Annotated in this window: 50 protein-coding genes (1 of these 50 running past the window's edge); 29 read left to right on the top strand and 21 right to left on the bottom strand. The window is 56.0% G+C overall.

Annotated elements, in window-relative coordinates; all coding sequences use genetic code 11:
- The first annotated feature begins 108 nt into the window (after nucleotides 1-108).
- Nucleotides 109-915 carry a hypothetical protein gene (locus C5Y96_RS04160; protein WP_105350265.1) on the top strand — a complete coding sequence of 269 codons (807 nt, stop codon included), beginning with the start codon at nucleotides 109-111 and terminating at the stop codon, nucleotides 913-915.
- Between the two features lie 116 nt (nucleotides 916-1,031).
- Here the strand turns inward: C5Y96_RS04160 and C5Y96_RS04155 are convergent, their stop codons facing one another.
- The gene (locus tag C5Y96_RS04155) at nucleotides 1,032-2,063 is read right to left on the bottom strand and encodes a dihydrodipicolinate synthase family protein (protein ID WP_105350264.1); all 1,032 of its coding nucleotides are present in this window, start codon (nucleotides 2,061-2,063) and stop codon (nucleotides 1,032-1,034) included.
- A 235-nt stretch (nucleotides 2,064-2,298) separates the two neighbouring features.
- On the opposite strand from C5Y96_RS04155, the gene C5Y96_RS04150 reads away from it, so the two are divergent.
- The 6 genes from C5Y96_RS04150 to C5Y96_RS04125 all read left to right on the top strand — a co-directional run bounded on the left by C5Y96_RS04150 (nucleotide 2,299) and on the right by C5Y96_RS04125 (nucleotide 9,994).
- Nucleotides 2,299-4,389 carry an ArnT family glycosyltransferase gene (locus tag C5Y96_RS04150; RefSeq protein ID WP_158261084.1) on the top strand — a complete coding sequence of 697 codons (2,091 nt, stop codon included), beginning with the start codon at nucleotides 2,299-2,301 and terminating at the stop codon, nucleotides 4,387-4,389.
- Nucleotides 4,390-4,474: 85 nt separating this feature from the next.
- Nucleotides 4,475-6,586, top strand: coding sequence for a terpene cyclase/mutase family protein (locus tag C5Y96_RS04145; RefSeq protein WP_233198775.1), 2,112 nt, complete (start codon nucleotides 4,475-4,477; stop codon nucleotides 6,584-6,586).
- Nucleotides 6,583-7,704, top strand: coding sequence for an adenosyl-hopene transferase HpnH (gene hpnH, locus C5Y96_RS04140; protein WP_105350262.1), 1,122 nt, complete (start codon nucleotides 6,583-6,585; stop codon nucleotides 7,702-7,704). The genes C5Y96_RS04145 and hpnH overlap by 4 nt, the downstream gene beginning before the upstream one ends.
- Before the next feature lie 45 nt (nucleotides 7,705-7,749).
- Complete coding sequence (locus C5Y96_RS04135; RefSeq protein ID WP_158261083.1) at nucleotides 7,750-8,241, top strand: GNAT family N-acetyltransferase; 492 nt, start codon at nucleotides 7,750-7,752, stop codon at nucleotides 8,239-8,241.
- On the top strand, nucleotides 8,213-8,716 hold the full coding sequence (locus C5Y96_RS04130; RefSeq protein ID WP_105350260.1) for a hypothetical protein: 504 nt from the start codon (nucleotides 8,213-8,215) through the stop codon (nucleotides 8,714-8,716). Before C5Y96_RS04135 ends, C5Y96_RS04130 begins: the two co-directional genes overlap by 29 nt.
- A gap of 216 nt (nucleotides 8,717-8,932) precedes the next feature.
- Nucleotides 8,933-9,994 (top strand): DNA/RNA non-specific endonuclease, encoded by a 1,062-nt coding sequence (locus C5Y96_RS04125; RefSeq protein ID WP_105350259.1) that lies wholly within the window; start codon nucleotides 8,933-8,935, stop codon nucleotides 9,992-9,994.
- Nucleotides 9,995-9,998: 4 nt separating this feature from the next.
- On the opposite strand, the gene C5Y96_RS04120 is transcribed toward C5Y96_RS04125, so the two are convergent.
- Complete coding sequence (locus C5Y96_RS04120) at nucleotides 9,999-11,111, bottom strand: hypothetical protein (protein WP_105350258.1); 1,113 nt, start codon at nucleotides 11,109-11,111, stop codon at nucleotides 9,999-10,001.
- A 186-nt stretch (nucleotides 11,112-11,297) separates the two neighbouring features.
- Between C5Y96_RS04120 and C5Y96_RS04115 the strand changes: the two genes are divergently transcribed.
- A complete protein-coding gene (locus tag C5Y96_RS04115) occupies nucleotides 11,298-11,978 on the top strand; it encodes a DUF2314 domain-containing protein (RefSeq protein ID WP_105350257.1) in 681 nt (226 codons plus the stop codon).
- 303 nt (nucleotides 11,979-12,281) lie between these two features.
- Entirely contained in the window at nucleotides 12,282-13,256 is a 975-nt protein-coding gene (gene scpB, locus C5Y96_RS27590) for an SMC-Scp complex subunit ScpB (RefSeq protein WP_199188626.1), read from the top strand.
- A 91-nt stretch (nucleotides 13,257-13,347) separates the two neighbouring features.
- Here scpB and C5Y96_RS04100 read toward each other — a convergent pair whose 3' ends face one another.
- Nucleotides 13,348-13,827, bottom strand: a complete 480-nt coding sequence (locus tag C5Y96_RS04100) for a flagellar basal body-associated FliL family protein (RefSeq protein ID WP_146115506.1) — start codon at nucleotides 13,825-13,827, stop codon at nucleotides 13,348-13,350.
- Between the two features lie 240 nt (nucleotides 13,828-14,067).
- Between C5Y96_RS04100 and C5Y96_RS04095 the strand changes: the two genes are divergently transcribed.
- Together C5Y96_RS04095 and C5Y96_RS04090 are read left to right on the top strand one after the other, a co-directional pair.
- Complete coding sequence (locus C5Y96_RS04095) at nucleotides 14,068-14,562, top strand: hypothetical protein (protein WP_146115505.1); 495 nt, start codon at nucleotides 14,068-14,070, stop codon at nucleotides 14,560-14,562.
- Nucleotides 14,562-14,990 (top strand): flagellar basal body-associated FliL family protein, encoded by a 429-nt coding sequence (locus C5Y96_RS04090; RefSeq protein WP_105350254.1) that lies wholly within the window; start codon nucleotides 14,562-14,564, stop codon nucleotides 14,988-14,990. Before C5Y96_RS04095 ends, C5Y96_RS04090 begins: the two co-directional genes overlap by 1 nt.
- A 10-nt stretch (nucleotides 14,991-15,000) precedes the next feature.
- Here C5Y96_RS04090 and C5Y96_RS04085 read toward each other — a convergent pair whose 3' ends face one another.
- Together C5Y96_RS04085 and C5Y96_RS04080 are read right to left on the bottom strand one after the other, a co-directional pair.
- Nucleotides 15,001-16,764, bottom strand: a complete 1,764-nt coding sequence (locus tag C5Y96_RS04085; RefSeq protein WP_105350253.1) for a DEAD/DEAH box helicase — start codon at nucleotides 16,762-16,764, stop codon at nucleotides 15,001-15,003.
- Between the two features lie 98 nt (nucleotides 16,765-16,862).
- Nucleotides 16,863-17,441 (bottom strand): hypothetical protein, encoded by a 579-nt coding sequence (locus tag C5Y96_RS04080; protein WP_105350252.1) that lies wholly within the window; start codon nucleotides 17,439-17,441, stop codon nucleotides 16,863-16,865.
- Between the two features lie 227 nt (nucleotides 17,442-17,668).
- Here C5Y96_RS04080 and C5Y96_RS04075 point away from each other — a divergent pair, with 227 nt between their 5' ends.
- The 9 genes from C5Y96_RS04075 to C5Y96_RS04035 all read left to right on the top strand — a co-directional run bounded on the left by C5Y96_RS04075 (nucleotide 17,669) and on the right by C5Y96_RS04035 (nucleotide 27,890).
- Nucleotides 17,669-18,136, top strand: coding sequence for a hypothetical protein (locus C5Y96_RS04075; RefSeq protein ID WP_233198774.1), 468 nt, complete (start codon nucleotides 17,669-17,671; stop codon nucleotides 18,134-18,136).
- Nucleotides 18,137-18,363: 227 nt separating this feature from the next.
- A complete protein-coding gene (locus tag C5Y96_RS04070; RefSeq protein ID WP_105350250.1) occupies nucleotides 18,364-19,491 on the top strand; it encodes a hypothetical protein in 1,128 nt (375 codons plus the stop codon).
- A gap of 90 nt (nucleotides 19,492-19,581) precedes the next feature.
- On the top strand, nucleotides 19,582-21,024 hold the full coding sequence (locus C5Y96_RS04065; RefSeq protein WP_105350249.1) for an aldehyde dehydrogenase family protein: 1,443 nt from the start codon (nucleotides 19,582-19,584) through the stop codon (nucleotides 21,022-21,024).
- A gap of 153 nt (nucleotides 21,025-21,177) precedes the next feature.
- Nucleotides 21,178-22,332, top strand: a complete 1,155-nt coding sequence (locus tag C5Y96_RS04060) for an iron-containing alcohol dehydrogenase (protein WP_105350248.1) — start codon at nucleotides 21,178-21,180, stop codon at nucleotides 22,330-22,332.
- An 84-nt stretch (nucleotides 22,333-22,416) separates the two neighbouring features.
- Entirely contained in the window at nucleotides 22,417-23,541 is a 1,125-nt protein-coding gene (locus C5Y96_RS04055; RefSeq protein ID WP_233198772.1) for a PQQ-binding-like beta-propeller repeat protein, read from the top strand.
- Between the two features lie 62 nt (nucleotides 23,542-23,603).
- The gene (locus tag C5Y96_RS04050) at nucleotides 23,604-24,914 is read left to right on the top strand and encodes a coproporphyrinogen-III oxidase family protein (protein ID WP_105350247.1); all 1,311 of its coding nucleotides are present in this window, start codon (nucleotides 23,604-23,606) and stop codon (nucleotides 24,912-24,914) included.
- Entirely contained in the window at nucleotides 24,914-25,369 is a 456-nt protein-coding gene (locus C5Y96_RS04045; RefSeq protein WP_105350246.1) for a glycine cleavage system protein H, read from the top strand. The genes C5Y96_RS04050 and C5Y96_RS04045 overlap by 1 nt, the downstream gene beginning before the upstream one ends.
- A gap of 4 nt (nucleotides 25,370-25,373) precedes the next feature.
- Nucleotides 25,374-26,450, top strand: coding sequence for an ATP-binding protein (locus tag C5Y96_RS04040; protein WP_105350245.1), 1,077 nt, complete (start codon nucleotides 25,374-25,376; stop codon nucleotides 26,448-26,450).
- Between the two features lie 186 nt (nucleotides 26,451-26,636).
- Entirely contained in the window at nucleotides 26,637-27,890 is a 1,254-nt protein-coding gene (locus tag C5Y96_RS04035) for a TIGR02281 family clan AA aspartic protease (protein ID WP_105350244.1), read from the top strand.
- On the opposite strand, the gene C5Y96_RS04030 is transcribed toward C5Y96_RS04035, so the two are convergent.
- Both C5Y96_RS04030 and C5Y96_RS04025 read right to left on the bottom strand, forming a co-directional pair.
- Nucleotides 27,887-28,777 carry a cytochrome c gene (locus C5Y96_RS04030; protein WP_105350243.1) on the bottom strand — a complete coding sequence of 297 codons (891 nt, stop codon included), beginning with the start codon at nucleotides 28,775-28,777 and terminating at the stop codon, nucleotides 27,887-27,889. The genes C5Y96_RS04035 and C5Y96_RS04030 overlap by 4 nt on opposite strands.
- Nucleotides 28,778-28,890: 113 nt before the next feature.
- Nucleotides 28,891-30,195: a radical SAM protein gene (locus tag C5Y96_RS04025; protein WP_199188625.1), complete on the bottom strand. Its 1,305-nt coding sequence runs from the start codon at nucleotides 30,193-30,195 to the stop codon at nucleotides 28,891-28,893.
- Between the two features lie 161 nt (nucleotides 30,196-30,356).
- Between C5Y96_RS04025 and C5Y96_RS04020 the strand changes: the two genes are divergently transcribed.
- The 3 genes from C5Y96_RS04020 (at nucleotide 30,357) to C5Y96_RS04010 (ending at nucleotide 34,714) form a co-directional block, all read left to right on the top strand.
- A complete protein-coding gene (locus tag C5Y96_RS04020) occupies nucleotides 30,357-32,243 on the top strand; it encodes a prenyltransferase/squalene oxidase repeat-containing protein (RefSeq protein ID WP_105350242.1) in 1,887 nt (628 codons plus the stop codon).
- A 12-nt stretch (nucleotides 32,244-32,255) separates the two neighbouring features.
- Nucleotides 32,256-34,103 carry a polyprenyl synthetase family protein gene (locus tag C5Y96_RS04015; protein ID WP_105350241.1) on the top strand — a complete coding sequence of 616 codons (1,848 nt, stop codon included), beginning with the start codon at nucleotides 32,256-32,258 and terminating at the stop codon, nucleotides 34,101-34,103.
- 65 nt (nucleotides 34,104-34,168) lie between these two features.
- Nucleotides 34,169-34,714, top strand: a complete 546-nt coding sequence (locus C5Y96_RS04010; protein ID WP_233198770.1) for a hypothetical protein — start codon at nucleotides 34,169-34,171, stop codon at nucleotides 34,712-34,714.
- Here C5Y96_RS04010 and C5Y96_RS04005 read toward each other — a convergent pair.
- Nucleotides 34,711-36,102: an FAD-dependent oxidoreductase gene (locus C5Y96_RS04005; RefSeq protein ID WP_105350239.1), complete on the bottom strand. Its 1,392-nt coding sequence runs from the start codon at nucleotides 36,100-36,102 to the stop codon at nucleotides 34,711-34,713. The genes C5Y96_RS04010 and C5Y96_RS04005 overlap by 4 nt on opposite strands.
- 262 nt (nucleotides 36,103-36,364) lie before the next feature.
- On the opposite strand from C5Y96_RS04005, the gene C5Y96_RS04000 reads away from it, so the two are divergent.
- Together C5Y96_RS04000 and C5Y96_RS03995 are read left to right on the top strand one after the other, a co-directional pair.
- On the top strand, nucleotides 36,365-36,589 hold the full coding sequence (locus C5Y96_RS04000; RefSeq protein ID WP_105350238.1) for a DUF3311 domain-containing protein: 225 nt from the start codon (nucleotides 36,365-36,367) through the stop codon (nucleotides 36,587-36,589).
- Entirely contained in the window at nucleotides 36,589-38,613 is a 2,025-nt protein-coding gene (locus tag C5Y96_RS03995) for a sodium:solute symporter (RefSeq protein WP_105350237.1), read from the top strand. Before C5Y96_RS04000 ends, C5Y96_RS03995 begins: the two co-directional genes overlap by 1 nt.
- A 101-nt stretch (nucleotides 38,614-38,714) precedes the next feature.
- Here the strand turns inward: C5Y96_RS03995 and C5Y96_RS03990 are convergent, their stop codons facing one another.
- Nucleotides 38,715-39,272 (bottom strand): hypothetical protein, encoded by a 558-nt coding sequence (locus tag C5Y96_RS03990; protein WP_105350236.1) that lies wholly within the window; start codon nucleotides 39,270-39,272, stop codon nucleotides 38,715-38,717.
- 282 nt (nucleotides 39,273-39,554) lie between these two features.
- Nucleotides 39,555-40,697, bottom strand: a complete 1,143-nt coding sequence (gene proB, locus C5Y96_RS03985) for a glutamate 5-kinase (RefSeq protein WP_105350235.1) — start codon at nucleotides 40,695-40,697, stop codon at nucleotides 39,555-39,557.
- A gap of 371 nt (nucleotides 40,698-41,068) precedes the next feature.
- Between proB and C5Y96_RS03980 the strand changes: the two genes are divergently transcribed.
- Complete coding sequence (locus tag C5Y96_RS03980; protein WP_105350234.1) at nucleotides 41,069-42,688, top strand: amidophosphoribosyltransferase; 1,620 nt, start codon at nucleotides 41,069-41,071, stop codon at nucleotides 42,686-42,688.
- 69 nt (nucleotides 42,689-42,757) lie between these two features.
- Here the strand turns inward: C5Y96_RS03980 and trmB are convergent, their stop codons facing one another.
- From trmB to trpD, 8 genes are all read right to left on the bottom strand, one after another.
- Complete coding sequence (trmB, locus tag C5Y96_RS03975) at nucleotides 42,758-43,462, bottom strand: tRNA (guanosine(46)-N7)-methyltransferase TrmB (RefSeq protein ID WP_233198769.1); 705 nt, start codon at nucleotides 43,460-43,462, stop codon at nucleotides 42,758-42,760.
- Complete coding sequence (locus C5Y96_RS03970) at nucleotides 43,428-44,285, bottom strand: rhomboid family intramembrane serine protease (protein ID WP_105350232.1); 858 nt, start codon at nucleotides 44,283-44,285, stop codon at nucleotides 43,428-43,430. The genes trmB and C5Y96_RS03970 overlap by 35 nt, the downstream gene beginning before the upstream one ends.
- A 57-nt stretch (nucleotides 44,286-44,342) precedes the next feature.
- Nucleotides 44,343-44,837 carry a 3-hydroxyacyl-ACP dehydratase FabZ family protein gene (locus C5Y96_RS03965; RefSeq protein WP_105350231.1) on the bottom strand — a complete coding sequence of 165 codons (495 nt, stop codon included), beginning with the start codon at nucleotides 44,835-44,837 and terminating at the stop codon, nucleotides 44,343-44,345.
- 96 nt (nucleotides 44,838-44,933) lie between these two features.
- The gene (locus tag C5Y96_RS28100) at nucleotides 44,934-45,032 is read right to left on the bottom strand and encodes a 50S ribosomal protein bL37 (protein ID WP_369299121.1); all 99 of its coding nucleotides are present in this window, start codon (nucleotides 45,030-45,032) and stop codon (nucleotides 44,934-44,936) included.
- A gap of 181 nt (nucleotides 45,033-45,213) precedes the next feature.
- On the bottom strand, nucleotides 45,214-48,051 hold the full coding sequence (locus C5Y96_RS03960; RefSeq protein WP_105350230.1) for an MMPL family transporter: 2,838 nt from the start codon (nucleotides 48,049-48,051) through the stop codon (nucleotides 45,214-45,216).
- A 245-nt stretch (nucleotides 48,052-48,296) separates the two neighbouring features.
- Nucleotides 48,297-48,692 carry an STAS domain-containing protein gene (locus C5Y96_RS03955; protein WP_105350229.1) on the bottom strand — a complete coding sequence of 132 codons (396 nt, stop codon included), beginning with the start codon at nucleotides 48,690-48,692 and terminating at the stop codon, nucleotides 48,297-48,299.
- A 159-nt stretch (nucleotides 48,693-48,851) separates the two neighbouring features.
- Nucleotides 48,852-50,054 carry an MFS transporter gene (locus tag C5Y96_RS03950; RefSeq protein ID WP_105350228.1) on the bottom strand — a complete coding sequence of 401 codons (1,203 nt, stop codon included), beginning with the start codon at nucleotides 50,052-50,054 and terminating at the stop codon, nucleotides 48,852-48,854.
- Nucleotides 50,051-51,064 carry an anthranilate phosphoribosyltransferase gene (gene trpD / locus C5Y96_RS03945; protein WP_233198767.1) on the bottom strand — a complete coding sequence of 338 codons (1,014 nt, stop codon included), beginning with the start codon at nucleotides 51,062-51,064 and terminating at the stop codon, nucleotides 50,051-50,053. The genes C5Y96_RS03950 and trpD overlap by 4 nt, the downstream gene beginning before the upstream one ends.
- 279 nt (nucleotides 51,065-51,343) lie before the next feature.
- Here trpD and C5Y96_RS03940 point away from each other — a divergent pair, with 279 nt between their 5' ends.
- Nucleotides 51,344-52,291, top strand: a complete 948-nt coding sequence (locus C5Y96_RS03940) for a nucleoside hydrolase (protein WP_105350227.1) — start codon at nucleotides 51,344-51,346, stop codon at nucleotides 52,289-52,291.
- Nucleotides 52,292-52,297: 6 nt separating this feature from the next.
- A complete protein-coding gene (locus C5Y96_RS03935) occupies nucleotides 52,298-52,627 on the top strand; it encodes a hypothetical protein (protein WP_105350226.1) in 330 nt (109 codons plus the stop codon).
- A gap of 3 nt (nucleotides 52,628-52,630) precedes the next feature.
- Here the strand turns inward: C5Y96_RS03935 and C5Y96_RS03930 are convergent, their stop codons facing one another.
- Entirely contained in the window at nucleotides 52,631-53,725 is a 1,095-nt protein-coding gene (locus tag C5Y96_RS03930) for a S1C family serine protease (RefSeq protein ID WP_105350225.1), read from the bottom strand.
- Between the two features lie 157 nt (nucleotides 53,726-53,882).
- On the bottom strand, nucleotides 53,883-54,287 hold the full coding sequence (locus tag C5Y96_RS03925) for a TraR/DksA family transcriptional regulator (protein ID WP_105350224.1): 405 nt from the start codon (nucleotides 54,285-54,287) through the stop codon (nucleotides 53,883-53,885).
- A gap of 599 nt (nucleotides 54,288-54,886) precedes the next feature.
- Here C5Y96_RS03925 and C5Y96_RS03920 point away from each other — a divergent pair.
- Nucleotides 54,887-57,208, top strand: coding sequence for an FHA domain-containing protein (locus C5Y96_RS03920; RefSeq protein ID WP_105350223.1), 2,322 nt, complete (start codon nucleotides 54,887-54,889; stop codon nucleotides 57,206-57,208).
- Here C5Y96_RS03920 and C5Y96_RS03915 read toward each other — a convergent pair.
- On the bottom strand, nucleotides 57,205-57,671 hold the 3' portion of the coding sequence (locus C5Y96_RS03915) for a 7-carboxy-7-deazaguanine synthase QueE (RefSeq protein WP_105350222.1). It continues 220 nt past the right edge of the window; 467 of the gene's 687 nt are visible here — the last part of the coding sequence; its start codon lies off the right edge, out of view — the gene reads right to left on this strand; the stop codon is at nucleotides 57,205-57,207. The two genes, C5Y96_RS03920 and C5Y96_RS03915, sit on opposite strands and share 4 nt — an antisense overlap.

Raw genomic sequence — 57,671 nt, 5'->3', positions numbered from 1 at the left:
TGGGGATGCTGTCAGGGCCTGGTAGCGAATTATTTGCCTTCTCGGCATAGCGGTTGCAATATGAAAGAGCGTTCCCCAAATGACCCTGTGAGAAGAAAGAAGGTTCCCATGTTCAGGACGACCACGCTTGCCGCCTGCGTTATGTTTGCGGCCCCTGCCCTGCTTTATGCCCAGGATGAACCGACAATCAAATGGGTCGACGCCACCTACAACGAAGACCGCCCCATGACTCGTATGGCGGCCCCAGGTGACCTGAAAGAACCGGGGGCGATTGAGCTGTCGTCCTCGAACGGAACGGCCTCCCCCTCGAACACCGTGCAGCGTGCCTCCGCCATCACGCCGATCAACCAGGGGGAAACGGTACTGCGGACGTACGTGGGGCAACCAGTGGAAACTCCCTCGCGGACGGTTGTGGAAACCCAATCGCAAGAGACCATCGTGCAGTACTCTGGCAAGCCGCGGACCGTCATTTATGACAACCCACAGCCAATCCAGCAGCAGGAAGTTCGCCGCGTCGAGTATCCCGCCTACGAGACGCAAACTTCTTACTACGTCGAGCCTGTGAACCCGAACCCATGGCACTCGATAAACAACGGCGTGCAGCGAGTTCAGTACAACTCCCCCATCACCTATCCGGCTCCAGTAACGACGGTTGGAAGCCCGGTGGTTGTGAATCGCCCCGTCACGACGATCGCCTACGACAACCCGCCGGTCATTGCGGCCCCCGTTGTCACTGGCACCGTCCCGGTTCCTAACGCCACCGTTTACCCGGTCGATCGCACCGCATTCCGCCCCGTGCTGCCGATCATCCCGATGAACAACAACTCGTACGTCGGACGCGGCCTGCTCGGCCAACCGAAGGTTTACACCGAAGGGCAGCCGATCCGTAACAGCTTCCGATACGTGCTTCCCTAACGATCCAATTCCCAGGAGGGCTAAGGGCGTCTCGGTTTCGAGACGCCCTTTTTTGTAAGTAGCGTGAAGTTTTCAGTGTTCCGTTTTCAGAAAGAACACGCAGATTTACCGCTGAATTAAGTGGCCAGGCCCAGACGTCGCAGTTCTTCGACGACTCCCGCAACAATGCGTGCGACATCGTCGGGATTGGTCGATGCCTGCTGTCCTGCCGGGCAGCCGCCAACCGGCTCGTTCACGAACCCTTCGGCCGAAAGGAGGCACTGCAGTTCTTTCCGCAGGATTTCCACTTCCAGCTTTTGGCTGGCCGATTGGGGTTGGCGGCCGCTGCCTGGCTTGAAGCCGCGGAGGGCGAGTGCGGCACGGAAGCCTTCGGGGAACTCGCAGTTCTGGATCATCGCATCGAACAGCGTCAGCAACCGATACTGCAGGTCGCGAGCTTCATCGATTCGGCCCAGCAGTGTCAGGTCGTACAACCGACGCGTGATTTCCGGCACTACGCCACTGGTGGCATTCGTACCGCCGTCACAGCCGATCAATAGCATCGGCATCAGGGCCGCGTCCCAACCGGTCATAAAACTGAAGTCGGGTCGCACAGGTCGAACGGCCGAGATCATCCGCATCATGTGCGGCAGGTCGCCGGACGAGTCTTTAATCGCCACAATCCGCGGGCACTCTTCGGCCAGGCGGCGGACAGTTGGCACGTCGATCGGCGAGGCAAACATCGGAATGTTGTACAGGGTGACATCGATGGGTGTATTGTCGCCGATTTCCTTGAAGTAGGCATAAACGGCCGAGGGGCTCAGCTTGTAGTAAAACGGCGAAACAATCGCCACCGCCCGGCAACCCATCTCGTGGTAGGCTTCGCACGCTTTGAGCGTTTCCTTGACGTTCGCCTCGGCGGCACCCGCCAGAATCGGCACACGTCCCCGGGTTTGATCGGCGATGATGGCGATAATCCGGCGACGTTCCTCCACCGTGAATCGCAAGAACTCCCCTGTCGAGCCGTTGGGATAGAGGCCGTGAACCCCTTTTTCGATCAGCCAGTCGACGTATCGTCGCAGTTCAGCCTCGTGAATGTCGCCATGGGCATCCAGCGGAACAATATTGGGGGTAAAGATTCCGGAAAGTCGCGTTGAGGAAGCGGCCATGAATTCAATCCGAGCAGCACGGGGGTTAGGCGAGGGGGCAGGAAACCCGTTAGAATTTACGGGCCATGCTTGGTGCAGGTAAATACTGATTCAAGAAGCTTAGCATAGTTGGCCGGACCGGCCACGTCAGCCCATCAAAGCTAATCGCCCGGTGTCTCGCAAAAAACGCACTGAACGCCCGTCTCAGGACGCTTCCTCCCCGTGGGAAGCCCCGCTATGCGTGTGGATATTCGTCGTGGGTGCGGTAGTCTATGCCCTATGGTATTTTTCCGTCCCCATGCCTTGGCCGGCACCACCACCGGGGGAAACGCCCTTTCTGCCCACCCGGGGCACACTGGTGCAGACAGGCCTACTACTGCTGCCAGAGACCATCAGCTTCTGGTTTGGCGGGGGTGATATGCCGCTGGGCCTGCTCGATCGACTCGGGGTAACACTCATTGCGGGGGTCATGCTGCTGTTCAGCTATGCCCTGGGTGAGTTTCTTTTAGCTCGCTTGAAACTGCTCGATTTCTTTGGTCGCGTCGACGGCATCGTGCTGCGGCTGGCGATCGGACTGACAGTACTCTCGTGGTCTACCGCAGTGCTGGGGATGTGTGGCCTACTGCATCGACCGCTGTCGATCGTCCTTTCGCTGGCCATTTTATTCGTCACGCTCGGCTCGGCTTGGAAGAAGCAACTCTTCGCACCACGCGAGAGCGAAGCTGATGCGGAAGAGGCCGAGACGAAGCAGCCTGAGGGGGAATCTTGGTGGTGGCTATTGGCAGCGGCTCCGCTGTGCCTTTTCATTGTAGGCGTATCGATTTTGCCACCGTACGAATACGACGTTCTGGAATATCACCTGCTGGTTCCCAAAGAGTGGCACATCATCGGTCAGATCCGCATGCTGCCCAACAATGTCTACAGCGGCATGCCCATGGGAGCGGAAATGTGGGCCTTGCTGCCGATGATCTTCCTAACCGGCCCACAGGGCTGGCTGACTGGGGCATTGGTGGGCAAGCTGATCATCGGTCTGTTCACGCTGCTAACGGCAGGTCTTTTGTATGGAGCCGGCAAACGATTGATTGGGGTCTGGGGTGGCCGCGCCGCGGCACTTGCGGCGATTGCGGTTCCTTGGCTCACCTACCAAAGTGGAACCGGGCTGGTCGACGGCGTCTGGGCGTTCTTCACCCTGGCAGCTACGTATCCTGTGCTGATCGTTTTGAACGACCCCTCCAAAGAAGAACACCGTGACGGGCTGGCAATCCTTTCTGGACTGATGGCCGGCATGGCATTCAGCGTGAAGTACCCTGCCCTGCTGGTGGTGGTGCTGCCGGTTTTCGGCCTGTGGATCTTCGCCGTTCGTACCGATTGGCGATTGCTGGTGATGCATGTGGTCGCCGTCACGGTGGCCATTTCCCCGTGGCTGATGCGAAACGCGATTGATACCGGCAACCCTGTCTTTCCCCTGGCAGGCAACGTCTTTCCGACCGACGTCCGCTCGGAAGATCAGATCCAGCAGTGGAATCGTGCGCACCAGGTTCCCAAGAATGCCGACGGCAACCGCTATTCCATCAACCAACTATTCAGTGGAATCATGACACCATTCGGCCGCAGCCCCTGGGCCGGGATGATTATCGTTCCGTTGGCCATCTGCGGGCTCTTTTACCACGATCGAAAGCTTGTCATCCCACTGGTAGTCTTGCTGGCCGTGTGCTGGATCGTGTGGTGGGGATTATCGCACCGTCTAGAACGTTTTCTCATTCCGGCGATACCGCTGGGCTGCTTGTTGGCGGGCATCGGAGCTCAGAAGCTTGCTCCGTTTGTGGCCGGAAGGGTGGCTCTACGCATTTGGCTGGGGCTTGGCTTGCTGGTCGGGTTCATGCTGGTGAATCAAACCCAGTCGATCAAGCTCGATCCGAGGGTGTTCGTCTCCCTCGACGCCCTCGCCAAGTCTCACACTTCGGAGGCAGTCGCTTTTCTAAACGAGAACGTTCCCCCGGGCGATGCCGTTCTGGCAACGGGAGATGCGGCACTCTTTTACTTACAGCCGCCGGTCTTCTACCACACCTGCTTCAACGACTCGACGATGCAGCAGTTGGTCGACATGACCAAGCAGCAGCGTCAGGCTCACCTGGCAGAAGCCAATATCGCATGGATCTACGTTCACTGGGGCGAAATCGAGCGTTTCCGCAGCCCGGGAAACTACGGTTTTCCCAGTGATGTTACCCGCGAATTGTTTGCGCAAATGGAGAGCCAGGGCATCCTGGAGCCGGCCGAGTATCAACTAGGCAATCCAGAGAACCCCACAGTGGTCATTTATCGCGTGTTGCCGGCAAGTGGCCCGTAGGTCTGGCTTGCTCCGTTTGTCGTTCTGGCTTAGGCTGAAGGCTTGGACAAACCGATTTTCCCCCTTAGTCGGCAATGAATTAGCCATGATGGATGGATCCTCCTCACTCGCCCGAGACCGGTGCCCCGACGGCGATGCGTCGCAGCGTGCCGGTAACGCTCCCACAATTGCCACTGCGATGGAGCGGACCTCGAACTGGCTTCTCTCACAGCAAGCCGCAGAGGGATACTGGTGTGCCGAGTTGGAAGGGGATTCCATCCTGCAAAGCGAGTTCCTGCTACTGCTGGCCTGGGCCGGTCGCGAAGAATCGGACATCGCCAAGCGGGTCTCCAAGAAGCTGCACGAGCAGCAGCGAGAAGATGGTACCTGGGCTCAGTACCCGGAAGCGAAGATCGACATCAGTTCGAGCGTCAAAGCTTACTTCGCCCTGAAGCTGACGGGACACAAACCATCGGCCGATTACATGGTCAAAGCCCGCGATGCGATCCTGGAAGCAGGCGGGGCCGATGCCGTGAACAGCTTCACCCGGTTGTATCTGGCTCTTCTGGGGCAGATCCCGATGGAGATCTGTCCGGCCATTCCACCCGAGATGATCCTGCTGCCCAACTGGTTCCCTCTGAACATCTACCGCATGAGCAGTTGGTCGCGCACGATCTTCATTCCGCTGGCCATCTGCTGGGCACTGCGACCGGTCGTCGATCGCTCGGAAGAGTACTCGATCAAAGAACTGTTCATCAATCCGCCGCACCAATGGCCGGAACTTCGCTGTCCAGGGCAAGAGAAAGCGAAAGGTCTGTTCACCTGGGATCGCTTCTTCCGCACGGCAGATAGCTTCCTGAAGCAGATCGAGAAACTGCGTCTTCGTCCACTACGCTCGCGAGCACTTAAGCTGTGCGAAAAGTGGGTCCTCGATCGCATGCCCAAGAGCGATGGTCTGGGGGCCATCTTCCCGCCTGTTCTCTGGAGCATCGTCGCCTTCAAAGCACTTGGCTATGACGACGATCACGAAGCAGTCCAGTTCTGCTGGAACGAGATCGACAAGCTAATGCTCCATGATGACGAGAACCAGACAACACGTATTCAGCCGTGCAAAAGCCCCGTCTGGGACACGACGATCACCCTGCGAGCGTTGGCCGCTTCCCGACATGGGGCCGACGAGCCCCGGATGCGGAAAGCGATCGACTGGATGCTTTCCAAGGAAGTCCGAGACCAGGGAGACTGGACCAACAACGTCCGCTGCGAGCCAGGCGGGTGGTACTTTGAATTCAACAACGAGTTCTATCCCGATCTCGACGACACGGCGATGGCGTTGATGGCCCTGCAAGAACAGTTGGCCGAGTGTGGCGTTTCGCTGGAAGTGCATCCAGGCCAATCGTGGGAAAACACCACGATCGTGACGACCTCGAACAAGGTCTCGGCTGAAGACGCCGTCAACCAGGCCTTGCTGCTCGATAAAGTCTCTGGTGCCACCAAGCGAGCGTTGGCCTGGAGCGCTGAGATGCAGAACCACGACGGCGGCTGGGGAGCGTTCGATAAGAACAACGACGCCGAGTTCCTGTGCAAGGTCCCCTTCGCCGATCATAACGCCATGATCGACCCGAGTTGGCCCGATTTGTCGGCCCGCGTGATCGAAGCGTACGGCCTTCTCGGCGTAACTCAGCACAGTCGCGGTAAGTTGGGTGACGTCGTTCGCAAAGCGATCACCTACATCCGAGATAACCAGTACGAAGATGGCTCGTGGTTTGGTCGCTGGGGCGTCAATTATGTCTATGGCACTTGGCAGTGCCTGGTGGGCCTGACAGCCGTGGGCATTCCGACCGATGACGAAGCGGTTCGGCGGGGTGCCCAGTGGCTGATCGATACCCAGCAGCAATGCGGGGCCTGGGGCGAGACGTGCGACAGCTATGAGAACCCCAACCTCAAAGGAATCGGCACCCCGACCCCATCGCAAACGGCCTGGGCGCTGCTGGGGCTGACTGCGGCGGGGCACGAAGATAGCGATGCCGTTCGCAAGGGGATCAACTACCTGCTTTCCACGCAGAAGGAAGATGGCACCTGGGACGAAGCGCCTTACACCGGCACTGGCTTCCCCCAGGTCTTCTATCTCCGCTACCACTATTACCGCATTTACTTCCCGCTGCTGGCCTTGGCCACATGGGCGAAGAAAACGAGTGAAATGAAAGAAGGATCGCGATGAGTGTCCCTATCTCGCAAATGTGGACCGTCGCGTCGTACGTCCTCAAACAAAAGCTGCTAGGTCGTAAGCGTTACCCACTGGTGCTCATGCTGGAACCCCTGTTCCGCTGTAACCTGGCGTGCGCCGGCTGCGGGAAGATTCAGTTCCCAGTCGAAATCCTGCGCAAACAGCTCACCCCGGAACAATGCTTTCAGGCCGTGGACGAATGCGGAGCTCCGATTGTCAGTATTCCCGGCGGCGAACCTCTTCTGCACCCGCAGATGCCGGAGATCGTTCAAGGGCTGGTCAAACGCAAGAAGTACATTTACCTCTGCACGAACGCATTGAAGCTGGAGAAGTCCCTTTCGCAGTTCACGCCGAGCAAGTACCTCACCTTTTCGGTTCACATGGATGGTCCTCGTGAAGAGCACGACCATGCCGTCTGCCGGGAAGGAACGTACGACATCGCCGTTAGCGCGATCAAAGCAGCCCTCAAGCAAGGCTTTCGCGTTACGACCAACACCACACTGTTCGATGGAGCCAAGCCGGAACGCATTCGAGGCTTCTTCGACGAGATGATGGCGTTGGGCGTTGAAGGGATGATGCTTTCCCCTGGCTACAGCTACGAGAAGGCACCGGACCAGGATCACTTCCTGAAACGAAATCAAACGTATCGCCTGTTCCGCGAGATCCTGTCAGCACCCAAGAAGGCCTGGCAGTTCAATCAAAGCCCTCTGTTCGTCGAGTTCCTCAAGGGGAACTACGACCTCGAATGCACCCCCTGGGGCAACCCGACCTACAACATCTTCGGCTGGCAGAAGCCCTGCTATCTGGTCGACGAAGGGCACACACAAACCTTTGCCGAACTGTTGGAAGCCGTCGAGTGGGACAACTACGGCACGAAAAGTGGCAACCCCAAGTGTGCCAATTGCATGGTCCACAGCGGCTATGAACCAAGTGCCGTGGATGCCACGTTCTCTTCGCTACGCGGACTGATGGAAACGGCCAAACTGACCTTGTTCGGGGCTCCTAAGAAAAACCGGCCCATCGTCGACCTCGATACGGATCAACGTTTTGACGATGCGGAACCACCGCAGCGTCCTGAACGAAAACCGAACGAATTACCGGTGCTGCAGTAGAATTTTGGAGCAAATGCATTGCTGATTTCCGTTCGCCAAACTACCGTGAACGATCAGACCCTCGCGAACGAAATCCGAGAAAAGGCATTTGCAACAGTTCGGCACATCTATCGCCCCATAGATGATCGAAGTCGAGACCCGATAGGAAACATTGGTGGAGATCGCATTGATGTAATCGCTACAGTCGAAGGTCAGAACGTAGGTGTGATAGGCCTCTACTCAGAAGAAGATGTCCTTCGGATAGTGGGACTAGCTGTCCTCAACGAGTTTCGCCGACAGGGTATCGCCAGGCAACTTGTTTGCTATGCCGACCGAGTTGCCCGAAAACGAGGCGCAACATCACTTGGGTTATATACGATTGCGGAAACGGGAAACGTTCAACTGTTTCATCGGCTAGGTTTTATTGTCTTACACGAACGAATTGCCGAATGGTGTAGTAGCACTTTTTTTGAAGTTGTGCATGAAGTAGAAATGAAACGCGTTGTTCCCGCGAATGATGAGTTCTCAAATGAACAAGGAGGCCCCGGAACTGCTTGAAGCTACACGCTTGGCCCTCAAATTCTTTCCGGAAGCGAAGGCTTTCATCCTGATCGAAACCGGACTCGCTTGGGAACCGTTTCTCAGCGCGATGATGGCAGCGGACTATCACGCGGACTTTTCATGCGATCCGTATCAAAGAGATACCGATCCAGACCTTGGCTTCGCTCGGCGTGGGGGCATGGAAGGTACAGATGATGAAGTCTATACCCGACTGTTACGTTATACAGGCCTGAAGCCCGCAGGCCGCGTCGTTGTCGTGCCAGATGCGATTGGACAAGGTGGCAGATCTACTGAGAACTGCCTGCCGTTTGTTTGTCACTCAAACAGAGTTCCAGAGCGTCTTGCAGAAGTTCCTTGCTTTGGACTTGGCCAAGACACACTGCTAGTCTTTGAAAATGGCCTGGCGTTGCTCTTCGACCATGACCAGCGAATCCACTGGGCGAAATCGCGAGTTCGAGAGTGGAGCAATTAGTCTTAGGCACCCGCAGCCATTCACGTGACGAAGAATGCCTGAATTGTCACAACATAAAATCATCATCACTTAAACATTCACGGATAAACCGTTTACATTCCCAAGACAGAATTTCTTCAGAAATTTACGCAACCGGCCGCCGTGTTGTGCGATAATCCTCGTTAGCTTTTCTGATGCTGCTCAGGTTCAAGGTCAATTTCGCGGAGAAGAATCGCGATGGCACCGAATATCTTTACGAAAACCGCTGGCCGGTCGGCCGAAGCGGTCGACTCCGGCACCATGGTACGTCGCGGATCACACGATCCTCGTCCTACCGGGCGTGGCACCGATCACCCCGATGCTCCGGACCGTGAACTTGCCGAACTACAGGACCTAGGGCTCGATCTGATTCAATTAGCACTCGACCTGGCAGGGATTGTCGATCCGACACCGGTCTCGGATGGGGCCAGTGCCCTGCTGGCGCTTGGTCGTGGTAACTGGCTCGATGCGTTGATCTCGGGGGCCAGCATGGTTCCTTATATTGGCGATCTGGCCAAAGCAGGCAAACTTCCACGCTATTTAAAGTCGGTTAACAAGGCGATCGATCTGGCCGAGCGTTCCCAGAAAGCGGCCACCACGCTAATGCCAGGCATCAAGAAGCTGAAAGAAGTTCTCGACCTGATTCCTACCGGTGCCAATACCTATATCGACCAAATGAGGCGTCGCGTCGATCGGTTCGTGAAATCAGGCACCACCGGGCTGAAGCACTTGCCTGACATCAGTGGCCGATTCAAATTCACCAAACGGGAAACAGTCGACAAGGTTTACCAGGAAGCATCAGGCCGCCTGGGAGTCCCTGGCACCGTCAAAAAACACCGCAGCCGCAGCGAGCAGCGCAAAGTTTCCGGCGGAACCGGCGACGACGCGGGGCACTTGATCGGCGATCGCTTTGGTGCCCCAGGGGATGGGCGCAACCTGACGGCCCAACATCGCTACATGAACCAGAACGGTACCTACCGTCAACTTGAAGACAAGTGGGCTGAGAAACTGAAAGAAGGGACCGGCATTGAAGTGAAGATCACCGATGTCACGAAAAAGGGAGAAGACCGCCCCTTCATGCGGAAAGCAGAGTGGAAAGAAATCGCTCCGGATGGTTCTGAGTCGACCCATGAATTGCTCTTTATGAATGCCCACTCACCGACGAGCCGCGCCAATCGAGGAATCAAACCAACCGTTGATTCGCCGCAAAGCGGGAACGTGATTAACGTCGACTTTCAAAACCGCCGCCGCATGGATTAGGGCATCAATTCATGATCCCAAACGGACCACTGTAAACTTCGGTAGCCTCCACAAAGCCTAGGCCCCGCCGCTTGGCGTCTTGCAGCGCCCAGCGGATCCCCTCGACATACGGCTGCAGGTCGGCATCCGTCCATTTCTGCGAGAGCTTTTGCGCGCGAATTTCTGGCAAGTACACCTCGAAGTTATTGCTGAACTCTGGCACGAGTTCGGCCGGAATGTACCCACCCAGCGAATAGTTCTGTTCGATGGCACTGGTCAAGCATTCATCGATTTCAGGCACATTATGCAGTAGTGGAGCAAACAGCGGCGTTGGCTTCTTGAACCATAACGTCGATTTTATCGAAGCCTCCTCCAAGAGAAGGGTCGGCCAGCCATAGCCCCGCGCCATCCACCCTGGCCGGAAAAACGCGGCAAACTCCAGCACAGCTAACGGAAAGTCACTCGCGAAAAGCCCTTTCGGGTCGTGTTCTTGTCCTTGAGAGTCGCGGACCTTTTGGCCGGTACCATAGGCCTGGTAGGCATCTCGGAACAGGTCCATCTTCCATCGCACGGAATGAATGATTGCCTGGTCGTCCAACTCCGATTCTTCCGATTTGGGGTGGGTGTTTTCCACAACCGATCCCCCAATGATCTCACGAATGCGGTCCGCATGGACTGCCTGATCGATATGCCGATCGACGCAGACTAGCTGTCCTCTGGCAATCTCATCGACGGTGTCTTCGGTTGCCCCCAGGTATTGATCCACCAACTCGGAAACCTTCGCGAGATCCCCTTCGCAGATAAAGAAAGGTGCGCCCCACACACAGCGATCCGTCGAGAAACCTGGCAAGCCGAAAGCCAGGCTCGGGTCATTCTCCGGCTTGTTGGAACCGAGCAGCTTCTGGAACATGCCGCGTGATTGATTCCGCTTATCGCGGGCCTCGCGTTGGGCATCGTTGACCTTATGCTGAAGCCGCATCAGCCCCAACCCCCAGGCGTTGGAACGCTGACGAACTTTGGCAATTCGCAGGGCATCGTCCATCAAATCATCGAGCGTTCCATGTCCCTGGACATAGGGAAGCACCCGTTTGTGAATCCACTTGATATCGACCGGATGATAGCTAATGTCCCAGCCCATCTATTTCCCTTCATATTCAGACCGCAAGAGGGACCATCATAAAGAGTCAGCCGATCAAGTCCAACAATTTCCCGTGGATTGACAATCCAATCTCTCCATCATCCGCAAAGAGTTTTTCTGGGCAATTAGGGCCGATATACTGGGGACCGATTCTCTTCGGTCGGCCTTGCCCACGGAGCCCTCATCATGCCAGGTAAAAAGAAAGAACTGGTACCTCTATTCATGCCGTCCCTATCGTCCATTCTTATCTATGCTGAGGATGAAAAGGGGGAGCCCCTTTCGCCGGACGAGGTGATACGCGTGCGAAACAACGCGTCGTGCATCATGGTCAGTCCGGCCAGATTCAAGAAAATGGAAAAGGAACGCGGCCCGGATATCGATCCCGAAAACTGCTGGTACGAATTTCAATTATTACGACGGGAGCTAGGCCGCAAGCCGGACCTGGACCCCGGCCCTAAATTCAACCAGATGTCCAGTAGCGATCCTGAGTATCAACAGACGATCGTCGATGCCCAGAACACGCTCGACCAGTTTCGAGCCATGCTCCCTGAAGATGGCAGCTCTATGCCCAATGCCATGGTGAAGACGACCATTGAGGAAGGCGAGAATCGGGCATTCATGTGGTTGATGAATGCGGTGTGCGACGGAGACGATTTCACCGCCATGTTCTTCGAGGTGCCCCAGAATTTCACTGAGTATGCCGAGGGAGATTACCTGCGGATCGCCCCCCAGGATGTGATGGACTGGATGGTAAACGATGAAGGAACACTACACGGGGGCTACTCGATTCGCTACCAGCGTGCCCGGAAACCGGAAGGAGAACGGGCGGAATACGACGAATACATCGGCGTGACCAGATACGCATGAACGAGTTCCGTTAGGTCCTCGTCATCGCCCAGTCCCCCATCCGTCAAACTGCTATCACCATTTGACGTTTGCCCGCGTTCCGCTAGAAAGTAGGACTCGGTAGAAATTTTCTTCGTAGGGCATCTCAAGTTGCGGCATCGGAATTCCCAATTTGTGAACCGGCATACGGCCCGTCCTTGGGGTCTGGCCACTTCTTGCGCAAGCAGTTCTGGAAATGCTCGCAAGATTCTTGCCCTGGTTTACCGAAGAAAACGGCAACAACAGTCGAAAAAGCCCAAAGGTCCGGTTGTCCGGAACCGTCGAATGCAGCGGTTAGAGGCAATTTTATTCCTTGCCAAGCAACCGCTAACTTCCCGTAAATTGGCCCAGCTTGCCAACTTGGCGGATGGAACCGAAGCCCGTACACTAGTGCGTTCCCTGAATAAGCTTTACGACGCGGCCAACCGAGCGTTCCGTATCGAAGAGCTGGCCGGCGGTTACCAACTGCTGACTCGGGGAAAATTTGCCGACTGGGTTCGGCGGGTGGTTGGTAGCGACGATCCCACGCGATTATCGACGCCGGCCATGGAAACGCTAGCGATCATTGCTTACCGACAACCGGTCCTCCGGGCCGACGTCGAAGCGATTCGCGGAGTGAATTGCGGCGAAATTATTCGCCAATTGATGGATAGGGACTTAGTCCAAATCAAAGGAAGAAGTGAGGAACTGGGTAGACCCTTCCTCTACGCGACATCGCCCGCCTTCCTGCGAACGTTCGGATTCCGCTCCCTGGAAGATTTGCCTCGTAAAGATGAGTTTCGACGATTCGAAGCCGAGACCGACACGTCTGCGGCCAGTCAGGTTGACGATCAAAAGGAGACATCGGTGACGATCACACTTGCCCCACAAAGCCCTGCCATCGATAACGACGACCTGGTCGCCGAAGGAGCCGCTACGGCCCTTCTGAGCCCCGCCCAGCCGTCGGCCCAAGCCCCTCCGATCGAAGACGAAGAAGACGAACTCTACGAAGACGACGACGGCTACGACGACGAAATCCCCAACGAAGATGAAGACGAGGATGACGACGACGAAGACGATTACGATGAGGATTGGGACGAAGACTACGAAGACGAGGACGACGAGGAAGAATTCGAAGACGAAGACGACCTCGAAGAATCGGACGATGAAGAAGGCGACTGGGAAGAAGTCGAAGACGACGACTGGGAAGACGAAGAAGAGGAAGACTTCGACGACGACGATGACGAAGAAGATGACTGGGGCGACGACGAAGAGGAGTAGTCCTCCGACCGTCCTGGAGCATCTCTGTCCAGACATAAACTTGAAGAGGGACTCGCATGGCGGGTCCCTTTCTTATTACCCGCCGGCAGCGTTACTCTTCCAAGAATTGAAAATGGTAAAAGCCAACCATTTCAATCTTATTTTCTTTGAGGATCTCGTTAACTGCCTGCAGCAGTGCTTCACGTAGCTGCGCCAGATCGGGATCGTTGAGAGTCGGCCGATCGAACTTTCGCACTCGCAGCAGAACGTCATGACGAAAACGGCTCTGATGCGACTCGAGCAGCGGTTCAAGTTCCTGTGACTTGTACCGCGGCATCTTGGCGAATGCATGGAAGTCGATCTGGATCGTGCTGTTCGTCTTATCGTTGGGGATGGTGCATTCAAATTTCCCCAAGTCGACCTCAACCGGAACCAACGCGTCCGGCATATCTTTGGCTGCCCTTTCCTGTTGAGGATAAGGCTTACCGCAGCCCACCAGGAACACGAGCACCGCGAGCGCAGCAATTCGCACCCAGCTGGCTTTGAGCCAGGCAGGAAACCAATTTCCAGCGGAGCTTTCGGGTTGTAACATCGCCTTGTGGCCCATTTCTAGTAAATCGTCCGACTTGTTAAGTCTAGGTTGCGATTCTAGCACCACAAAAATCCCCGTAACCCCAATACCAACAAAGACTTGCATTACACCCCATGCAACTCGCATGGGGGCTACTGCGGAAATATGCGAATTCAGGGGATTCCATTCGACGATTCCCCAGCATGGCCTATCCTTTCAAACGTGCACGAAACCTTCTTTCTGGTAACGAGTTACGCTTCGATGCAAGCTGCTTTCCACTGGACCAAATCGATCGATCCGAAGGGCTGGACCCTGCTGCTGATCCTGCTGGGTGGTCTGGCCGCATTGGGCTGCGAGAAGTCCGCGTCGGCAGACGAGGAGCTTTTGTTCTCGCTGGAAAAGCGAGACTGGGTCGAGATCGATCTGGGGCACTTCACGATCACGGTCCTGATTGCCGACGATCCGAGTCGGCATCCGGACTTCAATACCTACCAAGAAAGCGTCGCGCTGCATTATCAATTGCACTGCCTGGTCGCCAAGGAACAAGAACAGCGGGTTAAGACCTATCTCGAACAGCGCAAAGGGGAACTGTCGGACGAGATCATTCGCACGTGCCGCCATGCGAACTTGATCGACCTGGCCGACCCCGAGCTTCAACTGATCCGTTCTCAGTTACGCGACTATACCGAAGAGACAATTGGCCGCGGTGCGATCAAGCGATTCGTCTTCTCGGATGTCACCTTGGAGCGATTCTAATGGTACGCCTTATAGCAACCGTCTTCTTTGCTTTGCTCCTCTTTGCCGGGTGCAGCAGTTCCACCAACCCGGACGCTACGGCACAAGACCAGGAGAAGCCTGCCCTGCCACCGCAGGAGATCGCCATTGGGGACTATGCGTTTCGCGCCTACGATCCGGCTGCCAATACGCAAACGCGTTTCGACTTCTCGCTGGCAGGCCTGGTCGAACCAGATAACCTGGCAGGCCTGCAAATCGAACTGGAAAAGAAAAAGATCCGTATCCGCGATCGCGTGATGATCGTTTCCCGCGAGTCGACCATCGAAGAACTCGAAGACCCCGACCTGGTCATGTTCCGCCGACGGCTGCTCAAGGAAATGAATCGCCTGATCGAAGATGGCCAGCTGAGCGATATCTACGTGAGCCACTTTCGGGTGAAAACGCGGTAGGTCAAATCCCTTACGCCGCGAAGCGAATCGGTCCCTTCGGACTTCGCAGGTCGAATAGTCCAAAGATCTCGTCCTTCGAGAAACCAACCTTTTTCGGTTCGCCGGTCTCGCTGAACAAGGTGTTGAATAGCTCTCGCTTTTCTTCCAACACCTTGTTGATGCGATCCTCGATCGTTCCCACGGCCAGGTAACGGCTGATCGTCACGGCACCAGCGGCCCCGATACGATGGGCCCGGTTGATGGCCTGGTCTTCGATGGCCGGGTTCCACCAGCGATCGAACAGGAACACATACTCGCAGAACTGTAGATTCAAGCCTACGCTGCCGGCCCCGTAGCTCATCAGAATAACGTGCTTCGAGGGGTCGTGCTTGAACTGATCGATCACCCCTTCCCGCTGCTTGTGCGGGACTTTGCCGTGGTACTCGAGCGGTCCGAACGGTTCGACGTGCTTACGAATCTCTTGGATCGTGCGTGTCCATTGGCTGAACAGGATGGCCTTCTTACCGCTGGCGGCCACCTCTTCCAGGTCGGCTTTCAGCTGATCCATCTTGGCGCTTTCGCCGGTCAGGGGATCGAAGTTGCAGATCTGCTTAAGCCGCAACACCAGCTCGAAAACGTGCTGCACGGTCAGTTCCTGCCCCATGTCTTCCAGCCGCACGATTCCCTCTTTCTCGGCAATTTCGTACGCTTCCTGCTGGGCAGGCAAAAGTTGGAGTTCGGCGTCGCGATAAAGCCGCGGCGGCATATCGGTCATCACCAGGTCTTTGGTGCGACGAATGATGTACTCGCCGGCCGTGGAACTCATGGCTTTGATGTTCATGCCTTTAGTCAGCAGACCAGGTGCCAGGAACTCGAACACGCCCACCAGGTCGTCGGTGCTGTTCTCGATGGGGGTACCGGTCAGGGCCCAGCTTCGCGTGCGGGGAATCCCCTTGGCGATCTCGGCCGTCGTGCTGGCCGTGTTCTTGATGCGTTGGGCCTCGTCCAGTACGACCAGGTCGAAATGGAGTCCCCCTTCTTCGCTGACCAGTTCCTGGTCGCGCATCAGCAGTTCGTAATTAGCGATTTTCACCGGCGTTTGGTTGTCTCGCCATAGCCAGCTTCGTTTGGCCGAGTCCCCTTCGATCACGCTGATCGGAATCTCAGGAGCCCACAGGCTGAACTCACGTTTCCAGTTAGAAACCAACGGCTTGGGACAAACCAACAGTACGCTACGGATCTCGCCGGCTCGGAGCAGCATCCGCATCGTGCTGATCGACTGCATCGTTTTGCCGAGTCCCATCTCGTCGGCCATGACGGCCGCATGCCGCGGATAGAGAAACGCGATCCCTTCAAACTGATACGGGAACGGCTCGAAGGGAAATTCCATCGCCCCGCTGGATACCAGCGATTCGAGCGACGGCTGAAGCAAGTAATACAGACGATCCTCCAGCTTGATGACATCGCCAGGCGGGCGAATGTGCGTGACCCGCTTGGCCTTTGGCTTCCGCTGGGCTTCTCCTTCGGCAGCCGGCTCGGTGGTGGCCTCTTTCTTGGGAGGGGACTTCTTTTCCAAGGCCTGAAGCCACGCTGGTGCCTCGGGGAAGACAAAGCTCTTCACGCCAATCTTGGGACCGCTACAGGTCAGCGAAACAGCCTTGGGGCGTTCTGCCTTGAAGTTTTCGGACGTAATAGTCACTTGCGGCGCACGAGCCAGCGCCGCCGTCCAGCCAAGTGAGATGACCTCGGTTTTGATGTTCAGATCATGCGAGATCGTTTCGAGAGAATCAGTCAACTTCTTCGCCTATATTCGTTGCCATATCCGTAGAGGGCATCCGCTGGTACCACAAGCCGATGCCCCTCGAACCTAACGCTACTGATCGCCGCTGCGTGTTACTTCCCCACGCCATGCGCTTCTTCGATAGCTTCTCGGATACGCGTGAACGGCTCGTTTAGGTCCAGATCGATCGACTTCTCTTGCCACAAACTTTCCAGCACGGCGCGGTCGGCCTCGTGCTGGGCACTGACAGCGACTTCATAGCCGCCAAGCTGAAATGAGCGGATGTGGGGGGGAGCCACGGCCAGTTGAGCGGTTTCGCTGCCATAAGAAGAGGAAGCATCGGTAGCAACAGCATCTTCCACACAGCTGGGGGGAATCAAAGCGACAGGGATATCGCTATGGTCGCGAAGTGACAGCACGTGCTCGGTATCCGTACAGACAGCCAGGGCTGGTGATTTAAGCTTTGCTAGCAAAGCTCCGCCAATCTGTTCTCCATACAGGTAAGGCTTCAGCGTTGGACCATAAAGGATCTCCTGGGCACGGTTCGCTTTCACCGGCGCGGTGCAGTGGAATTCCAATGGACGTCCTGCCAAATTCAAGACTAAGAGTCCACCAAATAAACCACCAGGGGTATGCTCCACCACGGTAAGGAAGCCGAGGGTGGGCACTGATTTCTCGTTCCGATTCGACATAGGCACTCCATCTCGCCCATTTGCATTTCATGACAGCATCTCGTGTTGGGGCAGCTTGGGCTCGCGGCCCAATCTTGAGAATCGGTGTTTGGGAAAGGTGGACTTTAACAATCGTAACGACGGTTATCCTGCCGCTAGCACATCTAGCAGTGCAACGAAATGCTCGACAGTCGCTAGGGCCGGTGAGTATACTGACTTACTTGATCCACCAGGAGAATAACGAACCAATGCCGCTCGACCCCAAAGATCTTTCTACTCTATTTACCCACGTCGACGTCTCCTCTAGTCCATCTCCCATGCAGCAAACCATTCACACGGAAGAAACGAATGCCCTGCTCAAGCGGATGGTTGAGCTACAGGAGCGACAGACGCTGCTGATGGAAGAGATGCTTCAGCAACAAGTCCACACGCAGAAACAGCGTACGGCCGAGTTGAATGCATGGCGCAAAGCCCATCCAGAGCTCGCCGAGAAGTGCCGCCAGGCCGCGGAAGCCCTCAGTAAGGTTCATGCCGATTTCCTCGGCACGCTGGCCAACGAAGTCGACGACTCGGCCGAAGACATGATCGATAGCGAATTCATGCTCAACGAATTCGTCGATCGCTTCGGTCCCCGCATCGCTCACCTGAACGGTGTGCTGCAGATGCTGGCCCAACTGGGTGCCCCGGTTCAAGCAACCAAGACCAACACCCAATAGCCAATTGCACGAAAACTGTGGGTCAGGCTCCCTGCCCCAGATGAAAAAACCTGTCGAATTGCAGGTTTTTTTATTGCGCGAAAAAATTACTCGGGCAACCAAAGGTTGTCAGAACAAGTTTTTCTCGGTACCATCCGTAGAGTCACATCCCTCTGCTCGATCCGCCGGTCGAAGCGTCGTCCGCGGCGAGTCCCTTCTATCCTTCCTTGTTGGCTTGAATTGGAACCATGGCAAGCGACACGCTAACCCCAGAAGTTGAAGCGGCGGTAAAGGCCGCCAAGGACAAGCTCGACGCTCATACCTATGAGATCGTCCAGTGGCATTTCCACGAGTCGACCGGCTGCCCGTTCTGGCTCGAAAAGAAGAAAGAGTTCAACTTCGATCCTCTGACCGAAGTGAAAGGTTACGACGATCTGAAGAAGTTCCCACTGTTTGAAGACGAATGGCTTCGCGGTGGCCCAGTTCGTCGTTGGGTTCCCAAGGCCTTCGCCGACAAGCCGATCTACGTCTTTGAAACGGGCGGCACCACCGGCATCCCCAAAAGCCGAATCGCGATCGACGACTTCCGTACCGACTACTCGCTGTTCAGCGAAACGCTGCCAGACAAGTACTTCCCGAAGGGATCGAACTGGCTGATGCTGGGTCCTTCGGGTCCACGTCGTCTGCGTCTGGCGGTCGAGCATCTGGCCCAAGTTCGCGGCGGGATCTGCTTCTGCATCGACTTGGATCCACGCTGGGTGATCAAGCTCATCAAACGCGGCAAGATGGACGAATTGGAAGCGTATAAGAAGCACTGCATCGATCAGGCCATCACGGTTCTCACCGCCGGTCACGACGTGAAGTGCATGTTCGGTACGCCCAAGCTGATCGAATCACTGTGCTTAGGTCTCGAAGACAAAGGGACCACGCTGGCCGACGTCGGCATCACTGGCATCTTCAGTGGCGGCACCGAGTTCACCCCGCAGTGGACCCGTTACTGCATCGAGGAACTCTTCGGTGGCGGTCCGGAAGAAAGCGGTATCTACATGACCCCAACCTATGGCAACACGCTGATGGGGCTGGCTTGTAGCAAACCGGTTACCGCCGCAGATGGCTACAAGATCTCATACTACGCTCCTCAGCCACGTGCGGTAACGGAAGTCGTTTCCTTTGACGATCCGAACGAGTCGGTTCCTTACGGCGAGACGGGTCGCGTTAAACTGACGACCCTGACCAAAGAGTTCTTTGTTCCTGGCTTCCTGGAACGAGACGAAGGGGAACGGGAAATGCCTTACTTGACCTATCCCTGGGAAGGGGTCAGCGGCGTACGACCATTCCATGGTTTCGCCAGCAGCACCACCGTGGGTGTTTACTAACAACTAAGAAACGCTTGCCACTGCCGACCGTGCCTGCAGTGGCGAGCGACTCGTTATCCGAATCTCAAAATTCATTTACGGACGCCAATCATGCTGAACATTCCTGCTATCCGTTGGGGTAAGCCCTACGACTCGCTCGAAAAAGAAGACGTCGTCCACTTCCGTACCGGCGAACCCATCGCGCAGTTGAGCCAGGTCGGTGGTGGTCTTCTGAAGCGCGACATGCGGAAAGCCCAGTCGGCTCGTGATGCACTTCTGCAATTCAGCCCGGAAGAGATCCTCGATAAACTGGCCGTCGCCGGCAAGCTTTTCGTGGAAGCCGATCTTCCCATTGGTGACGGTTCGCAGACGCCTGAAGCATTCGTCCATGCTCAAAGCGCTTCGACCGGTCTGCCTGAACACATGTGCCGCGCGAACATGCAAAAGAATGCGTTCGTGCTGCAGAACATGCCGAAGATTCTCGACTCGCTCACTCGCGGGCTCGATCTCAATATTCTGGCTCGTGGCTATGGTAAAGAACCTGGCCGTGATGTCATGCTCAGCTATCAAGTTCAAAGTCCGGTACTCGGCGCTGTGTTGCCTTCCAATTCACCAGGGGTGCATACCCTATGGCTTCCGGCCGTCGCGCTTCAACTTGGTCTGGTTCTCAAGCCAGGTGGAAAGGAGCCATGGACGCCGTACCGGATTTTCTCTGCCATGGTCGAAGCTGGCCTGCCAGCCGAAGCATTCAGCTTGTATCCCGGTGCTGGTGGGGACGTAGGCTCCGCCCTGCTCTCGTCGGTCGATCGAGCAATGGTCTTCGGCGGCCAGCAGACCATCGATCAGTACGCTGGCAACCCAAAGGTCCAGCCACACGGCCCAGGCTTCAGCAAGATCCTGCTAGCCGACGACGTGGTGGATGATTGGCCGCAGTACTTGGACCTGATGGTGCAGAGCGTTTTCGCTAACAGCGGACGTAGCTGCATTAATGCTTCTGGCATCTGGGCTTCGCGTCACACGAAGGAAATCGCTCAGGCGATTGCCGAAAAGATCGGTCCGACCGAAATCAAAGACCCTACCGACGACGAAGCCGCATTGGCTGCGTTCACCATGCCAGGCATGGCTCCGGCTGTGTGGGGCATGATCGAGTCCGACCTCGCTGAAGATGGCGTGACCGACTTTACCGCGCCGTACGGCGAACGATTGATTCAAATGGAACGCTGCGATTACCTCAAGCCGATGGTCGTGCACGCGGAAAATCCAGAGAAGCAGGTCGCCAGCAAGGAATACATGTTCCCGTTCGTCTCAGTGGTCGAATGCCCACAGGAAGAGATGATCAAGAAAATGGGATACTCGCTGATCTGCACGGCGATCACCGGCAACGAAGAATTTGCCCGCCAACTGGTCAACGCGACGCACATCGATCGCCTGAACATCGGTCCGATCCCGACCCACAAGGTCGATTGGCTGCAACCGCACGAAGGAAACATCATCGAGTTCCTCTTCCGCAGCCGAGCCTATCAATCGGCTCCGGTTCAAGTCGCAGCATCGTAGTATTCGAGAGAGACTGCCCCTTGCTTCTGCCTTCTCTCCCGTTTGGGAATGGGAACAGGGCAAGGGGAAATGCGGGCACGCAGCTGCCCTTTACCCTATCTCTCTGAGCGCGGACAGAAGAGAGGGCACCGGCACGAAACAGGATCCCGAGGCATGATTCCATTCGACTTCCAGCCACGCACACGGATTGTGTTTGGTCCGGACAGCCTACAGCGGCTCGGCGAACTGGCCATCGAGCTCGGCGCGAAGCGAGCGCTTGTGGTCAGCGATCCTGGAGTCATCCACGCGGGGCATACGCAGCGCGGAATCGAATGCCTGGAATCGGCTGGCGTCGAGGCGTTTCTGTTTGACGGCGTGCAGGAAAATCCTTCGACCGAAAACGTCGCCCGTGGCGTGGCATTCGCCCAGCAGCATCAGCCTGAGCTGATCGTGGGGCTAGGTGGCGGCAGTGCGATGGACTGCGCCAAAGGAATCAACTTCCTGCTGACCAACGGCGGAGAGATGAAGGACTATTGGGGAGTCGGCAAGGCCACCCAAGAGATGCTTCCGATGATCGCCGTTCCCACCACGGCCGGAACCGGCAGTGAAGCGCAATCGTTTGCCCTGATTACCGACGCTCAGACGCACGTCAAAATGGCCTGCGGCGATAAAAAAGCGGCCTGCCGAATCGCTTTGCTCGACCCGAAACTGACTGTAACTCAGCCACAAAAGGTGACGGCCCTGACGGGGATCGATGCGATCAGTCACGCCTTGGAAACGTTCGTTACGAAGAAGCGCAACGAAGTGAGCCTGAGCTTTAGCCGCGAAGCATGGCGACTATTGGCCGGTAATTTTACCCGCGTGCTCAGCAATCCTGAGGATGTCGAAGCGCGAGGCGCAATGCAGTTAGGGGCCTGTTTCGCCGGTCTGGCGATCGAAAACTCCATGCTCGGTGCGGCCCATGCCCTGGCCAATCCTTTGACCGCCCACTACGGCGTGGTGCACGGGCAAGCCGTCGGTGTCATGCTTCCCTCGGTCATTCGCTACAACGGCGAAGCCTTCAACGAGCTATACCAAGACTTGCTTTCCATTCCGGTCGATTTGCCCAACTACCCATCACCCGATCAAGGTGCCGAGGGCTTAGCAAACCTCGTGCAAAGCTGGGTCGATGCCGCAGGACTGGCAACCAACTTGAATCAATTGTCGATCAACGGCGAAAAGCTCGATACCCTTTCCGCCGACGCCGCCAAGCAGTGGACCGGGCACTTCAATCCCCGCGATGTCGATGCAGACGAGTTCTCGAAGCTCTACCGGTCGGCGTTGCAGTAATCCCCCTGTGATGTGCCTTGGCCGAGACCTTTGAGTAAAATGAGGGAACTTCCTTCCGCCGGCCCCACTTTCAAGGATTCCGCCATGAAATCCAGACTGACGAATCTGCTGACCGCGATGCTCTTCGCATGGGTTGCCGTCGCTCAGCTGCGCGCGGACTGGCCCTTGTATCGCGGTAATGCCCTCGCTCAGGGTGTCTCGCATGAAACTCTCTCCGACAACCTGGACGTCCGGTGGAAGCTGGAAATCGACAATGGTGCCTTCGAGGCCACGCCGATCGTCGTCGATGGGATCGTGTACATCGGCGACCTCGACGGTCGCGTCTACGCGGTGAAGCTTGAGGATGGATCGAAAGTCTGGACTTATGAAGGAAACGTCGATCAGCTTTCCGGGTTCATGGGTTCACCTGCCTATCGCGAAGGTCGAATCTACGTTGGCGATATCGACGGAGTGCTGCACTGCCTGAATGCCGACGATGGCAAGCTTCTTTGGAAATTTGAAACCGGCCTGGAAATCAACGGCAGCGTCAACTTCTACCAAGACAAAATCCTGATCGGCTCGCAAGATGCCAATCTGTATTGCTTGAATAAAGAAGATGGAAAGCTGGCCTGGAAAGTTCAGATCGACGATCAAATCCGCTGCATGCCAACGGTCGTTTCCAATCGGGGATTCGTTGCCGGTTGCGACAGCAAGCTGCACGTGATCGATTTGGATAAAGGAGAACCGCTCGGCACGGTGCCCATCGACGGCCCGACCGGTTCCGCACCGGCCGTGCGCGATGATGTCGCGTACTTCGGTACCGAAGCGGGTTCGTTCTTCGCGATCAACTGGAAAGACTTGAAGGTCGTCTGGCAGTTTCAAGACGATAGGAACCGACAACAGATCCGAGCCAGCGCGGCGGTACTGCCTGATCGCGTCGTGTTTGGTTCGTTCAGTAAGAACCTCGTTTCGTTGGATCGTGAGACGGGAAAAGAGCAATGGACGTTCAAAGCCCGAGGTAAGATCAACAGCTCTCCGGTTGTCGCCGGAGAGCGTGTTTACTTCGGTTCGGCCGATAGCCGCGTTCGCGCCGTCGACCTGAATACCGGCAAAGAAGTTTGGCAATACGAGGCCAAGAGCGGCTTCCCCGCAGGCCCGGCGGTGTCGAACGGATGCCTGCTGATTGCCACCGAGCGAGGCGTGTTGTACTGCTTCGCCGACAAAAAATAGAGCACCCTTTCGCTAATGCCGGCCATCGGCAGGTTACCTTTAGCAGAAAGCAAGATTGATTCATGGCCACCGATTCCACGAAGACCGAAGTCGGTAGTTACTTCATTTCCAACTATCCGCCGTTCTCGCAGTGGAGCGAGGAGTACGCCGACGATCTCAATACGGCGATGCATTCCGCGCCCCGCGAAGGCGTGCCGCTGGGTTTGTATCTACACGTTCCGTTCTGCCGCAAACGCTGCAAGTTCTGTTACTTCCGCGTTTACACCGACAAAAATTCGCAGGAAGTCGAAACATATGTCTCGGCCCTGGTGAAGGAAATCGAACTGGTCAGCCAGACCGAAGCGATGGGGGGACGACCGTTCCGCTTCGTTTACTTTGGGGGGGGGACGCCGTCGTTTCTTAGCCCAAAACAGCTCAAGCGTCTGGAAGATCGACTGCGAACGAGCATCAGCTGGGACCAGGCCGAAGAAGTCACCTTCGAGTGCGAGCCTGGTACGCTGCGTGAATCGAAAGTGAAAGCGCTTCGCGATATGGGTGTTACCCGGTTGAGCCTGGGCGTCGAGAACTTCTTCGATCACATCCTGGAAGAAAACGGACGGGCTCACCTTTCCAAAGAGGTTTACACCGCCTGGGAATGGATCGAAGCCGCCAAGTTCCCCAACGTCAACATCGACCTGATCGCCGGCATGGTGGGCGAAACGTGGGACACGTGGAAAGAGAACATCAAAAAGGTCCTCGAGTTCTCGCCTGAGAGCGTAACCATCTACCAGATGGAACTGCCGTTCAATACGGTCTACTCGCAGGACATCCTGGGGAACAAGATCGAGACACCAGTTGCCGATTGGCCCATGAAGCGGGCCTGGGTTAGTTATGCGTTCGACGAACTAGCCAAAGCAGGCTACAGCGTCAGCAGCGCCTACACCATGGTTAAAGATCCTACGAAGGTGAACTTCAGCTACCGCGACAACCTCTTCGGTGGTAGCGACTTGCTCGCCACCGGCGTGGCTAGTTTCGGACACATCAGCGGAATTCACTACCAGAACAAGACCGAGTGGGCCGACTACACCGGCACCTTGCTCGACAAGGGAGAACTTCCCCTGAAGCGGGCCTATCGTCCGACGCCGGAGCAGCTGCTCATCCGCGAGACGATCTTGCTGCTCAAACGCGGTTACCTGGATGCCGACTACTTCCGCCAAAAGTTTGGGGTCGAGATCCTCGACAAATGGTCGGACATCTGGAAGCAGTATCAGGAAGAAGGCTTTGTCACCGTCAACGGCGACCGCATCGAACTAACGCGAGACGGCTTGCTGCGTGCTGATGGTCTGCTGCCGCCGTTCTTTGAACCGCAGTTCCAAGGGGTGCGGTACACCTAATGAGCGACGAGTTGGTCTTCATGATGGGGAAGTTCGAGGCCCGCTTCCCCACCGACCGGCAATATGCCAAAAACCACTGTTGGGCAACCCGAAGCGGAAATGCATACCGTTTCGGGTTTTCTGCTTACGCCGTGCGTTTGCTCCAGGATGTCTATTTCCTGGAATGGCAGGTTGACGAAGGTGCTACAATTGCCGAAGGTCAAGAGATCGGCTTTATTGAAAGCAGCAAAGCCGAAAGTGAGCTCTACCCCCCCATTCCCGGTGTTCTGGCGCGGTTGAACCCCGAGTTGATGAGCGACCCTTCGCGGATTAACGTCGATATGTACGGCGAAGGATGGCTCTACGAGATTGAAGGGAGCGGCGAAAAGCTGCTCGACCCGCACCAATATATCGAGCACCTTGCGTCGGTCTGGGAAATCACCCAGCGGACCATCAAGGGACAACTGAACGAGTAACCCCATGCCCAAACGTTTGACGGTCGTCGTCAGCCAAGGCCAAAGCAACAACCCTGCCAAGCGCAAGCTAGAAGAGGATATCGTTGCGTCGCTTCTGTTTGAGCCTGGTATCGAGGTCACGATCGTTCCGCATCTATACGACTTGAAGGCGGACGGCCCTGGGATCATGGGGCTGCAAGCGATCACCACCGATTTCGTGGTGATCTCTTGGCTGTACGAACGTGCCACTCGCTGGACCCTCGACCGGAACAACATCCGTGGCAAGGAAGGGACGACCTTGCTGGTGCATGAAACGGACGAAGACGAAGACGACCTGCTGGATGACGAACCGGCTGACGAAGACAAGCTGCGCGTTATCGAGAACCGCCCGCTGCCTAACCGGTTCATCTACTGCATCGACCTTCGCGTTTCCAACAACGTCGAAGAATTTGTCGACGAAGTCAAACGGATCCAGAAGGAGATCTCGACCCAGGTCGTTCAGTTGGGCGGACTTGGAGTAGCACCTTCTCCTACTCCACAGCAGTTAGCCCGCGTTGCCAATCCGACGAACGATACTGCCCTGAAAGAAGGCGGAGAACTCGAAGCGCCGAAAGCGATCGAGCCGCTGCGCATCGAAGAAGATGCCACGCGTCGCTGGTACCCCGTGATCGACTACAGCCGCTGCACCAATTGCATGGAATGCATCGACTTCTGCCTGTTCGGCGTGTATGGCGTCGACGGTGTCGAGACCATTCTGGTCGAAATGCCAGACAACTGCCGCAAAGGCTGTCCAGCATGCAGCCGCGTGTGCCCGGAAAACGCGATCATCTTCCCACAGCATAAAACGCCCACGATCGCCGGAAGCGATGAAGTGGCTGGGGGTGGATTGAAGATCGATCTATCGCAGCTATTTGGCAAGCCGCAGGAAGACGAAAAGTCGCTCGATACGGCCGTCCGCGAGCGAGACGAACAGCTTCTCCTGGCAGGCCGCGAGGCGGTCGGTGAGGCCGTGGGGGTCCCCAAGCGTCAGGCCGAAAAGGACGATCGCGCAAAAGACGAACTCGACGACCTGATCGATGCCGTAGACGAGCTAGATATCTAAAGCAAGCCTTCTCAGGGACTTAACACGGTTGGGGGGCCAATCCGGCCTGTTTAACCCCCCAAATGAGTTTGCCTCGTTCATGTGGTTGGACTATACTCGCTCTGCCAATCTGTTCTTATCAATTCACTATTCTCACCATCGACCAGACTGACCTGGTCGTATTCTGCAAGGCAGGGAGAAGTCGTCATGCCAATTAAAGCATTGATGTCGCTGACAGTCATATTCTTACTAGCTGTTACCTCGATTGCATCGGCCCGTACGTGGAAGAGTTCTGATGGTGGCTACACCGTCGAAGCCGAACTGGTCAAAGTTGACGGCGATAAAGTCGCCCTGAAGCGGGCTGATGGACAGGTCATTACCGTTCCACTAAACCGGCTCAGTACCGAAGACCAAGAGTTCCTCAAGTCTCAGCCGGGCTCGGCCCCTGATGCCGCGATGGATGAATCCCCTACGAAGGCGCTCGAAGCCAAAGGCCTGCGTGCCTTGAGCCGCGGTTTGATTCTCGACGATGAAACGAAGTTCAGCAAAGAGGAAAAAGACTCAAGCAAACTAAAGCGAGCCCTGTTCACGAAAGACAAAGAGCTGGCAACCATCAAACAGCAGGAAGAAATGATTCGGGGACGAATCACGGGAATGACGCAGGCCAACGTTCAGTTCAATGCTCAGCTGACCCAGCTTGGCCCCGGCGACATCACGTTAAATAATCGACTGGTCGGTGCCATCAATGCCAATGTCGCTCAGATTCGATTGTTGGAGCAACAATTGACCGAGATGGAAAAGGCGTCGAAGAACGCCAGAGCCGAGGCCAGCAAAGCCCGCGAGGATTACATTGAACACGTCCTCGGGCTGAGAAAACTGGCGGATTCAATCAACAATCGTTATGCCGAACTTGCCGCCGATCCCGCGGTCAAGGAAACGGTCAGCAAGCTCAATAGCAGCTCTGAAAACAGTTTCGAGCTGGGTGCCTCGACAGCTTTCAAGAGCGCATTGATCCGACTGAAGTCGATGGAAGATTCGATTCTGTCGGAAGAGATTCCGCTGCGAGACGATGGTGGAAACGCGATGATGGTCTCGGTGGTTCTCAACGGAGAACACAACGTCGAAATGCACGTCGATTCCGGTGCCAGCCTGATCAGCTTACCCTTTCAGATGGCAGCCAAGTGCGGAATCGAGGTGACCTCGGAAGACCCCGAAATCATTCTGGAACTAGCCGACGGCAGCCAGATTAAAGCCAACCTGAAAACCATTCCCTTGGTTCGCGTTGGCAAGTTCACGGTGAAAGACGTTGAGTGTGCGGTCCTTAGTCCTACGGCCGTCAACGCCGCTCCCCTCTTGGGGATGAGCTTCCTGGGGCAGTTCAAGTTTGAACTCGATGCCCAAAAGGGAGTCCTGAACATGGTCAAGATCGAGACCGAAAGTACTTCGGGCAGATCTCGCTAGTTGCGATAGTCGTGATGACAGGCCGAGCAAGACGCTTTGACTGCTTTAAGCGTCTTGCTGGCTTCCGACTGTTGGCCAGCTTCGATCTGCTGCTTCAGCGTTTTGCCGAGGGCTTCCGATTCGGCCAGCATCTTACGAAACTTGGCATCGTATTGGTCTTCGCCAAGTAGCCGCCCAGTTTCATGCAACCCTTCTTGCAATAGCAAGGCCTGTTGAGTGGGATCGAGGTCGGCGTGCTCGGGAGGTGCTTTCCAAGCGGCTTTTTCGCACAGAACCAGCTCGTCATAGATGCGGTCGAGCTTGGCCATCGCAGCCGCAACCGATTCCACCTCGGCAACTTCGACCAGCATGGGAAGCTCGGTCGTGATCGGAATGGGTTTGAACTCGGTTATCTCTTTCCACAGTCCACCGTAGTCAGAACTGGTGCCGGCACTGCGCATGAAGTCGAGGGCCTGGTTCTGCGATAGATCACCCGATTCGTAACAAGCAACGGCCGCGGCCGCCGGGCCTCGATGCTTGCCGTGATGGCAATGGAAGAAGATCTTGTCCTGTTGAAAGTCTTTCATCACGCGTTTGAGTGCCGCCTGGGCCTCATCCGAAATGCCGTCGTAGCCAATCGGCACATGCACGTACCGCATGCCATACTTACGGGCATTTTCGATATCTGGCGTGGCCCCATCGACCGAGACAATCACGTCGATGCCCAGCGATTTCAACGTTTTGAATCCCTCTTCGCCGTGCGGCTGACTGCCGCTGACGACATGCGGTGTCACCTTCAGAACGTTATCGACGCCCGGCAAATGCTCGCCATGGGGAAGCTTGGAAGGGTCTTGCCCGTATAAGGCTGAACCCAGCATAAGAACAATCAGGCAGGTAGCGAGACGCATGGAGATTTCCGATGGCTGGAGAAAAGGTCGAGGCAATCGCTGAAAATCTGGCTACGCCTGTCGTCCACAAAACAACTTTAGTTTAGTGGGAATTTACCGGACATTCAACGAATTCACGCCTTGCTCGACGAATCGACCTCCAGCTGCACGAGGTTATCTGGTACCGCAGGCGAAGAGGTCTCGCCTTGGTGAATCGTTGGCTGCCAGTTCTCGATATTGAAGTTCTTCTTGTATGCCCCATAGTCGTGGAAGGCATATTTCTTCAACAGCCAATAGACCCAACTCTTCTCGGGTATTTCATTGCCGGGATTGTATTGCGATGGATTCGACTTAAGGACGTCGAGCTCTTGATAAGCTTCGCCGCGCACGGTGGTATCTTTCGCTTCATGCTGACGGGCAAAGTCACCCAGAAGATCGGGCCGCTCTAAGATGATGCAGCCGCGGGTATTCTTAGCCGCCAGTTCACGGAAATCACGCAGGTACTCCGACTCGTTAAACACCTGACGCAGTGGACGTTCATCGTGAATCGATTCCTTCGCGAATTGAATTACGGGACAAGGCTCGATATCGCCATACGGACTGATGTGATGCGTGAACCCGGTTGCCGCCGGACAAAGTGCGTTTCCGTCGGCATCGTGGTAAGCATCGATAATGGCAATCGGCTTTTTCGTGCGCATCTCGACGACAAACTTTCGCACCGCCAGTTGCTGCTCTGGGGTCAACGCCAGATCAGGATTCGGCACCGGCCCAACCACGCGGTAACCGTGATACCAGCAGTAGAAGACCCCCATTTCGATCAGCCGGTCGATCCATTCTTCGCGCAGCAGATCGTCGAAGTTCGACTGACACAAGCTGGTACACACGCCGGTCAGCAGCTTGTTGTTGATGCAGTTGTGAATCCCTTCCATCGACTTGCTATACACGCCACCACGGCCACGGCGGACATCGCTGATAATCTCGGTCCCTTCGATGCTGATCAGCGGCGTAACGTTGCCCAGCTTACGAAGTTCCTTGGCGACTTCGTCGGTGATGAAGTGCCCGTTGGTGAAGACCTGAAAGTAGGCGTCCTGGTGCCGGCGGAAGATCTCCAGGATATCCGCGTGCATGAAAGGTTCGCCGCCGAGGATCCCGAAGAACGCGTTACCCATCGCCTTGGCTTCGCCCAGCATTCGATCCATCGCATCGAGATCGATCTTCGACTGCTTCGCCGAAACATCGACCCAGCATCCCTGACAGCGCAGGTTGCAGCTGTTGATCACCGAGATATAGAGAAACGGCGGAAAGAACTCGCCTCGCTTGAGACGAGCTTTGTGCTTCTGAACACTACGCAGCCCCTTATAGCCCATCAGCCACAGGAACTTGGCAACGAGACGTTTGTCCGTTTCCAGAAGAGCGCGTTTTGCCAGACGAAAATACATGCAGATACCTTGGAGGGATCGAGGGGGACGTGCAGCGATTTATTCTAACCCAACAGGCGGCAAAAGTCAGTGGAAACCACGCTGGCGATAGACACGTTTTGCCATGCCATTTACGATGCAAGGACCTTCGTCCGCTTGCCCATCTGCCTGATTGTGTCTGCATGATTGATCTTGCCCGCATTCGCGCCTGTTACGAAATCGCCAAACAAGATCTCCTCAACGAGCGAGACCCGTCGGGGCACTGGATCGGCGAACTATCCACATCGGCCCTTTCGACCGCGACAGCCGTCAGCGCTTTGCAACTGGCACTGCGAAATGGCTCACAATCCAGCGATGCTGATGCGTCGCTCATCCGTGGGGGTGTGCAGTATCTGCTCGACCACCAAAACACCGACGGTGGGTGGGGTGATACCGATCTGAGTTACTCCAACATCGCCACCACCATGCTGGCCGTTGCCGCACTGACACTCACCAGCGATGCCGAGAAAAACCCAAGTGTCCTGTCGGCGGCAAATGACTACATCGAAAAGAAAGGGGGCATACCCGGTCTGCGTGCTCGTTACGGGAAAGACAAGACATTTGCGGTGCCAATTCTTACGAACTATGCGCTCGCCGGATTAGTCTCTTGGAAAGAGGTCGCTCCCCTCCCCTTCGAGGCCGCCGTCCTGCCGCAGTCGTTTTACAAGTTCATCCAGTTACCGGTCGTCAGCTACGCGATTCCGGCGTTGGTCGCGATCGGTCAGGCCAAGTACTTCCACGACAAACCGTGGAACCCGGTCATGAGAATGATCCGCGGTGCCACGTTCAACTCGGCCGCCAAGGTCCTGACCAAGATGCAGCCGGAAAGTGGCGGCTATCTCGAGGCGATCCCTCTGACGAGCTTTGTCGTGATGAGCCTGGCCTCGACCGGACGGGCGAACAGCCAGGTTGCCCAGAACGGCCTCCGTTTCATTCGCGAAAGCGTTCGCCCTGACGGAAGCTGGCCCATTGATACCAACCTGGCAACCTGGGTCACTACGCTGTCGATCAATGCATTGTCGGTACTGGAAGACGACAACTCGCACCTCACGTCGGAATGTCTTGAGTGGCTTTTGGACTGCCAAAACAAGGAGATTCACCCATTTACCGGGGCAGATCCTGGCGGCTGGGGCTGGACCGATTTGAGTGGCAGTGTGCCCGATGCTGATGACACGCCGGGGGCACTTTTAGCGTTACGAAATTTCCACGATCACGGCGATTTCGACGAAGCCACCAAAGAGCAAATCCACACAGCAGCCCACCATGGATGCCAATGGCTGATCGACTTACAGAACAAAGATGGTGGCTGGCCAACATTCTGCCGAGGCTGGGGAACGCAACCCTTTGATCGAAGTGGTAGCGACATCACGGCACATGCACTGCGAGGCCTATTCGCTTGGTTTTCGTGGGAAATGACCCAACAGAAAAATGTTGGCAATGGCTGGCTCTACCTTCAAGATCAGCAACACAACGACCGTTGGCTACCACTTTGGTTCGGCAATCAAGATCATCCCGAAGAGGAGAATCCCATCTACGGGACGGTCAAAGTCCTCTGCTATTACCGCGAGGTGCTGTTCCCAATGTTTGAATCCGTGGATACGGAAGAACTCGGCTTCCCCGATTTCGAGCCTGCCAAGATTCCGGTAAAAGCTCTCAACTGGCTTGCGAACCAACAGAACGAAGACGGCGGTTTCGGGGGTGGTCAGGCCGTCAAAGATGCCACCAATGGACGATACGAAAGCAGTGTTGAGGAGACTTCGCTGGCCATTGAAGGGTTACTCTGCGATAATAAGGGCATAGAAAACTACCCAGGCCTGGAAAAAGCGGTGGACTGGCTGTGCCGGCGGGTCGAGGAAAATTCTCATATCGAATGTTCGCCAATCGGTTTTTACTTCTCTAAGCTGTGGTATTATGAAAAGCTCTATCCGCGGATCATGACGGTCAGTGCGCTGGCCCATGTTTGCCGAGCGCTACAATCCTATGATCGCGGCAATGCCCTTAGCGGAAGTGGAACGAGAGAATCGAGTTAAGCTACCTTGCCTATGCCTTCCCCCTCCCAGCCTGAATCCAACGGTGGTGCAACGAAGCGGGTTTCCCGCCGCCGCAAAACGGCCCACCTGAAACAAGTTCCCGATCGCTTGGCGCTGCGCGAAGAGATCCGGGATCGCTGTTATCAGATCTGCGAGAAGCTCGACAAGTCACGCCCCCTCTCCAAAGACGAAATGGAGAAGATCACCCGGGCACTGCTTGAGGAGATGAACCTCCCTGAATCGTACGTAGGGTGGACCCTGGTGATGATGACCTCCGCCTTCTGGCGTGACCAGGTCTCGGCTATTCCGCCAGAGCGACGACTCTTCCTGCTGCCACACTGCCTGAAACACGCCGAAGGCTGTCCGGCCGACTACGATCAGTTCGGTCTCGACTGTAAAACCTGCGGAGCATGCAGCATCGCCGACTACCGCACCCAGGCCGAAGAACTCGGCTACCGGGTTCTCGTCGCCGAAGGCTCGCCCATCGTGATGAAGATTCTGGTGAGCGGTTATGTCGATGCGGTCGTTGGTGTGGCCTGTTTGAACGTGCTGGAGAAGGCGTTCGATAAGATCCTGCTCGCCGGTATTCCTTGCATGGCCGTTCCGCTGCATTCGAGCGACTGCCGCAATACCTCGGTCGACGAACAGTGGGTCTTCGATATGATCCACCTCCCCCACCGCGAACCGCAACAGAAGACGGCGACATACGTCCACCTGATGCGTGCGGCTCAGGAGATGTTCGATCGCCAAGAGCTGACCCGCTTGATCGCACCACAGCGTCAGACCGAAGCAACCACCAACGCCGAGCTTCGCGATCTCCCGAATATTGACCCGATTGCCGCGACCGAACGCTTGGCGATCGACTTCATTGGTCGCGGTGGCAAGTACTCGCGACCGTTCACAACGCTTGCTGTCTACGACTCGCTAACCGGCGGCCAAGGGACACTTCCCGAGGGTGCCGCCCACGTCGCGGGTTACAGCGATGCCATCAAACGCAGCGCTTTGGCAATTGAAACATTCCACAAAGCTTCGCTCGTCCACGACGACATCGAAGACGATGACGAGTTCCGCTATGGCGAGCCGACCGTCCATCGTCAGTTCGGCATTTCGACCGGCATCAACCTGGGCGACTACATGATCGGGCTTGGCTACCGCCTGGTAAGCCGCGAAGTCAAAACGCTCGGGCCAGAAGTGGTCGCCAAGATCCTCGATCAATTGGCGGAAGCCCACATGCGACTGTCGGAAGGCCAAGGGGCCGAACTGATGTGGCGCGACTCGGCCAGCAAAGAGTTGACTCCGATCGATGCGTTGAAAATATATGCGTTGAAAACTTCTCCAGCGTTCGAGGCTGCCCTGCACTGTGGGATTGCCTTGGCCAAAACGCGGGAGGATTATCGCGACGAGATGCGAAAGTTTGCCCGGCATGTCGGGGTCGCCTTCCAGATCTTGAACGACCTGAAGGACTGGCTCGGCGACTCGGACAACAAGCTTTCCGCCGGCAACGATATCATCGGCGGTCGTCCAACGGTACTGTGGGCTTTGGCTCTGCAAAACCTGAAAGAGGATCGCAAAAACGAACTCATTCAAATTGCGAACGATCCTGATTTGACCGCCGCGGCAAAGATTCAGCGGGTGCGAAGCCTTTACCTCGAAGGAGGCGTTTTCGAGGCCGCACAGCAGCTCGTGGAAAAATATCGGGCAAAAGCGGAAGAAATCGCCGATGAAATCGACCCTGAACCCTTCCGACGATTGTTGTATTATCTAGTCGATTCGATTTTGGAAACGACGGAAGATCACAAACCGACAATCGTCATCCCTACCACTACACTCGAATTCCCCTTGGCCGCGCCCACCTCATAGCCCCACCTGAATTTCCTCGTTGGCCAACTCAAGTTTCGTTTCCCTTTTAAGCAAAAGGAACCGACGTGAAACCGTCTCGCCATACGATGCCTGAGCTTAGCGAGCTGATTGCGCTCTTTTACGACAAGCCCGAGGAACTAGGCCAGTTCGAGGAAGTCTCTGCCCAGCAGACGCCTGCTCCGTTTCATCAACTGCTCGCCCACGACGAGCACATGACCGTGACCGTCGAGAACTTTCACGGCTGTCACGTGGATGTGACGGTTCTCGAGAAGCGAACCGACGGCCAGTACTACTCGCGAAAGATCCTGCTCACGCGGCAAAGTGACGGCAAGGTCGTGCAGTACGGAATCGTCCGCTTGAACTGCGACTTCTTGGCCGAAGAGCCGGCCAACGAAATCAAGAGCGAACGCATCCCGCTCGGACGTGTCCTGATCGAGCACAACGTCTTGCGAGAAGTCCAACTGACTTGCTTGTGGCACATTCAGCCGGCGAGCGAACTTCGCGAGTTGATGGGACTCGAGCCGAACGAAACGGTTTACGGACGAACGGCTCTGATCTATTGCAACGGCGAACCCGCGGTCGAACTGCTAGAGATCGTGACTCGCGATTAAGCGACCGGCTTACGAAGTTCTGCCAGCTTTTCGGAAATCGGCTTCCAGGCAACATCCTGCGGCAAGCAACCTTCTTTTGCTGCGAGTGCCGAGGTCACCCCAGCCGCTTCACCCATCGCTACCGCATTGCCGGTTACACGGTAACTGGCATGCGCGAAGAAGTCGCCACTGATGCAGCGGCCGGCCATCATCAGACCGTCGACATCGGCGGCGATTAGTGCACGCAGCGGAATATCAAACGGCTTGGCTTTGATGCCTTGACCGCTGTAGGCGGCCTTCTTGTTTTCCTCACGTGTCGCTGCATGGATATCGACACTGAACTCGCTACGGCAGATCGCGTCTTCATGCCGGGCACCTTCGCGAACATCATCCACCGTGACAAAGTACCGCCCCTTGATACGCCGGCCGTCACGTACGCCGATTTGCTCGGCCGTTGTCACCAGGCGACAGTCCCTCCAGGCTCCACCGAGCCCGCGTAGTCCCTGGCAAATATCGTACAACTCGCGACGCGCACGGATGGTGGCGTCGGTAACGGCCACGGCATCGAAGGGACGCACGCCGTACTCGTGGTTCATCATCACCGCGGCGACACTGCCTCCCATGTACCAGAGGGTAGGCTTGGCGTACGACGGGTCGAGTCCCGCTTTCTGGATGAATGCGCGAAACTCGTCTTTCGTCTGACCTCCTTTGAGCCGATCGAACTGCTGCAGGGCTTCCGGACTGGCCGTAATGATTCCCATGAGCGACATCGGCTGGCACGGGCAATCCGCATCGCGGCCGAACTCCCACTCACATGCCGCCAAAGCACCGACATCGCCATCGCCGGTCGTATCGACCACCGTGTTGGCACGCCAGGCCTGACGTCCCGATTTCGATTCGGTGATCACGCCACGCACGCGGTTGGCGGCATCTTTCTCGACGGCCACGATCCGCGTGTGATACTGCACCTTAATATTATTTTCGTCGAACAGCTCTTCCAGCAGGACCTTCATGCTTTCGACATCGTAAACATAGTTCTTCGGACCGCTGTGTCGAACCGCGTCCATTTGCTCGAGCCGACGGGGAAGCTCGGCATTGAGACCCGGCTTCTCGGCATCCATCACGTACGAGAGCATCCCGCTGGTCCACACGCCCCCTAAACAGCCGTGTGCTTCCAGTACGCGAACGGTTGCCCCGGTACGCGCGGCACTGATGGCCGTGGCGATGCCGGCAGGGCCACCGCCGCAAACCAGCACGTCGGTCGTGCCGGCCACGGGAATGGTTCGTTGGGGCTCGGTAAGTTGGTGGGGGGAATTACTGGTGGAGTCGGCCCCCTGCAAAGCAGCCGGAAGGAGGGCACCAGAGACCGAAGCGGCCAGAAGTTGACGGCGGGAAAGGGAATTCGACATGCAAAAATCTCACATGAATAGGTGGCAGGCAGGGTCATTCCAGGGAGGTAATTGGCTGGGTGACGAGGTTTAGTCTACCAGCCTGATCAGAGAGACTCCAACGCAAAACCAACTTCCCCAACCGCCTAAACTCCGAGGAAAAGTAATCAACTCGGTCTGGTATCGCGCTACCGAGGCGTTTAGAATGTGCCGATAGTTGTTTAACCAACTGTCTTCTCAACGTGTTTTGCCTGCCCCACTCCACCCTGAAGGCCGCATACCCATGAGATACGTGGTATGGCTACTAGTAGTAGCCCTCATCATCCTCCATCAAGATCTTTGGTACTGGGACGATCGCACCTTGGTTGGTGGCTTCATGCCGATCACGCTCCTGTGGCAAGCCGGCATTTCGCTCGGTGCAGGCTTTGTATGGTTTCTAGCCACCATCTTTGCCTGGCCGTCGGATCTGATTGAAGAAGCTCAACAGGAAGCTGAGGGGGGCGAATAATGGTACCGTTGATAGTTATCTGCGTTTATCTCGTATTGCTGCTGGCTTTGGGTATCTTCGCCAGCACATTGTTCCGCGGCTCGAGCCAGGACTACATGCTGGCCAGTCACTCGATTGGCCCCTTTCTGCTTTTGATGAGCCTGTTCGGCACCACCATGACCGCATTCGCACTGGTCGGTTCGACCGGCGAAGCCTATGCCGAAGGTGTGGGCGTTTACGGTTTGCTGGCTTCCTCCAGCGGTATCATTCACTCGCTTTGCTTCTTTGTGTTGGGTATCAAGCTCTGGTCCCTCGGCAAGAAGTACGGCTACACGACACAGATTCAGTTCTTTCGTGATCGCCTGCAAAGCGACAAGATTGGTATCCTGCTGTTCCCGATTCTCGTGGGCCTGGTGATTCCCTATCTGCTGATCGGCGTGATGGCTTCCGGCACGGTGGTTAGCGCGGTGAGCGAAGGCGCGTTCTCGAATATGTTTGCCGAGTACGACTACGGCGTTCCCAACTGGTTGGGTAGCCTGGTCATTTCGATCGTCGTGTTGATCTACGTTTTCTTCGGTGGCATGCGTGGTACAGCCTGGGCGAATGCCTTTCAGACGATCGTGTTCATGATCCTGGGGATCATCACCTTCTGGGTCATTTCCGACAACTTGGGTGGCGTCAAAGCGGCCTCCGAAGCGGTCGAAAAGCGAAACCCGTCGAAGCTTATGCGATCGGTCGCCGAATCGGACGAACAGAAATACGAGAAAGCCTTCGCTACCTGGCAATCGCTGGCCGAATACAACTATGCCAACAAGAAGGCCAACGGCGAACTACTGACGCCTGAGCAAAAGGCAAAAGCGATTGCCGACTACAAAGGCCCACCGATCGGCAACTGGAAGGCCCGAGCCGAAGCTAACGTTGCCGTGGCTAACAACCTGCTTAACCTTTCTGTCGCCGAAAAGAATGACGCATTCATGGAGCAAGATGACCGCGTCATGCCGAAACAGAAGCCCCAGTGGTGGGACAAGGAAGTCATGACCGGGCACGAGTTGAACGAGTATCAACGCAACGAAGATGCCGTGCTCGCCGCCTACACCGATCCGATCTACAACAAGAACATGGGGCACCCCAACGACTTGATCAATCCTGACAAGCCGGAACTGGGCACTAAGTGGACCCGCAAGCGTACCGCTGGCGTTTACCGGGCAACCAAGTGGTCGCCTGAAGAACCGCGAGCGATGTCGATGCTGGTGTTCATTACCTACATGTTTATTCCGCTTTCGGTCGGCATGTTCCCGCACTTGTTCCAGCACTGGCTGACCGCCAAGAATGCCCAGAGCTTCAAGCTACCGGTGGTTGCTCACCCGATCTTTATCGCCATCGTTTGGATTCCGTGCGTGCTGGTAGGTGTTTGGGCGACCTCCGCCGTTGTGCCTGGCACCGAGCGGGCACTCATTCCACCTCACTTCAACACCAACGCGGTGCTGCCGTTCATGGTGGCGAACATGAGTGGGCCATTCCTCAGCGGTCTGCTCACTGCAGGCGTGTTGGCGGCGATCATGTCTTCGCTCGACAGCCAGTTCCTTTGCATCGGCACGATGTTCACCGAGGACATCGTCGTGCACTACGGTGGCAAGAAACGCTTCACCGACAAGCAGGTGCTGATCATCGCTCGCTGCTTCATCATTGCGATCGTAGCGATCACGTACATCCTGAGCCTATACGAACCGCGCCGCGTGTTTACACTGGGTGTGTGGACATTCAGCGGATTCTCGAGCTTGTTCCCGCTGGTTTTCGCCGCTCTGTACTGGAAGCGTCTAACCAAGGCCGGTGCGTATGCGTGTGTGATCACGGCAATCGGCCTGTGGTGCTTGTTCTTCTATATGAGCGACATGGCCCTGAATCCGCACTTCACCGTCTTCGGCATGATGCCGGTGGCAACCATGGTGCCAGCTGCGGCGATCGCGATGATCGTCGTTTCGCTGATGACTCAGCCACCCAGCGAAGAGCACCTGGCACGCTTCTTCCCCCAGAAGAAAGCGTAAACGGCTCACCAAACGGCGAAAGTCAACTTGTAAAGTCATCAGAATCGGGAGGTCCCTGGCCTCCCGATTTATTTTTGGGCAGCGTCAATCCGCTTGATACATCAGACGTCGATTTTGACTTCCAGGTGATACAACGTCTGATTTGATCCTTTCTTCAAGTGGAACTGATACAAGTATCGAGCAAAATTGACGTGGCCCATCACGGCCATTTCAAGAACCGACTGCCCCATGAACGAATCGGTCGTTCCCTTCTCGGGGATAAGCGCCAACAGGTGAGGCAACTTCTCGAGGTCTTCGTCGGTATCGATCCGATAACCTCCCTCGAAGTCGCCGGACAAACTCACTGCGATGTCGTTAAAAATCAGCCCCTGTCCGGCCAACGTTCGATTGATCTTCAGGATGTTGTCGGCAATCAATTGACCCGCCGCCGAACCAAGCCCTTGCAGCGGCTTCGAGACAATATCAGCGACCGTCACCACGCTACCGGCACTGGCACTCACCAGCAGCTTGACCCCCTGCTTGGCGACTTGCTTGACGACAGCTTTCGCGGCGACCTCTTTGGCCTTGCTCTCGAGCTTGGGGTCCCCCTCGAACCAACCACTGTAAGACCGCGCGTAATTCAGCTTGTGGCACCTGGCCGTAATTTCGTAACCGATCACGGTAAATACTCCCCCGTATTTGGACCATATGACGAGAGTTGTTTTGAAGACAAGCAAGCGGGAAAAGGTTATCGTCACGATGACAACCAACGCAATCCAATTGCAACGGGCAAACAGCTAAGAAGTAACCGCTGCTGGAATTCGCCCCGACAACTTGGTTGTCACGTAAAGGCAGCCAGCGTTGCAAGGTATTTTGTGAGATCGTCGCAAAAGATAAGAATTAAGCGATCAAACGTGGAATTGCAAGAATTTAGATGCCCATTGCATATGATCTTTACGCCCTTAAACCCGGCTCACCGTCAGATTGTCGCGATGAATGATTTCATCGTACGGATGATGGCCGAGAATACCTTCGATCTGATCGCTTCGTTTGCCTAAGATCTTGCCGATTTCTTCCGAAGTGTAGTTCGTCAGGCCACGGGCAATTTCCTGTCCCTGTCCATTGCACACGCGGACGACATCCCCTTTCGTGAACGCCCCGCGAACCTGAGTGACACCAATCGGGAGAAGGCTCTTCCCTTTCTCGCCGAGCGCCTTCACGGCCCCGTCATCGACTATCAGTTCGCCGCGTGGTTGAACCGAATAGCCAATCCAACGCTTGCGAGGCGTGACGGCCTTACCCTGGGCGAGAAATAGCGTCCCCAGGTCTTCGCCATCCAGAAGACGTGTCAGTACGTCCGGCTGTCGACCGGAGGCGATGATCATGTTCTCGCCGGTCGAGGTCACCATCCGGGCAGCTTCTAGCTTGCTGGCCATGCCCCCCTTCGAGTGCCCCGTCTTCTTATCGCGGGCAAAGCCCATCACCTCTTCGTCCAGCTTCGGTACCACCGACAGCAGCTTCGACTCGGGCAGTTCCGGCGAGCCGTTGTACAACCCTTGGACATCGGAAAGCAGGATCAACAGCGGGGCCCGCAGCAGGTTGGTTACCCGGGCCGCCAGGCGATCGTTGTCGCCGAACGTGAGCATCAGCTCTTCGACCGCGACGGTGTCGTTCTCGTTGATAATCGGAATCGCGCCAAAGTCGAGCACACTCAGCAGCGTGTTGCGAATGTTCAGGTAACGCGTGCGGTCGTCGAGGTCTTCCGCCGTCAGCAACACCTGGGCGGCGTGGCAGCCGTTATCTCGCAAAACGCGGTCATACAGCTCGATCAGCTTGGCCTGCCCCACGGCGGCGACGGCCTGCAGCTTGGCCAGGTCGGTCGGACGCTGGGTCAAACCGAGCTGACTCATCCCGGCACCCACGGCCCCACTAGAGACCAACACCATGCGTCGTCCCGCAGCGGCCAACTGAGCAAGCTGCCTCCCCAGTTGGGTGATCTGCTGCTCACTGAGCACTCCTTGGTCGGTAGTAAGAACGCGTGTTCCTACTTTTACGACAATCGTGTGGGCCGAGGTAGCGATTTCCTGCCGCAGCAAGTCGGTCATAGTGGCAAGGTTTCAAGAAGGCACTAAGTGGGTTGGTAACGATATCTTAGAGCCTGACGAGCCACTTGCCATGGGGGTTTACGCTTTCGGGAAATGTCCTATCCGTGAATCGATTGTCCTGGCCCAGTTCCCCATTGAATCGTCTTTATGCGAGGATAGTTCTCCCTGTCGTAAATGCTTCCCACCCAACCGAGAAAAGGACTGGGGGAATCCGAGAGTTCGTGATTGCGACGGTTGAGGATTTGCACCTTCGCCCCTAAAATAATTGCGTGCTTGCTACTTCCGGCCCACGCCCCCATTCATGTCGATCCCGCTGATTCGATTTTGTCTGGGAGGGCTCTGTAAACTCGGCAGGATTGAATTGAAATTCTATGAGTGAACTCTTCCACGAATGTGGTATCGCGGCGATTTATCACCTCCCTAGCGACGAAGAGAGCCCTCTTTGTCCTGATCAAGGCCCGGAAGAAGTCTCGCGGATCATGCCGCGAATGCTGCTCGATATCCAAAATCGAGGCCAACTGGCAGCTGGATTCACCACTTACAGCCCCAATCGCAACCAGTTGATCGACACTCACCGAGACATCGGTACCGTCCAGGAAGTGTTTCGCTTGTCGCACCGCGGCAAGAGCGAATCCCTCATGAAGGAATATGCTGGCCGCGCCGCCATCGGACACGTCCGCTACGCGACCTGCGGCCAGGACGACCGCAGCTACGCCCAGCCGTTCGAGCGGCACCACCTGGTGAAGCACAAGTGGTTCAGCTTCGCGTTCAATGGACAGCTTTCTAACTACAGCGAACTTCGCGACCGTCTGCTGGCCGACGACGACCACCACCTCAGCCGCGAGACCGACACCGAAATCATCATGCACGAGCTAAGCCGTGAGATGACCGGTGAAAAGCGGATCACCATGTTCGACGCCCTTAAAAGCGCGGCACCGCGATTTGATGGGGCGTACAGCCTGGTCATGCTCAACGCCTACGGCGAAATGCTCGTGGCCCGTGATCCTTACGGTATCAAGCCGCTGTGCTATGCCGTTTCCGGCCCCCTATTCGCTGCCGCGAGCGAAAGCGTCGCCCTGATTAATATCGGCTTCGAGGAAGACGAAATCCGCAACGTCGAACCAGGCCAGGCCATCACCATTACCGATGGCAAGATCGAGGTCCGACAGTTCATCGAATCGAAGCGGAAAGCACACTGTTTCTTCGAGTGGATCTACTTCGCCAACGTGGCCAGCACTCTGGACGGACAAAGTGTCTACGTCAGCCGCACCAACCTGGGCGAAGAACTAGCTGCCATCGAACTCGAGCGGAATGATATTCCGCTAGACGACGGCGACACAATCGTCGTGCCGGTACCAGATACCAGCAAAGCGGCTGCCGACGCCATGGCGTTCAAGCTGGGCATTCCTTCCCGCGAAGGCCTGATCCGCAACCGCTATTCTGGCCGAACATTTATCGAAAGTGGCAGTAAGCGTCGCCGCGCCGCCGAAATCAAATACACCCCGCTTCGGGAAGTACTGGAAGGGAAACGCATTTTCCTCGTCGAGGACTCGATCGTCCGCAGCACCACCATGAAGGTCCTGATCAACCGTCTGCGTGAACGCGGCGGAGCGAAAGAGATCCACGTTCGCGTGGCTTGTCCTCCGATCATCGCCCCATGCTTCTACGGCATCGACATGTCGACCATCAGCGAGCTCTTCGCTCCGAAGTTCATGGGAGACAGTTACCTTCTGACCGAAGAAATGCAGGAAGCGATGGCCCAGCAACTGGGTGCCGATTCGCTGCGTTACCTGCCGGTCGACTCCATCGCCCGGGCAGTAAACCTTTCGAGTAACGAACTCTGCCAGGCATGCATTACCGGCGAGTACCCGACCGAAGGGGGCGAGCGGCTCTATCAGATCGCCTTGGAAACGAAAGACCAGGAAGAAACCGGCGGCCGCACGTACGAACGCCGAGCCGAAGAGCAAGCAGCCCAGTCGACAGGCGCTTAGCCCCCATTCAACTCCCTCTCCCGCGAAGGGAGAGAGCCTGGATGAGAGTCTACTGGATTCGGCTTAAGCCTAAGCTTCTGGCTTCAAGAACTGGCTGCGGAACACGTCCATCTCATTCTTCCGCATCCGCCGCTCGAAGTGGGTGCGGTAATCAAGATCGTGCTCGGCTGGCGTTTCTTCGACATCGATGGGACCTTGCAGCGTCGTGGCTTGGTGCAGCGTTTCCACGGCCATTTCAAAATAGTCCAGCACGTCCGTCCAGAAATGCAGTTTACCGCCGGGACGCAGGACACGCTGGATCTGCTGACAGAACTCTTCGTTCATCAAACGACGGCGATGATGCCGGGCCTTCCACCAGGGGTCGGGGAAATAAACATGCACCGCTTCCAAGCTATCGCTGGGAATGGTCTCACGAAAGATCTTCTGTCCGTCGCCATGAAACATGACCGCGTTGGTACGACCTTCCTTGGCCAATTTGTAGCCGGCGAATCGGGCATATTTGAATGCGATCTCGATACCCAGAAAGTTATGCTCGGGGCATTGGCCAGAAGCGTTCTTCATGAACAGCCCCTTACCAGTCCCCACCTCGACCTCTAGCGGCTGCTGCATGGGGAAGTAGGACTGCAGGTCAGGGCGTGTTTCGAGTACATCCGACTCGAAAAAGTGCTGAGAGAAGTCGACGTCAGGATTCAGTTTGGGAAGTGCTTTGCGGCCCATAATGGTTTCGTAATCGATAAAACTAAAAGCGGAAATCGTCGTGACGACTTGGGTCAAATTGGAACGACCGTTCCTTCTTCAAAACCGACCCGTAGGTTGTGTCCGGAATGATCAGCGACAGCAGCGGCATGATGGCCATGCCAAAGAGGAACCCGCCGATGTGTGCCCACCAGGCAACACCTCCATCGAGCCCCACCTGCAAAGCCCCCAGGCCCTGCACCAATTGAAACGTGATCCAAATGCCCAGCACGGCAAGCGCCGGCAGATCGATCATGAAGAAGATGACAAATAGAAAGAGCGCGCAACGGACCTTTGCTTTCGGATACGTCACGGCATAGGCTCCCAATATGACCGCGACGGCTCCACTGGCACCAACCGTCGGAATCAAAGCCCCGGTCGAGGATGCGGTAATCCAATGGGCAAGTGCCGCGAAAATCCCTCCCAGTAAATAAAACAACAGGTAAGGAACATGCCCTAGCCGATCCTCTACGTTGTTCCCGAAGATCCACAGGAACCACATGTTGCCTACCAGGTGAGCGATTCCAGCATGCAGAAACATCGAGGAAAAGATCGTCCCCAATGCCGCCGACATCGTGCCTGGCAGGGTCACGACCGAGTCTTCCTGGCTCCTTTCGAGAACCTCGTGTGCTTCAGGCGAGCCCTGTACGAGTTCTTCCAAATCGATTCGAACCGACTCGCCAGAACCTATCGCTTCGGTAAATCGCTCAGGTACGAAGCCGTACTCGAGAAACAGGCGATTATGCTCCAGTGGATCTAGACCCAGCATCGCCAGCAGCAGCAAAGTATTGATCGCGATCAGTCCCACCGTCACGAACGGCCAACGGCGCGTTGGGTTTTCATCGATCAGTGGGAAAAGCATGGGGAGTTACCAGCAGAGAACAGGCACGTAGTTCGCGACCGCACCCCGGGACCAGCGTTAGATCTGATCTGGCAACGGAATGCCTCGGATCACCCCTTCGGCCACCATGGTGCTTCCGACGAAACTCTGGAAAGCACACACGAGCATTCGATTAGGGCGGTAGCGAGTCTGTTTAAGAACGCACAACAGGCGATCACCAGGACGAACGATTCCGCGGAACTTGACTTCGTCCAAGCCCCCAAAGCCCATTCGCTTGCCGGGCATCAAGTCATGCACCACGACGTACCAGGTGCTGACTTGGGCAGCCATCTCGCACATCAAAACGCCTGGCATGAGCGGCATACCAGGCATGTGCCCTCGCACCCAAAAAGCATCTTCCGCGATATCTAAATATCCCGCACAGATACCTGCCTCGACATCGTCGTAAACGATGCCGGTTAGCTGTTCCATCTCGTATCGCTGAGGATTGGTCTTCCGAACCGCTTCGAGATCGGCGATTACGTTATCAAAGTCGATCGACGCAGGGTCGAGAATCAGGTCTTCTCGCGCCACCGTGAATCCTTCAGCTACCGATTAGGACAAAATGGGGTTAGTTCAACGACGTCGGCCGGATCTTCCGATCCTGGCGTCAAAGCAACAAGATCTGTCTTAGGTCTTGATGTTCTTACGCTTCGACTTGCGAGCTTTTGCATTCGCAGGACGGGCACCGTGATTGGCTTTCTTCAACTTACGATGTGGCTTGGCCATGGTTCTTACCTTGTGGTGAAAATACGTGATATAGAGGGCAAACTAAAGAGTCTGCGCCAAATTCTGGTTCAGAATCTATTTAGTATAGCAATTTGAGGACGGACCGAAAGCCCTAATGGGGGTCCGCAGAGAGTTCTCAAAAACCGTCAACCATCGTCGCAAGCACCTATCAAAGCAGCACTTAGCGATTTATCCTCGGTTCATCAAACGCATCACGCGATTCAGTATCCTCGCGTGCCGGTTCCTTCATGGGGTGCGATTTAGGCTCGTCGGGAATGCTTGCCAGCTTCCGTCCACGAGGCCGCTCACGTGCTGCCGAAGCAGTTGAGTCGAGATCGGGCACCTCTCGGCGGAAGCCGGAAAGAATCGTCAACAAACACGGAAGGACGACCAGCGACGTGAAGAGGCAACAGGCCACACCAATAGTCAGAACACGTCCCAGGCTGGCCAAACCACGGTGATCGGCCAGCATCAGCGCTCCGAAACCGATCATGGTGGTTAGCGAAGTGATAATCACGCCGGTCGCCGTCGAAGCCCCCAGAAAGTACCCCCGGCTTTGCCGCCGATAGTCGTGTACCACGTGAACACCGTCGTCGATGCCGATCCCCAGGATCAGCGGCAGAACGATCATATTGGCAGGGTTCAGGGGGATATCAGCAAATCCCTGTACGCCAAAAAGCATCAGCATGCCCAGCCCAACCGGCGTGAGCGCCAGCAGGGTATTGGTCATACTGCGGAAATCAATCAGCAAGATGATCATCACGGCGATCAGCGAGTAAACGGCAGCGTGGATGTAGCTCCGTTGCATTTGCCGCGAAGCATAGAAGGTTTGCAGGGGCTGCCCGGTCACCTTCGAGTCGACCGAAGTCACTTGCTTCACAAACCCTTCCAGCGCGTCCATATCCCAGATGCTGGCATTGGGATAGATACGCAGCAGTAACTGATTATTCTTCCCGACAAATCGCGAGACGAGCGCTTCCGGCAGATCACTGATGGTGGGTGGTTCCGGGTTTGAAATTACGGCCAACGAGTGCAGCCACTGCAATAGTTCGCCAGCGTTTCGCTGCTGGAACTGAGAGATAATCGCATTGTACTTTGGCTCCGGCATCCCTCGCAAAAGCTCGCGGATTTGTGCCAGTCGTCGGTAGGTATGCTGTGCCGCGGGGTCGTCTGGAGAAAGAAGTCGCTGCGAGTCTGCCAGGACTTGCCCCAAATGCGCTGCTTGGGGAATGGAAATCGTTGGTACGTTCTCTGGCAGTTTCTTCAGGCGTCGATCAAGATCCTCGATCATGACCAACTTCTCAGGCGAGCTATCCGGCATGAGCGACGCGATTTCTTCGACGCGATTCACCGTTGGCAGCGCCTCGAATTTCTCTTTCCGCTTCAATAGCGTCTCGCGGTCTTCGGCAATCGACAAGGCAAACCAGACACTGCGATCGGTATCGCTGATCAGCTTCTCTTCCCACTGCACGCTTTCCAGCCCTTTCGGCTGCAGGTTCAGCAGATTGTGATCGTAATGCAGCTTCGGCACGCCGATCGATAACAGCCCCACGGCCACCAGCGAAACCAACAGCGTGATCTTGGGGGTCTTCAATAGTGGCAACACCCACCAATCAAGATGCAGCGGCTTGGGCAGCTGATATCGATTGCGATGTCGATCGGCCAGCTGAATCGACGCCGGCAAGACCGTCATCGACGCGATCAGACAGACCAACAAACCACCACCGGCAATGATGCCCAGTTCGGCCACGCCGGTGAAATCAGTGAGCGATGCCGTAAAGAACGCGACCGCCGTCGTTAAACCACCAGTGACGATACCAGGGCCAATATCACGAGCAGTCTGCACCAGGGCATCGCCTGTTTTCTTTTCTTCAGCTTCCTTGAGGTATCGCGCAACATAATGCACGCCAAAGTCGATCCCCAAGCCGATCAGGATCACGCCAAACGAGACGCTTAAGATGTTCAGGTGACCGACAAATGCCGTCGCGAAGCCAACCGACATCGCGATACCCACCAACAGCGCCACAACCGCCAAAAGCGGATGTCGCAAGCCGCCAAACGACGCCATGAACAAAAACGCGACCCCCACCAGACTGATGATACTGGCCTTGGTCATATCGACCTGGCTGCGTTCCATCTCGTCGTTTTCCATGACCGGAAGCCCCGTCAGTCCGAACTTCAGACCGGGATACTTCACCTGGAAACGGTCGAGGATATTCCGCAGCTGGGCGATGGCTTCTTTGCCTTGTGCGAGTTCCGTTTTGTCCTTCACCAGACGCAACAGGATCAGCCCGAGCTGTCCTTCGTTGGCCAAAAAATAGTCCGAGTCGATCTGGCTCAAAGCATTTAACGAATCGTTCGGCGGAACGAGCACTGACCCCTGCGATTCCCCTTGCCCCATCGCGGCCAGAAGATTGCTCGCCAGACGGTCAAGCTGCTCACGGCTCTGCTCGGCCATCATCTGAGCTTGGGGCGAGTTAGGTTGACGCTGAGCAAACAGCAGTTGCTGATTCAAATTGTAGGCCAGTTGACCAACCCCCATTGAATCCCATTGCCCTTGCATCACGGGCCGCAGCCGCTGTAGTTGTTGATCGATCTTTGTCAGATCGGACTCTGGTAGAAAGTGCAGCCCCTTTTCACGCACCTTGCTGAGGCCACGTTCATGCAGGACCGCATAGAAGGACTGATCTTGAGCCATCAGCTGGGTGTACAGGTCTTCCAGTGCCGGCACGATTTCCTCACGCCCCGGCCCTTCAATGATGACCACCACGTCGTCATCGGCACCAAACTGATCGAGGTATTCGAGCCACAGCTGATTGAACCCGCTTTGCTGGTTGATCAAATCCAAGCGGCTCGTTTTGAACCCGAGATGATTGGTCGCGTAGAAGACACATAGTCCCGCCACCAGGAATGCCACCAACAGTACGACAATCGGAAAGCGCACAACCAGGCGCGTTCCCCAGGCCAGGGGCTTCGCGAGAAGCGATTTTTCTTCTGACGTTTCAGTATGCTTAGGCATGTGCCCTGATAGCTGCGCAGTACGCTTGGCGCACAGACAACTCGATGTTGCGATAAACGGATGGTGTCCAAGTTCGCAGAATCTTACGCAAACGATTAAGCGGCGCTAAGAGCGAACTGGCAGTCCAGCAATGCTAGCACAAGCACCGGACTTTCGAAGAGCGAAAAGACGGACACCCCCGCGAGCCTTGCCGGTAGCCAACCGGGACAAGGCAAACAGACTCGATCAATAGAAAGATTGTGCGGTTAGCTAAGGCCGAACCACTTGCCAATCGATGGCCCACTGAAGGCCTCGATGGCGGACTTTTCATCCTTTTGGATATCGATCACTTTGCCAATCTTCATAATCTGGAACACTTCCAGAATATTGCCGGTTACATTGCAAACTTTGAACTTGATCTTCGCATTTTTGCAATTTTTATTCAGCAGAATCAGCTTGCCGATCATAGCCGACGACATGTATTCGATGGCACGAAAGTTCAGCAGCAGCTTCTTGGCCGTCGCGGCCTCCAAAATCAGTTGCTCGAACTCCTTCCCAACGCGATCGATCGCTGTTTCGTCCAAAATCGAAGACTGGATGAATTCGGCAACGACGACGTCTTTCACGTCGCGAACTTTTAAATAGTGGTATTTGATCGCCATGGAGTCGGCTTTCTAGAAATCGCCAAATGACTACGAATGAAAAAGTTGGAACCCCTAGAAGGTTAGATAAGGACCACTAGGGAGGTCAATGGAGCCAGCCCTCTTCAGTCCTCCGATTATCCTTGCCCAGCCCAGGAAAGCAAAGCATAAACTTTGTTCTCACGAGTTTTCTGGCCCGATCGGAGGGTTCTTGGTCGCGCGAATCCATAAAATCAACCCGCTCAATGACGCTAGCGAAGCGCACCCGGCAAGTCCCAGGTACGCGGACTGCAAATGAGCGTTCTCTCCCACCAGGCCTGCCGCTATCGCTCCAATGCCATTTCCTACGGCAAATGAGACCCCATAGCAAAGGCTTCTCCGCGATCGGGGCGTGTATTTGGCGATCAAGCTGTTGAACACCGGTTGGTGCATGAAAAAGATCATTCCCCACGCGGCCACGCAGTACCATTTCCACTGTGGCGGGGCGAAGCTCATCCCAATCAGAAACGGAACCGTACTGGCACAGATCAGCATCAATTGAAACTCAAGCCGTTTGGGGCGTGCCATCTGGCCGGCCATATACTGACCAATACATCCCAAGATGAGCGAGCTAGCCGCCAGAATATTCCCGCCAATCTCTCCCTCGGTCTGGAACCCAAGTACCTTCGCGTCGGACAAGTAGCGAGGTAAAAAGCTCATTACGCCGTGGTACGACAAGCCAATCGTGCTGGACATGACCAGCAGCACCCCAAAGCTCGCCCAGTTGCCACGATCGTCGACGGCTGCCTGATCGACCTTCGAGAAAACACGTTCCGGCGACTGCAGCGTGAGGTACACAAATACCATTCCGACCGAAATCGACATCACGCCCAGAACAGCATAAAAAGCATGCCACGAGTGGGTCATGGAAAGCACGCCGGCCGCGATCAACGGCACACCACCGATCCCCAGCGAACCAAACACTCCGTGCCATCCGAGCGTCTTGGGTAGCGTCTCCGGTGTCGTTTCGTGCGAAAGAAGCGCCAGCCCCGCTGGATGATAAATGCTGGCCATCACCCCCATCAAAAACATCGAGGCAAACAGAAGCGGCAATCCCGGCAGCAGGATCGCCGTGAAGCACGTCACGCCGCCACCAAGCAAGTAAAGGGCGAGCATCCGTTTGGCCCCGTAGCGGTCGACCAGCCAGCCAGCCACCAGCGCGCCGACACCCCAAGGAAATCGCCACACCGTTTGTAGCCAGCCGGTCGTCGACGAGCCAACATCAAACTGGGCGGCAATCGACTGCTCGACACACGGCAGCGAGCCTTCCAGCACATGCACCATGGCATGGGCCGCGCAGACCGCCAGAATCAAAACGACCAGGGGTTTTCCGACAGACTTCACCCGCGGCTGACCTCCGCCAACTTGGCGAGCGTCTTCTCTGCCGCACCACTATCGATAGCAATTTCCGCGAGTCGTGCACATTCGCTGAGCGAGTCATTCTTGCCAATCGTCCAAAGAGCAGCCGCGGCGTTGATCACCACAATGTCGCGTGATCCCCCCTTCTCGCCGGAAAGCACGCGTCGAATCATGGCCGCACTTTCCTCAGGCCCTTCGACCAGCATCTCTTCTTTGCCTTGTCGCTGGATACCGAATTCTTCCGGCTGCCACACAATCGGCACCAAGCCGGCCGGTGTCGCGATCGTGACGTCGGTCGCGTCGCTGATGGTGACTTCGTCCATGCCATCGCGCCCGGTCACAAACACCGCTTTGGTCGTCCCCAGTTTCTGTAGTGCGCTGGCCAGCAGTTCGCGATATTCCGGACGCCCCACCCCTAGCAGCTGATAGGGAGCATTGGCCGGATTGCATAGCGGTCCTAATAGATTGAAGATCGTCGGCACGCCTAATTGTTTTCGCACAGCAGCTACGTGCTTCATCGAACCATGCATCAGGGGTGCAAAACAGAAGCAGATGCCGACTTCGTTTAAACACTTTTCGATCGTCGGCACGTCGGCCTCGATGTTGACCCCCAGACGGGAAAGAACGTCCGCACTGCCAGACTTGCTCGTAACGCCGCGATTGCCATGCTTGGCAACCGTGACCCCGGCCGCGGCAATCACCAGCGCCGTGGCCGTGCTGATATTGAAGGTTCCGCTTCGGTCTCCCCCCGTGCCACAGGTATCAATAAAGTCCTCGCTGGGAGATTGAATGGTGACCATGTGGCTGCGCATCGCGGTCGCGGCACCGGCAATTTCGTCGACGCACGGTCCCTTATCATTTAAGGCCAACAGAAAAGAGCCGATGTCGTCATCACTCCAGGCGCCTTCCATCATTTGACCGATGGCCCCAGCCATTTCATCGAGTGAGAGATCTGTCCCGGACCGTACCTTGGCGATTACTTCTGAATGCGACAACCGATCAACTCCCCGGGTTTGGGCCTGGTGCGTATGCGAAATCCGTCATTTTAGTCCCCACGGTGCCTATGTCCTAGCCACGATTATCTCTGCCGTCGAAAGGCAAAAACTGTTATAACATGGCGATGTCGACCCGGGTGGCCCGTCTGAAGGACTAACCTGTTCGGCATGCGTTGAACCGGAATTGGACGCTGCGTGCCCTGCAAACGATGGTCACGCCACCCCCAAAGTCGGCATCTTCAAGTACACGCACCATGAAGGCAGGAGGTTCCGTCCATTATGTCCAGGAAGGTCATTATCGACTGTGATCCCGGCATCGATGACGCCGTCGCGCTCATGATCGCCCTCTTTGATCCGCGTCTGGATGTCATTGCGGTCACCTCTACCGCCGGCAACGTCAACGCCGATCAGGCCTACACCAACCTGCAAGCTCTTGTCGAGTGCTTGGACCCGCCACGACGTCCCCGCATCGCTATGGGGCCGGGTCCACGACTCGCCCCGCCGGTCGATTCAACCTTTTTGCACGGAAGTGATGGGCTGGCCGAAATCCACTTGAACGTCGCCAAGCTGCATCAAACACATTCGGCCGAAAAACTGATTAGCGACGAAGTCCGAGCTTACCCCGAAGAGGTCACCATCCTTTGCCTCGGGCCGATGACGAACGTGGCGAACTGCCTACAGCGTGATCCCACATTTGCCTCGCAGGTCGGACAAATCATCATCATGGGAGGTTCGGTCCATGGCATCGGCAACGTAACCCCCTGTGCCGAGTTCAACTGCCACTTCGATGCGGAAAGTGCCCGCCGCGTGCTGCACTCGAAGACGACCAAAACGTTGGTCCCGCTCGATATTACCAGCCAGGTCACCTTCGCCATCGACCTGTTGGATCACATTCCCAAGCAGGAATCGCGGGTCACGAATCTGCTGAATCAGATCCTGCCGTTCTCGTTCCGCTCGCATCGACGCCACCTGGCCCAGGAAGGCATCTGCCTGAACGACGCCGTCGCATTGGTTGCCCTGCTGCAGCCAGAATTGTTCGAGTCGGTTCCCATGGCCGGCGACGTGGAAACGCAAGGCGACCTGACGCTCGGCGCGACGATCTTCGATCAGCGAACGGTAAAGACCTGGACGCCCAATATGGAAGTGATGACCAGCGTCGACGCCGCTGGCGTGAAAGACTGTATCATTCGAGGGCTCATTCAAGCCGTCAAAGAAACGGCTGAATAATTCGCGATGAGCGAGATACCTGCCGATTTAAGAAGATATCTTGCCGACGCCGATCTTGATGTCATTGCATGGGACGCAGTCACTGGCGACCTAACGATCCGCGTGACGAAAGAGATTGGACCGGAAATCGGAACGCTTCGTTTTGTGGACGTCTCTTATCTGACGATCGTGCCGCATCTTACTGTCGAGTCAATTACCCTCGGCATCATTGATCAGCCCCCACATGGCCAGGTGCCAGATGACGAAGAATCGATCTATTGGATTCATTCGTCTTGGGGGCAAGATTACTGCGTGATCGCCAAGAGTATCGATTATCTAGCCGATTTGCCTGGCTAAACGCTAGTTCTCAAACCGATTCCGTGCAGCCAGGCGGACGGTCTTTTCGACGAACTTGCCGTCGCGATAAATCTCGAAGCGGATGTCTTCGTCCAGCGGGCACAGGCTGACAATATTGATCAGTTGCAAGTCATCTTCCACTTCCTGGCCGTAGAACTTGGTAATCACGTCGCCAACTTGAATCATCGCGGCTTCCGCTGGCGAGCCCGGCGTAACGCCACTAACCTTGGCTCCGCGAGCACGGAACAGACCAATCTCTTTCGCGCCAGTCGCGTCGAAGTCGGCGTCCATACGAACACCAAAGAACGCCCGAGCCACCTGACCTTTTTCGATCAATTGTTCCGCGACGCCCAAAGCCGCATGAATCGGAATCGCGAAACCAATTCCATCGTTCCCGCCGGAGTTGCTGGCGATGGCCGTGTTCAGCCCGATCACTTCCCCGCGAAGATTAATCAGTGGTCCACCGCTATTACCGGGGTTGATGGCGGCATCAGTCTGGAAGAAATTCTGTAGCTTCAAACCCTGTCGACCGAGCTGCAGATTCCGTCGTCCCACGGCGCTGATGATGCCGTAAGTGACCGTTTGGCTGAGGCCAAATGGACTTCCAACGGCGAAAACCTTCTCGCCAACTTCCACCTGGGAACTGTCCCCCACTTCGGCCGGAATCAAGCGATCGGAATCGACTTCCACCACGGCGACATCGGTATCACGATCGGTCAGTACCCGCTTGGCACGTATCTGGCGACCATCTTCCAGGTAGATCCGAATTCGCTCAAGGGGAGCCTGGTTAATCACGTGGCGATTGGTCAGCACGAAGAAGCTCTTCTCGTGCTTGAAGATGATCCCTGCCCCAGCCTCGTCGACTTCGCTCGACTTCGAGAACCCGTTGCCGGCCATTGTTGTTTCAATATGCACGATCGAAGGACGCACGTATCGGACAACCCGCTTCAGGTGGTTGAGTTCACGCTGCAGAAAGTCTGCTTCCGCCAGAATCTCTTCCCGCTGTGCCGCGCGATTGGCGGATACGAATTGAAGATCCTGTCCGACGCAAAGGCCAGTGACCAGAAGCACGAGCAAGAGAGCAAGGAAAGATCGCATAGCATCGCTACCAAACCGGGGGAAGTCGTTGGGGCGTAACTCTTCATGTATCACGCCTCACAACTTAGATCGTGCTAGCAGCGGGACTGGGAAAAGAAAAACGGGATGAGTTTTGGACTCATCCCGCCGAAAGTTTTCCGATTGTAACGGCCGTGCGTTAGTTAACGGCTTGGGTGTCGTCGGTTTGAGCCCAACTGACTCCATCGGGGCCGAGTTCTTCCAATTCGCGTTGGCACTTGATGCACAACGTAGCGTAAGGAAGAGCCTGCAAGCGAGCGATTGGAATGGTGGCGCTACAGCCTTCGCATTCCCCATACTTGCCGGCTTTGATTTGTTCGAGAGCGGTGTCGATACTCGCCAACTCGCGGCTTTCGACTTCGGCCAGCTGCGAACTGAGTTCGTCTTGTACCGAATCGAGTGCGAAGTCGACGACGTCGCCCGAAGTCTGTTCGAGTTCTTTCAACAGACTCAAGTCCCCGGCGAGAGCCTTACGCAGGGCATCGCGACGGCGAAGGAGAATCTCCTTCATCTTGCTGATAAATTCGTCTCTTGACCGTGCCATGGTGTCACCTTAGGAGCAGGAAAGTCGTATTTTTAGCGATTCGTTTCGCCCCTGCCTAGTATTTGAATGGGTCGCTTTTTCGCGATTCTATTCGCGGTTTTCGATCCCCCTATCTGGCGGGCAAATCTGTCAGTGATTTATCGTCACGCAACTATAGTACGCCTCTGGGACAGTAACCGAGAAAATTTTCGCTTGTTTCTCGTTCTCTTTCAAATTCGTACATTTTGCCGTAATTGCTTTATGCAAAATGCTTTACGACACTACCAGGCGTTCCAGGCATGGCTTAGGAACCCCGGATAAGTCGATCCGATTTCACATTTGAGACACTTTCCTCTTGCGAAAACCGGGACCAGATCGTTCGAAAGTGATCGGTCGATTCAATCCGATCATCGTCATTTTGTTGGTCGAAACCTATCAAAATTCACCGACTGGTCTCTTTTTGACCCCTCCAATCTCTTGGGGGACTGCTTTGACCATACCGTCTGCGTGACCTATATGCCTTAGCGAAATAGGCGCACCCAGGCAGGCAGCGACAGCACAACGATCGCCTGCGTTAGTCCCAGATCCGCCAGCGGATCTCCCCTTTTTCAAGCAATATCATGGTCCAGAACAACGTCGCCACCCGATCGAAACGCGAATCACGACTTCTCGGAAAGTCGACCTCGCCGCTGGTATTAAAGATTGAAGGTACCGAACGCGATGGCCAGATCATTCGTGTTCATGCGCCCAAATGCCTGATCGGATCGTCCGCGGATTGCCAACTGCGTCTGATCGCGGCCGATGTCCAGCCGAAGCACTGCGTTATCTATCGCGGTGCCGGCGGCATGATCGTGAAATCATGGACCCGCGACACACGCGTCAACGGCGACACGATCAGCGAGGCATGGCTGCGCATCGGCGATCGGCTGAGCCTGGGAAGCCTAAGCTTTGAAGTCCTCGCCGACGATCAGCCGGAATCGGCTGGCGTCACCCAATCGGTTCCGACTCAAGCTCCCTCGCAAAAAAAACTACGCAAACGCACCAACCGCCGGATTCGTAATCTGCTCAATGTGGTCCGCGAGCACAAGGATTCGTTCAGCGTCCTGCAAACCAAGCTCGACGAAACGCAGCAACTGGTCGACTCGCTGCTGGCCCGCGAAGCTGACGCCAACGATGCCTCCCAGAGTTCACCGGTCGAATCGTCGGAAGTGCGTATCGAGCGGCGCAAACGGCACAACCAACGTGCGCGTCTTCTGATCGGTCATGTTCGCGATTTGATCCATAGCAACAACAAGATCCAGTCCGAACTGCACGAACAACTCGAGATCAAACAGAACCAGGTCAACGAAATTCGTCGTGAGCTGACAACCAACGCGGATGCTACCGAAGCGCAGCGAGCACGACACCGTCGACTTGAAGCCGATCTGCAAGAGTCGGAAGGATTGATCGCCCACCTGAAGGAACAGGCCAGCGAACTTCAATCGCGTGAAGAACGTCTTCGCGAGCGTTGGATCTCGACCCGCAAGCTCGGCAAGTCCCGCGTCAAGTCGATTCTTACGCACTTACGCGACATGCGTGATCAGCTCTTACAGCAGGATGACCTGGCGAACGACCAAGAAGAAGAGGGAGCATCGCGACTGACCAAGTTGCGGCTGGCTTATGACGATGCCTCGCGAGAACTGCACGAGAGTCGGGATTCGCTCAAAGATGCCGAAAGCGAACTGGCCTGGACCCAGCAGGAACTGGAACAGCGGCAGCAGCACGCCGAAGAACTGGGTCATACGATCGCCGAATTGAAACAACAACTGACCGACGCCCAGAACGTTCAACCTGGCGGCATAACCGACGAAGAGATTGCTCTCCACGAGTCGCAGCTGAAGCAAGTGCGCGAAGAGCTGGAAGACGCCACGTTCCGCGGTGACGACCTGAAGCTTCAACTGGAAGAACTGCGACAGCAAAACCTCGAACTGCACCAGACGATCAACCAGCAAAAAGAAATCGAAGAGAACTGGAAGAACCAGTTGGATACAGCCCGGCAACAGTGCCTGGACATCCGTCGCCAACTGGAGGATGAGAGACGTCTGGCTGATCTGCATGGACGTGAAAAGGAACCGGAACCAACCGATGAAGAAGCGTCGGCCATGGATCACCTGCGGTCGATGGGCATTCTCCGCGAAACGCCATCGATGCCTGACGATTCCTCGTACGAAGACACCGAATACTCCGACGAAACGCCAGTGGTGAACCCGGTTACCGGCCTGAGCAGCTTCCCCGACTTCAAATTCCCAGAGGAAGAGGAATCTCAGGAGCCGGAAGTCGATTCATCATCGTACGAATGCGCTTCTAACACTTCGGACGAACCATCCAAGCCGTCCGCCAGCAGCGACGACGACGTCTCGATCGATGACTATATGCAAAGCCTCTTGGCTCGTATGCGAGCGAAGTCCGGTGAACCGGAACCCGCCCCGCAAAAGCAAGCGGCTAAGGAAGTAGCCGTCGCCAAGCCGGAACCGAAGAAAGAGCCAGAGCCTGTCCGACCGATTACGCGGGAAGAATTCGTCCCATCTCGGTATGCGCCGGAACAGACGTCCGATATTCGCAAATTGCGTGAACTGGCCAACGAGACGGCCAAAGCGGCGATCGATTCGGCAACGATCAACCGCTGGGAAGCGTTGTGCAAATCGAAACTGTTCGTCTCGATGCTGGCCCTGGCCACCGGCTTCTTCCTGCATTACTACTCGGCAAGCTTCCTCAGCATCTCCTTCGCTGGGGCGTGCCTGGCCTATGTGGTCACCGTCTTCTGGTGGCTGCAGTCGGCAGTGATCTACCAGCACGTGAAGAACCATCGCCGCGAACGCATGGAAAAGCGTTTCAATGATGAAATCATCAACCCGCACGGTCTGGCGCATGCAGCCGATCACAGCGACGAAGACGAAGCCTAAGTCCCGCGAGCAAATCCAAACCACTCGATTTGCTTGCGGTAACACAGTTGCAAGCCGTGCTCTTCCGACCACGGCTTGAGCCACTGGGTGATCGCGTTCAGTTGAGCCTGTTCGGTCCCTTGCGGCATGACATAGACGCGGTCTCGGAGAATGCCGGGGAATCGCCCCAAGTAGGTCAGTACCTCGTCGCAGTCTTCCCGCTTATCGATCACAAACTTGAACTGGTAATCAAACTGGTCGATCAGCCGCTGAATGACCTCCGGCTGATCTCGCGTCTGTTCATGTCGTTTGTGCCAACGCGGAAACTCCTGGCTATCAGGAGCTGAGTTGGATAGTTTCGGGCTGATCGACATCAGATCGCACGGTAGCGGCAGATGCAGCGTCCCGGCCGTTTCGATCGTAATATGCCGCCCCGATCGTCGGATTCCTTCGCACAGCGGAATCATCTCGGCAAACAGCATCG

The sequence above is a fragment of the Blastopirellula marina genome (genome assembly GCF_002967715.1).
Lineage (GTDB): Bacteria > Planctomycetota > Planctomycetia > Pirellulales > Pirellulaceae > Bremerella > Bremerella marina_B.
Note: the sequence above shows the minus strand (reverse complement) of the source record. Positions and strands in the feature narration are given on the sequence as shown.

Coding starts and splice junctions, on each gene's coding strand:
- C5Y96_RS04160 (WP_105350265.1), top strand. CDS start 109: ATGTTCAGGACGACCACGCTTGCCGCCTGCGTTATGTTTGCGGCCCCT.
- C5Y96_RS04155 (WP_105350264.1), bottom strand. CDS start 2,063: ATGGCCGCTTCCTCAACGCGACTTTCCGGAATCTTTACCCCCAATATT.
- C5Y96_RS04145 (WP_233198775.1), top strand. CDS start 4,475: ATGATGGATGGATCCTCCTCACTCGCCCGAGACCGGTGCCCCGACGGC.
- hpnH (WP_105350262.1), top strand. CDS start 6,583: ATGAGTGTCCCTATCTCGCAAATGTGGACCGTCGCGTCGTACGTCCTC.
- C5Y96_RS04130 (WP_105350260.1), top strand. CDS start 8,213: ATGAACAAGGAGGCCCCGGAACTGCTTGAAGCTACACGCTTGGCCCTC.
- C5Y96_RS04125 (WP_105350259.1), top strand. CDS start 8,933: ATGGCACCGAATATCTTTACGAAAACCGCTGGCCGGTCGGCCGAAGCG.
- C5Y96_RS04120 (WP_105350258.1), bottom strand. CDS start 11,111: ATGGGCTGGGACATTAGCTATCATCCGGTCGATATCAAGTGGATTCAC.
- C5Y96_RS04115 (WP_105350257.1), top strand. CDS start 11,298: ATGCCAGGTAAAAAGAAAGAACTGGTACCTCTATTCATGCCGTCCCTA.
- scpB (WP_199188626.1), top strand. CDS start 12,282: ATGCAGCGGTTAGAGGCAATTTTATTCCTTGCCAAGCAACCGCTAACT.
- C5Y96_RS04100 (WP_146115506.1), bottom strand. CDS start 13,827: ATGTTACAACCCGAAAGCTCCGCTGGAAATTGGTTTCCTGCCTGGCTC.
- C5Y96_RS04095 (WP_146115505.1), top strand. CDS start 14,068: ATGCAAGCTGCTTTCCACTGGACCAAATCGATCGATCCGAAGGGCTGG.
- C5Y96_RS04090 (WP_105350254.1), top strand. CDS start 14,562: ATGGTACGCCTTATAGCAACCGTCTTCTTTGCTTTGCTCCTCTTTGCC.
- C5Y96_RS04080 (WP_105350252.1), bottom strand. CDS start 17,441: ATGTCGAATCGGAACGAGAAATCAGTGCCCACCCTCGGCTTCCTTACC.
- C5Y96_RS04075 (WP_233198774.1), top strand. CDS start 17,669: ATGCCGCTCGACCCCAAAGATCTTTCTACTCTATTTACCCACGTCGAC.
- C5Y96_RS04070 (WP_105350250.1), top strand. CDS start 18,364: ATGGCAAGCGACACGCTAACCCCAGAAGTTGAAGCGGCGGTAAAGGCC.
- C5Y96_RS04065 (WP_105350249.1), top strand. CDS start 19,582: ATGCTGAACATTCCTGCTATCCGTTGGGGTAAGCCCTACGACTCGCTC.
- C5Y96_RS04060 (WP_105350248.1), top strand. CDS start 21,178: ATGATTCCATTCGACTTCCAGCCACGCACACGGATTGTGTTTGGTCCG.
- C5Y96_RS04055 (WP_233198772.1), top strand. CDS start 22,417: ATGAAATCCAGACTGACGAATCTGCTGACCGCGATGCTCTTCGCATGG.
- C5Y96_RS04050 (WP_105350247.1), top strand. CDS start 23,604: ATGGCCACCGATTCCACGAAGACCGAAGTCGGTAGTTACTTCATTTCC.
- C5Y96_RS04045 (WP_105350246.1), top strand. CDS start 24,914: ATGAGCGACGAGTTGGTCTTCATGATGGGGAAGTTCGAGGCCCGCTTC.
- C5Y96_RS04040 (WP_105350245.1), top strand. CDS start 25,374: ATGCCCAAACGTTTGACGGTCGTCGTCAGCCAAGGCCAAAGCAACAAC.
- C5Y96_RS04035 (WP_105350244.1), top strand. CDS start 26,637: ATGCCAATTAAAGCATTGATGTCGCTGACAGTCATATTCTTACTAGCT.
- C5Y96_RS04030 (WP_105350243.1), bottom strand. CDS start 28,777: ATGCGTCTCGCTACCTGCCTGATTGTTCTTATGCTGGGTTCAGCCTTA.
- C5Y96_RS04025 (WP_199188625.1), bottom strand. CDS start 30,195: ATGTATTTTCGTCTGGCAAAACGCGCTCTTCTGGAAACGGACAAACGT.
- C5Y96_RS04020 (WP_105350242.1), top strand. CDS start 30,357: ATGATTGATCTTGCCCGCATTCGCGCCTGTTACGAAATCGCCAAACAA.
- C5Y96_RS04015 (WP_105350241.1), top strand. CDS start 32,256: ATGCCTTCCCCCTCCCAGCCTGAATCCAACGGTGGTGCAACGAAGCGG.
- C5Y96_RS04005 (WP_105350239.1), bottom strand. CDS start 36,102: ATGTCGAATTCCCTTTCCCGCCGTCAACTTCTGGCCGCTTCGGTCTCT.
- C5Y96_RS04000 (WP_105350238.1), top strand. CDS start 36,365: ATGAGATACGTGGTATGGCTACTAGTAGTAGCCCTCATCATCCTCCAT.
- C5Y96_RS03995 (WP_105350237.1), top strand. CDS start 36,589: ATGGTACCGTTGATAGTTATCTGCGTTTATCTCGTATTGCTGCTGGCT.
- proB (WP_105350235.1), bottom strand. CDS start 40,697: ATGACCGACTTGCTGCGGCAGGAAATCGCTACCTCGGCCCACACGATT.
- C5Y96_RS03980 (WP_105350234.1), top strand. CDS start 41,069: ATGAGTGAACTCTTCCACGAATGTGGTATCGCGGCGATTTATCACCTC.
- C5Y96_RS03970 (WP_105350232.1), bottom strand. CDS start 44,285: ATGCTTTTCCCACTGATCGATGAAAACCCAACGCGCCGTTGGCCGTTC.
- C5Y96_RS28100 (WP_369299121.1), bottom strand. CDS start 45,032: ATGGCCAAGCCACATCGTAAGTTGAAGAAAGCCAATCACGGTGCCCGT.
- C5Y96_RS03960 (WP_105350230.1), bottom strand. CDS start 48,051: ATGCCTAAGCATACTGAAACGTCAGAAGAAAAATCGCTTCTCGCGAAG.
- C5Y96_RS03955 (WP_105350229.1), bottom strand. CDS start 48,692: ATGGCGATCAAATACCACTATTTAAAAGTTCGCGACGTGAAAGACGTC.
- C5Y96_RS03940 (WP_105350227.1), top strand. CDS start 51,344: ATGTCCAGGAAGGTCATTATCGACTGTGATCCCGGCATCGATGACGCC.
- C5Y96_RS03935 (WP_105350226.1), top strand. CDS start 52,298: ATGAGCGAGATACCTGCCGATTTAAGAAGATATCTTGCCGACGCCGAT.
- C5Y96_RS03930 (WP_105350225.1), bottom strand. CDS start 53,725: ATGCGATCTTTCCTTGCTCTCTTGCTCGTGCTTCTGGTCACTGGCCTT.
- C5Y96_RS03925 (WP_105350224.1), bottom strand. CDS start 54,287: ATGGCACGGTCAAGAGACGAATTTATCAGCAAGATGAAGGAGATTCTC.
- C5Y96_RS03920 (WP_105350223.1), top strand. CDS start 54,887: ATGGTCCAGAACAACGTCGCCACCCGATCGAAACGCGAATCACGACTT.